The following is a 57,671-nucleotide window of genomic DNA, read 5'->3' as shown; positions in this document are numbered from 1 at the left end:
CGAAAAGACCTTACTTGAAATGAAGATACACTGTTTTCGAAATAGGAAAAACCCACTGGACCATTAGAGTCACGTTTTGCATCAAAGGACTTAAGACTTGAAAGCTAGTAAGGAAATTTGCAACACAAAAAGCCTCCCTAAGAGCTAGGCTAGATTTTTTCAATGAAAAATACCTTACTTAGCAGCAAGTTGACGATTTTTCAATGAAGATTAACTTCGCTTAGAAACTAGGCAAACATTTTTCAGCAAGGAAAGTCTTAGCTAGAAATTGATATGAAACAAACCTTGGTTCCTGAAAACAGATTAGTGCAACAATTGGTCAATACTTCTATCTGTTTTTGAGTCTCCCAAAATCATCTAAAACTGGATTACGTTACTCTCACTCTCCCAAAAGAGAGTCATACGAACAGCTTCAGATAATATTCCATACTTATTCTGATGATTATTTCTCTAAGCTCTGTTACAAGTTCACACGATTTTTTAGCTATTCTTACAATTTATAGATGTTATCGCCATTATATTACAGCAAATTCTTTAGGAGGCGTAGTCATTCTCCTAGGAGTAGAGAAATTTCTCCATAAAAAACAACCCTAACATTCGTTAGGATTGTCATTCTATTATTTTCCAAGGTAGTATTCAGCTACTACGTTTAATTTTTCGTCAAATTCAAATACAAGTGGTGGGAAGTTTGGAATTTCCACATCCATGATTGCATCGTCTGACAAACCTTTGATATGTTTCACAAGAGCGCGGATTGAGTTCCCGTGTGCTCCAACAAATACGTTTTGACCTGATTTAAGAGCTGGTGCAATTTTATCTTCCCAGAATGGAAGAGCACGCTCAAGCGTTACTTTCAAGTTTTCAGCATCTGGAACAACTGAATCGTCAAGCAAGGCGTAACGACGGTCAGTATGTGCTGAATACTCATCGTCTTTTGCCATTGCTGGAGGCAATACATCGTAAGAACGACGCCAGATGTGCACTTGCTCATCACCAAATTGTTCAGCTGCTTCTGCTTTGTTTTTACCAGTCAAACCACCGTAGTGACGCTCGTTCAAACGCCATGATTTTTCAACTGGAACCCACAATTGGTCTGCTGCTTCAAGAGCAAGGTTGGTTGTTTTAATCGCACGTTTCAAGACTGAAGTGTAGGCTTGGTCAAATTCGATGCCAGCTTCTTTGATTAATTTACCAGCGTCGATCGCTTGTTGTGTCCCTTTTTCAGACAAGTCAACATCTGCCCAACCTGTGAAAAGGTTAGCTTTGTTCCATTCAGACTCACCGTGGCGAGCAAACACTAATTTTACCATTTGTTTGTTTCTCCTTTTATTTTTGAGGAATACCTCTTCTACTTTTCTATTCTACACAAAAAGCGAGAAAAAAGCTAGTCCTATCCAAATCTGTTTACGCTTACATTTTCTCGAGATAAAAAATCAGCCCTAAGACGGAGATTTATCCCTATTATTTACTTTAAAAAATGGTATAATGGTAGGACTGAATACGACACATTCACAATTATATGGCCGTTTCGTTTTCATTTATTAGGTCGTTAACTCGTCTTGCCTAACCCCCAGTTATGCCTGCGACTCGTTGCCTAGTACTAAATCAAAGCGAAACAACTATATATTCATTTCATTGCTAGTTTATAGCAATGTGAGCTCAGCTCACTTCATTATTAAACCTAATATTTATAGGAGTTGACATGACAAAAGTTGCTATCGTATCTGCTTACCGCTCTGCCATTGGCAGTTTTGGAGGTAGCTTAAAAGATATTCATATTGCAGATTTGGGAGCCCAAGTCTTAAAAAAAGCCATCACTGAACAACCTATCCCCCTTGAACAAATTAACGAAGTCATTATTGGAAACGTCCTAAGTAGTGGACATGGTCAAAATATTGCCCGTCAAATCGCTTTGAAAACAGGACTTCCAGAAACCGTGTCAGCTTATACGGTTAATAAGGTCTGCGGATCAGGACTAAAATCAGTGCTTCTTGCGGCTCAATCTATTTTATTGGGTGACAATGACATCGTTGTCGCAGGTGGAATTGAAATCATGAGTCAAGCACCCTATCTCTCCAAACAGAGTCGCTTCGGCAGTAAACTTGGACATCTCCAGTTTGAGGATTCTCTTTTGACAGACGGTCTAACAGACGCCTTCAGTCAGGAGCACATGGGGATTACTGCTGAAAATATCGCTGAAAAATATGGCATCAGCCGTGAAGACCAAGATCGCTTTGCTCTACATAGCCAAGAAAAAGCTGCAGCGGCCATTGAAAATGGGCGATTCATTGACGAAATTGTACCAATTCAGCTGCAAACACGCAAAGGAGAAACGATCTTTGCAGTCGACGAATACCCTCGTCTCAGTTCTCTTGATAAACTGGCTAGCCTACGACCATCCTTCAAAAAAGAAGGCACCGTAACGGCTGCGAACGCCTCTGGTATCAATGATGGATGTGCTATGCTCGTCTTAATGTCTGACGATAAGGCTAAAGAGCTAGGTATCTCACCACTTGCTTACATTGAAAGCTATGCTACAAGTGGACTAGACCCTGATTATATGGGACTTGGTCCTATCTCAGCTAGTCAAAAAGCACTGGCTAAAGCAAACAAAGCAATAGCTGACATTGACCTATTTGAACTCAACGAAGCCTTTGCTGCCCAATCCATTCCTGTCATTCAGGAACTAGGAATAGAACCTACTAAGGTAAATGTCAATGGAGGTGCTATTGCCCTCGGTCATCCGATTGGAGCAAGTGGCAGTCGCATTCTCGTCAGCCTCATTCACGAATTACAAAAACGTGGTGAACAGTTGGGACTTTGTTCGCTCTGTATTGGAGGAGGACAAGGAATTTCCCTTATCATTTCAAATGCACAAAAAGGATAACGTATGAATATTGGTATTGATAAAATCGGTTTTGCGGCGCCTAGCTATGTCCTTGATTTAGCTGATTTAGCGCTTGCGCGACAAATTGATCCTAATAAATTTAAAGTCGGATTATTACAAAGTGAAATGGCCGTAGCGCCTATTACCCAAGACATCGTAACTCTAGGAGCACAAGCTGCTGCTGCTATCTTGACAGACGAAGATAAGGCAGCTATTGACATGGTTATTGTCGGTACAGAATCCAGCATTGACCAAAGTAAGGCTGCTGCTGTCTTTCTTCATCAACTCCTAGATATTCAACCCTTTGCTCGTTCTATCGAAATCAAGGAGGCTTGCTACGGAGCAACTGCAGGGCTTAGCCTAGCAAAAAGTCACATTGCCCAATTTCCCCACTCGAAAGTTTTGATCATCGCAAGTGATATTGCCAAATATGGCATTGCTTCAGGTGGTGAACCAACTCAAGGAGCAGGAGCTGTTGCCATGCTAGTCACTGCAGATCCAAGCATCATGATTCTCAACAATGACAATGTCTGTCAAACCCGTGACATCATGGATTTTTGGCGTCCGAATTATGACAAATATCCTCGAGTTGACGGGAAATTCTCAACAGAACAATACACCGATTGTTTAACAACTACCTTTGACTATTATGTTGAGAAAACCGGTAAGAGCTTGGCAGATTTTGCTGCCATGTGCTTGCACATTCCCTTTTCAAAACAAGGATTGAAAGGGCTACAAGCTATCTGTCACCAGGATGAAGAAACCCTCAATCGCCTCACTGAGCGCTTCCATGAAGCAATTGTCTACAACAAAGTCGTAGGAAATATCTATACTGGATCTATTTTCTTATCTCTGCTATCGCTTTTGGAAAACAGCCAATCCCTAAAAACAGGTGATGCTATCCTCTTTTATAGCTATGGTAGTGGAGCCGTTTGTGAAATCTTCAGTGGAACTCTCGTCGAAGGTTATCGCAATCAACTATTGACAGATCGTCTTGATCAACTAAATGCTCGGAAACGTCTAGATGTCACAGAATATGAAGCTATTTTCTTTGAAGAAATTAAGCTAGACGAAGCGGGAAATGCAATTGATTTGCCACTTGACGACACGCCATTTGCCCTTCAAAATATTGAGCAACACAAACGCATTTATCGTAAAAATTAGAGGAAACGGCATCCTCTTGGCAGGGCCAAGAGGTGTTTTTTGATAAGGAGGGAACATGTCTCTTTTTTCAGGATTTTATAAAAAAACAAGGGAAGAGCGGATTACTATCGCTGCTGAAACGCGTCAACTTTCCCAATCTAGCATGGACATTCTCCTAGCAGATCAAAATCTCTCAGAATCCGTTGCAGGAAAAATGGCTGAGAATCATCTTGGAACCTTTGCACTACCTTTTTCATTTGTCCCCCAGTTGGTCGTAGACGGAATAGAATACAGTATTCCAATGGTAACCGAAGAGCCGTCTGTAGTGGCTGCTTGTTCTTTTGGAGCTAAAATCATTTCTAAGGCTGGTGGATTTAGCAGCCACATTTCCGAACGCCTAATGATTGGACAAGTTGCTCTCTACGATGTCCCAAATAAAACAGAAGCGCAAGCCGCTATCCTCGCCCAACAAGATCTCTTGCTTCAGCAAGCCAACCAAGCACACCCATCAATCGTCAAAAGAGGTGGAGGTGCGCGACAGCTGACCGTTGAGCAAAAAGATGATTTTCTTATTGTCTACCTCCATGTTGATGTTCAAGAAGCAATGGGAGCTAATATTCTTAACAATATGCTAGAAGCCATTAAAGAACCCTTAGCTGCATTAACGCAAGGCAAAGCACTCATGGCTATCCTATCCAATTATGCGACGGAATCTCTCGTAACAGCTAGTTGCCGCATTCCAATCAAGCAGCTTCATATTGAATCTCACACTGCCTTAGAAACAGCTCAACGGATTGCCAAAGCCAGTCAATTAGCACAAGTCGATCCTTATCGTGCAACCACTCATAATAAAGGCATTTTCAATGGAATTGATGCCCTTGTATTAGCTACCGGAAATGACTGGCGAGCTATTGAGGCAGGGGCTCATGCCTATGCCATCCGAAATGGACAATATCGTGGCTTATCAACTTGGGAAATCACGGATGAAGATCTCATCGGCACACTGACTATCCCACTTCCTATCGCAACAGTTGGGGGCTCTATCGGCCTGAATCCAAAGGTTCAAGTTGCCTTTGACATCCTAGGTCAGCCAAATGCAAGAAGGCTAGCGAGTCTCATCGCTTCTGTTGGGCTCTGCCAGAACTTTGCTGCCTTACGTGCGCTTGTAACCTCTGGTATCCAACAAGGTCATATGAAACTCCATGCCAAGTCTCTTGCCATGCTAGCAGGTGCTCAGGACCACGAAATCGACCAAGCCGCCCAGCTCCTTCGTCAAGCCCCACACACCAATTTAGAAACCGCCCAAGCGATTTTAGAAACTATTCGAATAAAAGCAGAAAAGCCATAGAAACTAATTTCTACGGCTTTTCTTTATATAGTGGATTGAACAAGACAAGGAGCTATAGATAGAACTGGCGTTCATCAAAGCGACTGAACGATGTCCTAACCTTTATTCTATTCACTATACAATACTCTCCATGCGTACTTTCTGCGGTCTCAGGTCTAACCGCTGATAGAAAGCAACAGCCTCCTCATTATCACTCCAAACATCAAGTGTCACATTGTAGCAGTTTTGTTCCTTGGCAAAAGTTAGTGCATACTCGTACAATTGCTGTCCTATTCTTTTCCCTCTCATTCCCTGCTTCACACACAAGTCATCAATAAAGAGGGTCTTAACCGTTTGCAAAACAGAATGCTCTTGGCTTACTATTTTACAGAACAAATGACCAACAACCTCTCCTTCGACTTCATAGACAAAAATTGGTTGGTGGGGATTGATTAGCAACTCCTCTAATTCTTGTGCGGAAAACTTTTGACCCGTTTCTTTGAACAAATCAGGCCGTATCTCATGATGAACAGTCAGAATCTCTTGTAGTAAGGCAGTTAAGGCTGGAATGTCTGTTAATTGTGCTTGGCGAATCATCACGCTCTCCCTTTCATTTTCTTTCTATTATAGCACAAGCAAGAGGGACTCAATCCTGAATTTTAAAATCGATTTTGCCAATTTCGCTTTCTAATTTCTAAGCTTAACTATTAACAGTCCACTAGACTCTTCATACCCTACGAGGTTGACTAAATTTGTAGAATGTTGATTTATCAACGTTTTAGAAATCAGACAATCCTCGCTTTTTGATTTCCCAGCTCAGGTACCAATAGTCAGGAGAGTGACTATTGATTTTGAAATTGAAATTAAAATGCGAATGAACAACGTAAAAGAAAGTATCCTAAAAAGCAATTATAGAATAAGTTGAGCACGCCGATACTAAAACAACTATTCAAATATATACTCATGTCACCAAGAAAATGAAGCCAAATGTGATCAAAATCTTAGAAAACTACTGATTTTATGCCCCAAAACATACCAAAAAGCCCACTGCACAACGCAGAAACGTTGATACAGTAGGCTTTTTTTAAGTCAAGCTTATTTAACAGCGTCTTTAAGAGCTTTACCAGCTTTGAATGCTGGAACTTTAGAAGCTGCGATTGTGATTTCTTTACCTGTTTGTGGGTTGCGACCTTTACGTGCTGCACGCTCACGAACTTCAAAGTTACCGAAACCAATCAATTGAACTTTTTCACCTGCTGCAAGGTAGTCAGCTACTGCTGCAAACACTGCATCTACTGCTGCTGCTGAATCTTTCTTTGTCAATGAAGTTGCTTCTGCAACTTTTGCAATCAAATCTTGTTTATTAGCCATTTCGCTAAGTCCTCCAATTAATTTTCTGAGTTATTACTCACCCTAATATAGTACCTAATTTTATCCATTTGGTCAAGCTTTTCGCACAATTTATTAGCTTTTTCTATAAATATCAAAAATGAGCTGATTATTGTAGAAATCAATGGTATTGGCTTTGACGTATACTTTGTGAGCATTTTCAATTTCTGGCAGATGAATAGTCACGGTTGCTTTTTTGGAATCAATCTCCACAAAGTCTGGTAATTGTGACTGATTTTTAAGATAGGCTAGAATTTCTTCCTTTGGCAAGGATAAGGTTCCAGCAGATATTTCGGATACTGTCAGGAGGATACTGCCGTCATTTAATTTATTGGGCTGAAAATAAATATAAAGTGGAATAGTCAACCCCCAAACCTTATAGGTCCCTTCAAATAAAAGAAATTGACTCGTAGCTGTTACTGTATAGGAAAATGTATCTGTTTGGTAATCCTTCAAATAAGTATCTAACATAGTATTTAATTGTTCTTTATTAGTAGTAAAGGTGCCTACTTTCTGGTCTTTGTCAGAAGCTATTGGTGTAGCTAAGTGGCTTTTCTCTTCTCGACTAGTTGTCATTCGTTCTACTACAACTATTCCCAAAGCAAGTAGAGCAGATACCAAGAGAAGAAAGGCCCATTTCCACTTATTCATTTTTCCATTGTTTTTTTGTTTCACGAATAGCCTCCATAACTGCTTGATTCATGATTTCATACCCTGTATTGTTGGGGTGAAAACGATCTTCTTCAGTGAGTAGATTATTGACGACTTGACTGGGCGAGCTAGCCGACTGGCTAATCCCTTTTTCTCCATCTAAGCCCTTATAGAGCAACTCATTGATAGGAACAAAATAAACCGCTTCGAGAGATTCTACTGTGTCTTTTGTCGTCTGATTCCAATTGTCCACAATCGTCTGCATTTCTGTCAAATCAGGGAAATTGAGATAGAAAGGATTATAAATACCAACAACATAGATTGGTAAGTGAGGATTATCTGCCCTTGCCTTGTCAATAATCTTGACCAAACGTTTACTGTAGTCCTTTGCCGCCTCATCAAAAATAGCAACATCCAATTGCGTGATATGCTCTAAAATAGTCCTACGCAAATCATTTCCCCCAACTGTTAGGGTCATTAGGTTTGCCTTTGCTAAACTTGCTACAAGTTCCGATTCTTCCAGTCTCTTTAGAATCTGCTGGCTAGTATTGCCGGAAACGCCGTAATTGTCATAAGAAACTTGATAGCCGTATTGGTTTCCCAAACTTTGAGCTAGGAGTGGGACAAAGCCACCTTGACCAGTCTTATCCCCTACCCCTTGGGTCAGTGAATCGCCCAGCGCGACATAGTAAAATTTTCTAACTTCTCCTGTCCCATTCTTACTCTGTTCCAGACGGGGTTGGGCTGTTGGAATCAGGAATTGAAAGAAAAAGAGAAATCCCAGCAAGCTGAGAAAAAAGAATAATAAGTGATGTAAATATGTTCGACTATTCATAGCGTACTAGAACGGCCCAGGCATCTTCTCCTGTATGAGTTTGAATAATAGATCCTGTTTCTAAAACAGAGATATCCATTGCCACCAAAGGCTGTAAGACTGCCTTCATTTCCTGAGCAAAATCAGGCTCCCCTGCATAAGAAATACCAATTTCTGCTACCTTTTTAGTCTCCAGGATCTTGATCAATTCATCTAACCACTTTTTGAACGTTTTTGCTCCTCGTCCCTTGGTAATTGGATTTAATTGATGATTTTGCAACTCCATCACGACACGAATATTCAAAAGTGAGCTAATCAAGCCTGTCACACGGCCGATTCGACCACCCTTGACAAGATTTTCTAAGGTTGAAATCCCAATATAAAGCTCTGTTTTTTGACGAACCTCTTCTACCGCAGCAAGAATCTCTTCTTTACTAGCACCAGCTTTGGCCAAACGCGCTGCTGTTACTACTTGGAATTTTGCTGCCTGATCGGTAAAACCAGAATCAATAACTGTTACATCTACACCTGACAAAGCCGCTCCTTGACGAGCTGCTTCTACTGTTCCTGATAGGGCATGTGATAGAAGAATCGAAATAATTTGACTACCATCTGCTGCGAGTTTTGCAAAGGTTTCGGCAAAGACTCCCACCGGAGGTTGACTTGTTTTCGGTAGATGTTTACTATCTCGCATCAATTGGAGAAACTGGCCTTCTTCTAGGTCGTTATCTGAATAAACAACACCATCAACCATAACGGATAAGGGAACAATTGTAATACCTAGTTCTTCAACTAATGCTGGTTCAATCGTTGTACTAGAATCTGTGACAATTTTTATCGTACTCATATCTCTTCCTATTCCTTCACATTTATTCCTTCAATTATATCAAATTTTTCCATTTTCAGCTATCGAAAAGAGGTAGAAAAAAATGCTCCTAGTGGAACATTCTTTCAGTAAAAACGTATCATTTTCTAATCATCACTGGCGACAAAACCGTCATTTGGAATGGCATAGTGCTGGGCAATCTGACCATCGGTAAAGAGAATACCATGCAAAACACCGCCATAAACAGCGCCACCATCCATCCCAATCTTTCCATCAGCGGTCTGCCATAATTTGGAACTCTCCATAGGCTCTCCTGTCAAATGAGTAGTCGGTGTATGTCCAAAAACAATCCCTTTTCCAGTCTTGTTTTCCGCTTCATGGAAAGGAGCTCGAAGCCAGACCTTTTGATAATCAGTCGTATCTTGCCAATTGTCCAAGGTCAAATCAAGACCAGCATGAACAAAAATCAGCTGCTCCGTCTCAACATGAAAAGGCATTTGTCGGATAAAAGAAACCAAGTCCCCTGCTTCATTCCTGATCCGCTCGGCATCCAACACACTGTCTACTGGAGCATCCAAGGGACGACCCAAAATCGAGTTAATGGTCGTATCTCCACCGTTTCGTTTGTAATGATTATAACGCTCTTCTGGATTATCTAGCCAGGCGAGAAACATATATTCGTGATTGCCAGATAAGCAAGTGGCGCCTTTGGTATCCACCAAATACTTGACACGTTCCAGCACCGCTCTGCTATTTTCCCCGCGGTCAATTAAATCTCCTAACAAGATCAACTGATCTTCTTCATTCCAATGTTGAAGAACAGACTCCAGCATACCAGCTTTTCCATGGACATCTCCGATGACAAAATAGTTAGACATCTTTCTTCCTACCCTTTCTTTAAGAGTTCTTTTGCCTGAGTGAGCGCAGCTTCTGTCACATTTTCACCCGCCAACATCTTAGCTACTTCCTCAATCCGTTCCTCAGTCGTCAAGAGACGAACACGGGACACCGTTGAGTGGTCATCACTGATTTTCTCAATAAAGAACTGATAATCTGCAATGGCAATGACCTGAGGCAAGTGAGAAATAGCAAGAACCTGCCCATGACTCCCAATTTTGTGAATTTTTTGAGCAATGGCTTGAGCGACACGACCAGACACACCTGTGTCTACTTCATCAAAGACGATACTGGTCTTACCTTCCTTGCGTGAGAAAGCAGATTTAATTGCCAACATCAAGCGAGACAATTCTCCTCCACTAGCCACCTTAACCAAGGGTTTAAAATCCTCACCAGGGTTTGTTGAAATGTAAAATTCAACCTGTTCATTTCCCTCACGACCAAATTTAGCCTTGCTAAAGCGAACCTGAAAATCAGCCTTCTCCATATAGAGTTCTTTCAACTCCTGCTTGATTTCTTGCTCCAAGCCTTCTGCCAAGAGATGACGAGCAGTAGCTAATTCTCCAGCTAGGCGAATCAATTCTTTTTCGCGATGTTTCAATTCACTTTCAAGGTGTTCAGAGGAGACCTCCGACCCTGTTAAGAGTTGGTATTCCTTGCTAATTTGCTCCAGATAGTCTAAGACATCATCGACTGTGCCTCCGTACTTACGGCTAATACTATAGAGCAAATCCAACCGTCCCTCAACCTGCATCAAGCGATTGCCATCAAAATCTAGTCCATCAATGATTCCTTCCAAGCGCTTGGTAATATCTTCTAAGACATAGTAGGCTTCAGAAAGACTGCCAGCTAGTTCCTTATAACTAGCATCAAACTCCTCAATGGACTCCAAATCATGCATGGCAGAACGGACATTGGTCAGACTGGAAAAATCTTCATTGTCTAGCATCGTATAGGCATTTGCCAGCGTATCTGCAATCTGCTTATAGTTGAGCAACTTTTCCCGCTCTTGGCTCAGTTCCGTATCCTCACCAGCTCGAAGACCTGCAGCCTCAATCTCTGCTATCTGGTATTCCAGCATCTCAATACGGGCTTTATTGTCCTCTTGATTTTTCTGAATGGTCAAAACTTGCTTACGCAAAGATCTATAAGCATCAAAAGCAGCCTTGTAGTCCGCTTTCAATTGGAAAAAGGCATCGTCCCCAAATTCATCTAACATGGCAATATGGTGTTGCGGGCGCATCAACTCTTCCTGATCATGTTGCCCATGAATATCCACTAAGTGCTGACCAATAGCTTTGAGGACAGATAAATTGACCAACTGACCATTGATTCGGCTAATACTGCGACCATTTTGCAATATCTCACGCCGAATAATCAGCTCATCTGACACTTCTAATCCCTGTTCTTCCAAGAGCTCCTGTAGACTTCTACTCTGCTCAATCGAAAACAAACCTTCTATCTCAGCCTTTGGCATCCCATGGCGAATGACATCCGTCGTAGCCCTGCTTCCCAGCATCATATTCATAGCGTCGATAATAATCGACTTTCCAGCCCCAGTTTCTCCTGTCAGGACTGTCATGCCTTGCTCAAAATTAAGGGAAATTTCCTCAATAATGGCAAAGTTTTTAATGGAAATTTCAAGTAACATGGCAACCTACCAATTTTTTATTGTTTCTAAGACATCCTGTGCCTGACTCTTGTCTCGTAAAATGATTAAAATCGTATCATCATCTGCTAAAATGCTAAAAATAAGATGGGAAAAGGCTTCGACAATCTGATTTTTTACAAAGGCCGTACTTCCTGGGACCAACTTCAAATTAAGCATATGATCAAGCATTTCAGAAGATAAGACATTTTTTTCAACTAATTTAAAGCTAGCTGCCTTAGTTTTTGGAAGTTCATAAATATAGCTATTATCCTTTAAAGGCGTTTTGACAATTCCTAATTCTTTGATGTCGCGTGAAACAGTTGCCTGTGTAGCTGTCAGTCCAGAATTGCGTAGATGTTCTACAATTTCTTCTTGCGTTCCAATCTCGAAATCTGTAACAAATCTTCTAATTTTCTCTAGGCGTTCTTTTTTACTCATCTCTAAATTCCTTATGCGCTTGTTCTACAATGGTTTCAATCACGGAAGAAACATGATTGATAGCTGGACTTTCCTTTTTCAAATAGGCTAAAAATTCCACATTTCCATGACCACCCTGAATTGGTGAAAAATCAAGAGCTTTGACTGAAAAACCGGACTCTACTGCGAATTTTGTCACCTTGTCCAAGACCATGCGATGAACTGTCTTGTCCTTGATAATCCCATTTTTACCAATCTGCTCTCGTCCCGCCTCAAATTGCGGTTTGATCAAAGCAACAATATCACCCTCATCTGCTAAAATCGTTGCCAAAGCTGGCAAAATCAGACTGAGTGAGATAAAGCTGACATCAATACTCGCAAATTGAGGTGTCTTCTCAAAATCACTGACGGTTGCATAGCGGAAATTAAACTGTTCCATGCTAACAACTCGCTCATCTTGTCGGATTTTCCAAGCCAATTGATTGGTTCCAACATCCACAGCATAGACTAGGCTAGCACCACTTTGCAACATGACATCAGTAAATCCGCCAGTTGAAGCTCCGATGTCAAGGGTCGTTTTATCCACAACCGATAAGCCAAATACCTGCAAGGCTTTCTCCAACTTGAGTCCGCCACGGCTAACGTATTTCAGCTTCTCACCTTTTAACTTTAACTCGGTATTGTCATCAATCTTTTCACCTGGCTTATCATAGCGCTCCCCATTTACAACAGAGATGACTAAGCCTGCCATGACACCGCGTTTGGCTTGCTCTCGTGTATCAAAAAGCCCCTGTTTATAAGCCAATACATCTACTCTTTCCTTAGCCATGTAATCGTAAACTTTCTACTATCTTTCGAATCTTTTCTGCCTGAAAGGCTGTTTTCTTCTCCAGGTCTTGCAAGAGTGTCTCTACCTTATCCAAACTCATCTCTAAGAAATCCTTTGCTTCTTCTAAACCAAGAAGGGCTGGATAGGTTGTTTTATCTGCTACAAGATCCTTGTTTGGGGTTTTGCCCAGTTCTTCAAAACTAGCCGTCACATCTAAAATATCATCCCGCACCTGAAAAGCAAGGCCAAGCCATTCCCCTGTTTCTTGTAAGAGAGATTTTAGTTGACTATCTGCTTCCATCATCACCCCTGTAGCTACAAAGGGATAGGCGAGTAGTTTTCCCGTCTTATGGGCATGAATCGCTTGCAATTCTGCAAGATTTAACTGCCGTTTTTCCCCTTCCATATCAAGGACTTGTCCACCAACCATGCCAAAGGTTCCAGCAGCCTTAGACAAGGCCACAATCAGTTCTATCCGAATCTGACTAGGTAGCTCTGCCATTGCCACCAAAGCATAAGAGTCCAAAAAGAGGCTATCTCCAGCTAAAATGGCCATGTCCTCACCAAATTTTTTGTGGCTCGTCAAGCGCCCTCTGCGATAATCGTCATTATCCATAGCAGGTAAATCATCGTGAATCAAACTCCCTGTATGGATCATCTCAAGGGCAGCAGCCACCTGCATATGGGCATCGGTCAGCCTAATCCCAAATCCCTCTAGCAACTCCAAGAGCAAAAGCGGACGCAGACGCTTGCCACCTGCCTGAACGGAGTAAAGAATGGTTTCTACTAACTGAGGGGCGACTGGCTTTGTAGCATAAAAGTCCAAGATAACCTGCTCAAGCCACTTTAATTGTTCTACTTGCTTCATTCCATATCCGTTTCTGTTCCATCTGCTTGCATGACCTTCACCAAGGTCTTTTCTGCTTGATGCAGTGTTTCTTGCAATTCTTTGGAGAGTTTCATCCCTTTTTGGAATGCAGCAATCGCATCTTCCAGTGCCACATCTCCACTTTCTAAATGTGTTACAATCTGCTCCAAATCTGCTAAATTTTCCTCAAATTTCTTTTGTTTTGACATCCTTTACCTCAACTTCTAGGTGACCATCTCGTAGCTGAATCGTCACATTTTCTTCTTTTTTCACCTTATAGACACTATCAATGACTTGACCATTCTGCTCTAGTAGCGCATATCCTCGTGCCACAATCCGACTGGTATCCAGCAGTAACAGACTGTTTGCCAAGCGCTTAACTTCTGCAACTTTCTGATCATAGATGATAGCAGTATTGCTCCGTAACAATCGTTTCTGCTGGGCTAATTTCTCCTGATAGAGAGCAATTTTCTGAGCTGGCGAGCATGCAAGCAAACGCTGAGTCAACACTTGAGTCTGTTTTTCCCCGCTATGTTTATATTCGAAAATCGATTGTCGCATGCGCAGTTGTAATTGATCTAATTTTTGTAAATAGGCATCATACAGCCGTTCTGGCTGTCGAAATATCACTGAGTGAACTAATTTCTCTAACCGTTCACGATGATAGACCAACCGATTTCCCATAGCTTTACTCATCCGATTTTCCTGCTGTTTGAGATGAGATAGCAAATCTAATTTGGTTACAGGTGTTGCCAATTCCGCTGCTGCTGTTGGGGTTGCTGCACGCCTATCTGCTACAAAATCTGCTAAGGTTGTATCTGTTTCATGGCCCACACTTGAGATAATCGGAATTCGTGATTCAAAAATGGCTCGGACAACTTCTTCTTCATTAAAAGCCCACAAATCCTCAATAGAACCACCTCCACGCCCAATAATCAGCACATCAAGGTCTGCTCGCTCATTCGCCCTACGGATATTTTGAGCAATCTCGGTCGCTGCACCATCTCCCTGCACCTTGGTGGGATATAAGACAATCTCGCGACCTGGGAAACGCCGGCTAACCGTCGTAATAATATCTCGAATGACTGCTCCACTAGGACTAGTCACTACTCCAATTTTTCTTGCAAATTGCGGAATGGCTTGCTTGAACTTGTCTTGAAAAAGCCCCTCGTCCCCCAATTTCTTTTTTAACTGCTCAAACTGAATAGCAAGAGCACCAATTCCGTCTGGTTCAGCCTTCTCAATGATAATGGAGTAACTGCCACTCGGCTCATACAACTGAACCCGGCCAATGACATTAAGCTTCATGCCTTCTTCCAACTCAAAGCCTAGCGATTTATAAACACCTGCCCAAACAGTTGCCTGAATCACTGCCTTTTCATCCTTCAGCGAAAAATACTGGTGACTCGGTCGCTTACGAAAATTAGACACCTGACCCGTCAAATAAACCCGCTCTAAATACGGATCCCGATCAAACTTCAACTTCAAATACTTGGTCAACGATGACACCGACAAATAATCTGGCATAAAACTCCTTTCACTAAGATATGAGGGCGTTAAAAAAGCGAATGAAAATTAGGAAACATGACGAAGAAGCAGAACTTCTAGGAATGTTTATCTATTTTCCGAGCTTTTAGCCCGAATTCAATTAAACAAGATACGAGGGCGTTAAACAACTCCTAGACAAAATAGGAAATCGAAGCAGGTTGTCTTGCAACCAATGAGATTTATCTTTTTGCCAGCGAGTTGTAGCCCGAATTCAATTAAACAAGATATGAGGGCGTTAAACAACTCCTAGACAAAATAGGAAATCGAAGCAGGTTGTCTTGCAACCAATGAGATTTATCTTTTTGTCAGCGAGTTGTAGCCCGAATTCAATTAAACAAGATACGAGGGCGTCAAACAACTCCTAGACAAAATAGGAAATCGAAGCAGGTTGTCTTGCGACCAATGAGATTTATCTTTTTGTCAGCGAGTTGTAGCTCGAATTCAATTAAACAAGATACGAGGGCGCTTAAAACATACTGTATACCCTTAGGGCATCCGTATCTGTAAAGCGAGCAAGCTCGCAACAGCTACAGAAAAATTAGGAATCTTGACGAAGAATCTCCTTGATTCTAGGAAAGATTCTCTCTAAAGGGAGGCAAGACTGCAACTAACTAAAGCTAGAACAGCTCTGTCTTTTTTTACACAATACCTAAGCTATATTCAGCACAACAAGATACAAACTTTTCTTGTATTTTCCGTTCTTTATTATACCAAAAAGAGTGGAAAATGACTAGGAAAGCACCATCTAGTCATTCACCTGCATGCTGATTTACTAATAACAATACAGACCATTCCCTGTAGATTATTTGTATGAAAAAAGCACCTAGATCGCTCTAGGTGGTTCACCATGTTCCTCATTAAATAAATATATCATTATGAGGAATGACTATCTTAGAATAAAATACTCCTCTAATTAAGATTGACACCCAATCCATTTATACTTGTTAGAAAATCATTCTAAGTTTCAATTTTGGAATCAGTTGAAACAGCACAGCTCTAAAACGATTTGAAGCGTTTTTGTAAAAATACCATTGTTTTGGAATCAGTTGAAACAGCACAGCTCTAAAACATATCAACTGCAGCGCCTTTGGGGGTTCCTGTTTTGGAATCAGTTGAAACAGCACAGCTCTAAAACTCCAGAGGGCGACAAAAGCTAGAAGTCCGCGTTTTGGAATCAGTTGAAACAGCACAGCTCTAAAACAAATTATACCGAAATACAAAACAAAATAAAGTTTTGGAATCAGTTGAAACAGCACAGCTCTAAAACTGTGATGTAATAACTGGTAAATCTATTATAGTTTTGGAATCAGTTGAAACAGCACAGCTCTAAAACTGCATTGTGTTTAGACACGGTGATATACCGGTTTTGGAATCAGTTGAAACAGCACAGCTCTAAAACTTCAACAGTCGAATCCCGCTATTAATGGTGGTTTTGGAATCAGTTGAAACAGCACAGCTCTAAAACGTTTTTTCTTGTGGTAATGACTAACTTGTAGTTTTGGAATCAGTTGAAACAGCACAGCTCTAAAACAGTATCGGAGTGCTTGTCTTTTTGGGAAATGTTTTGGAATCAGTTGAAACAGCACAGCTCTAAAACAAGACTTAACAATAATTGATTTTTTCGTAAGTTTTGGAATCAGTTGAAACAGCACAGCTCTAAAACTAGGAGTAAATACTTTCTTAGGAATTGGAAGTTTTGGAATCAGTTGAAACAGCACAGCTCTAAAACTCGTCCAATCGTAAATTGGATAAAAATTATGTTTTGGAATCAGTTGAAACAGCACAGCTCTAAAACAAACCGCAGTCAAGACCTCGATTTGCCAGTGTTTTGGAATCAGTTGAAACAGCACAGCTCTAAAACAGCTAATTGAGGAGGTGGACGATGATACCAGTTTTGGAATCAGTTGAAACAGCACAGCTCTAAAACGAGGAGTGACATCAATTGGTGCTGCCTTCTGTTTTGGAATCAGTTGAAACAGCACAGCTCTAAAACGTCCCGAGCGTCATCACAAGCGGCTTATTGGTTTTGGAATCAGTTGAAACAGCACAGCTCTAAAACCAACCGTATTGCGACTGATGCAGATTATCGGTTTTGGAATCAGTTGAAACAGCACAGCTCTAAAACGTGATTTGGACTAGCTTTTTCTGCTCGGTCGTTTTGGAATCAGTTGAAACAGCACAGCTCTAAAACAGCCGCTTCACTCACCACGTAATTCTGGCCGTTTTGGAATCAGTTGAAACAGCACAGCTCTAAAACGCCCTCGAAGATTTAGAAAGCGGCATCGCAGTTTTGGAATCAGTTGAAACAGCACAGCTCTAAAACCATTGAACAAAAGTTCAAGAAAAAAATTCAGTTTTGGAATCAGTTGAAACAGCACAGCTCTAAAACCGTACACCGATTGCATAATCGTAGTGTGGCGTTTTGGAATCAGTTGAAACAGCACAGCTCTAAAACTAGATATACACGTCCGTAGGCTGTTATGTAAGTTTTGGAATCAGTTGAAACAGCACAGCTCTAAAACTCGCCAAACGTTGAGTGTGAGGAGAAAAAATGTTTTGGAATCAGTTGAAACAGCACAGCTCTAAAACACAGGCTGGTATTCTCCAAGAACTGTAACAGTTTTGGAATCAGTTGAAACAGCACAGCTCTAAAACCATCTCCAATGTTGTACTCGTGCTTGGTATGTTTTGGAATCAGTTGAAACAGCACAGCTCTAAAACTAATGCTTGTTATCCCCAATCATGGCAATCGTTTTGGAATCAGTTGAAACAGCACAGCTCTAAAACTTGACAATCTCACAAAACAAGCGATTGTCCGTTTTGGAATCAGTTGAAACAGCACAGCTCTAAAACCGCCTTGCGTTAGCAGAAGCAGAGAAGCTAGTTTTGGAATCAGTTGAAACAGCACAGCTCTAAAACGCCCCTATATTCATTTCTTTTTTTGGTTGAGTTTTGGAATCAGTTGAAACAGCACAGCTCTAAAACATAAGGTGTATTATATTTTTGTAAGCTAAAGTTTTGGAATCAGTTGAAACAGCACAGCTCTAAAACAACTTGATAAAGTCTCATATGCTACAATCTGTTTTGGAATCAGTTGAAACAGCACAGCTCTAAAACTCTCCGACATGCGCAAGTGACAATCATTAGGTTTTGGAATCAGTTGAAACAGCACAGCTCTAAAACAAGGAAAGACGGAAGGAGCTGACCGTGAAAGTTTTGGAATCAGTTGAAACAGCACAGCTCTAAAACATCCCGCTGAAGATAGAAACAATATAGTCCGTTTTGGAATCAGTTGAAACAGCACAGCTCTAAAACTGCTGTGTCAATAGCTCGTCCAGATATTCGGTTTTGGAATCAGTTGAAACAGCACAGCTCTAAAACATTTATGTTGACGGTAAAAACCACATTAATGTTTTGGAATCAGTTGAAACAGCACAGCTCTAAAACCTTGACGTGCACATGAATAACTAACGGAACGTTTTGGAATCAGTTGAAACAGCACAGCTCTAAAACATCCGCTTGGGACGGTTTGACTCGTATCTTGTTTTGGAATCAGTTGAAACAGCACAGCTCTAAAACGGTTCGTAGCGTGGCAACATACTATCACCAGTTTTGGAATCAGTTGAAACAGCACAGCTCTAAAACGATAACGTCGAGCTACTGAACCGAAAATTAGTTTTGGAATCAGTTGAAACAGCACAGCTCTAAAACAGTCAGTACTTTACATTAATAGAATTAAAGGTTTTGGAATCAGTTGAAACAGCACAGCTCTAAAACGCAAATACCGTTCCATCAATCCAGCTTCAAGTTTTGGAATCAGTTGAAACAGCACAGCTCTAAAACTGATTGCCGTCAGGCTTTTTTACTTTTTTAGTTTTGGAATCAGTTGAAACAGCACAGCTCTAAAACATCAGTTAATGAATGAAATAGAGCTCTTGTGTTTTGGAATCAGTTGAAACAGCACAGCTCTAAAACTAGAGATGCTGTTATTGAATGGTATCGCAGTTTTGGAATCAGTTGAAACAGCACAGCTCTAAAACTATTCCACCAAACACTCGATTCCACGCAAGGTTTTGGAATCAGTTGAAACAGCACAGCTCTAAAACTAACTCCTGCGCATGGACCATCGTACAGCGGTTTTGGAATCAGTTGAAACAGCACAGCTCTAAAACTATCCAGTTTGAACGAAATCGTATCGTCAAGTTTTGGAATCAGTTGAAACAGCACAGCTCTAAAACAGTTTAGGGCAAGCGTATATCGTTCCTTATGTTTTGGAATCAGTTGAAACAGCACAGCTCTAAAACAAACATCTTGGAAATCGTACGGCAAGAATTGTTTTGGAATCAGTTGAAACAGCACAGCTCTAAAACTCTCCGCTATTGACCAAAAAGCTAACTCTAGTTTTGGAATCAGTTGAAACAGCACAGCTCTAAAACTCTAAATCGCCAAACTTGTGAATCCGTACTGTTTTGGAATCAGTTGAAACAGCACAGCTCTAAAACATGGTGTTCTTAAACCAGTAGAAGCTAGAAGTTTTGGAATCAGTTGAAACAGCACAGCTCTAAAACTACACATGCACATCAGAATATGAGTGTCTCGTTTTGGAATCAGTTGAAACAGCACAGCTCTAAAACAAGAGGATAAGGCTAGAATAGCAATGGTTCGTTTTGGAATCAGTTGAAACAGCACAGCTCTAAAACATGCGTATTTGGATATCTTTTGGATTGATTGTTTTGGAATCAGTTGAAACAGCACAGCTCTAAAACTTATGATTGCCCTTTCGTCATATGCTTGCGGTTTTGGAATCAGTTGAAACAGCACAGCTCTAAAACTGAACTGTGCAGACCTGCTCATCTCATTGCGTTTTGGAATCAGTTGAAACAGCACAGCTCTAAAACTCTTTCAAAGTCCGCTTTGTTTGACCGTGTGTTTTGGAATCAGTTGAAACAGCACAGCTCTAAAACAGATAACGATGTGGTTTATGTAAATGAAGAGTTTTGGAATCAGTTGAAACAGCACAGCTCTAAAACTATTCTTCAGTATAGTTTATAAATATTTTGGTTTTGGAATCAGTTGAAACAGCACAGCTCTAAAACTGAAGGCTTATCGTTATCAGGCTGTTTTTGGTTTTGGAATCAGTTGAAACAGCACAGCTCTAAAACCTCGTAGAAAAAATTTTTTACTAGATTTCGTAATCGCGCCATTCGTCTCAGCTAGACTCTCGTTCCAACCGATTCCAACTATTCTATCTTATTATACCATATGTTCAACAGTTAAGAAATAATCTTGGTCAAGGATATATTGTGGGAAATCGTATAATTTCTTAGGCTCTAAAAACAAGACTGTCTGATTCGATAAGCTAATATATTCTAATAGCTTCACTAGCTCTGTTCTTGTTAAATAAGCTCCAATATTGAAAAAGACAAGTATCCGTTTTTTCTGTAGGTAGTTGTAGATTTGTAAAATTTCAAAACATTTTTCAAAAATTGTATCGCTCCTCGTCTCAATCTGTACTCCTAATGCCTTGATCAACTCTAAAATAGTAATCTCATCATATTCTAGATCCAATTCATTCTCCAAACATTCAAAGGCAATCAAATCTGTAATAGTTGATGCTAATTTCTCAATCATAGATTTCACTTCAGGTTTTTCATTCAACTGATGTTCAATTCCAGCATGAACCAATTTCAATAAAGTTGGAGAATTGATATCATAGCCTAAAATATCCGTCACCAGCATTAGCTCATTCCCCGATAATGCCTTGTTTTTCTCATCAAAAATCTTCAAATCGTTATTTTCAGGATACTGATAAAAATTTCTGATGATTGCCGCATAAAGACTCGTGTCTTCAACGACTAAAATCGTAGGTTGACCAATCGAAAGCGCAGTATCTAAAATAGGCATGTTAATCTTCAACATGATAATCCTCCCCTAGAAAGACAATCCGATTTTCCGTATTTGCAATACTGGTATTCTTCTCTCCATGCAAGTAAATCATCCTAGCAAACTGCTTCTCTGTTACTGTCAATAAGCTAATATGACCCTTTTGAGGATTATTTTCTCTCAAACGACCAATCATGGCTTGATTTGCCGTTCTATTTAACAGGAGCTTGCTATAAATTGAAAATTGATGCATGATAAATCCCTCACCCAGCAAAAATTTTCGGAATTTACGATAAGCCTTTCGCTCATCAGCAGTATCGGTTGGCATATCAAACATTAATATCATCCGCATATATCGATAACTCATATCCTAAATTCAGGAACTCCTTTACCTTCCTTATTCAATGCTTTGACAACTTTTTTCGTATAATCACTTACGATATTCGTGAGATACATATCTTTTCCCATATAAGCATAGGTCTCGGAAAACATAGAGAACAACTCACGTTTAATATGGACAAACGAAGAAGTCCGATTTTCATATACAATCCGATCCACAATCGGTCGAAAAGGTTCCATAATATCACTTGCGAAATTGAACTGATTAAATTGGTTGGCATGTTTCAAGCCGAATTGTGTCATACACCCCGTCACAACTACTTCACGTGCAAACAAACTCAGCAATAGCGTATATCCATAATCGAGTGCTGCATTGAGATCATTGTCTATCTCCCTCGAAAAATCATTTCCAAATAAGCGATTAAAATAAACTCTCGCCGCATGTCCCTCACGATTTGTCGGATCAAATAACTCTAACTCGCGATGGAGCTTCATGAGTGACTCAGATTTTTCATAGAAACCACATACTCCTAAAAAATATCCTTGATTCAGAATTTTCTGGGAAATAATCTCTGTCCACACATACGCCTTTACTTCTTCGTCCCAAGCAATCTGCTTTGATAATTGCAAGCTCGAATCATGCCGACCATAGTAAGGCATGAGCATAGCTGTTGGTAAACGTTTATCATCGCAAAAAATCACTAAAATATTCTCATCTACCAAACGCTTTATCAGCATCGTTGATAACAAAATATCTGTTGTTTCTAACAACAAGATGTCAATCTCAGACAGGTGAATCAACTCTGTCCGAGATGCATCTTTAAAAATCAAGTGATTATTCTTATAAGATAACTTCGAGTGAGTATTGACTACTACCGTTCGCCAGCCCATTACTCTCCTCCTAATTTACTCAAATCAATCCGAGTTTCATAAAGACCAGTAACTGACTGCTGAATAAGAGTCGCATCCAAACACTCTTTGGTAGAAGTGTAGCGTTTCCGGTCAACTGTCTGATTAAAGAATTTAAAGGCAGCTGGTGCTCCAAAAGCTGTAAAGGTCAACAGATTGACAAAAGAAGAAGTGAATTTCACAATATCGTCTGCATCCGCCTGATGATATAGTTTCTCAATTTGTTGCCATTTATCTTCTGCTAAGACATATTTCTCTGCAAACCTACCTATGTAATCAAGTAAGTCTTTAAACCGTTCCATGTTCTCTGTCACATACTTGAGATGATTTTCTTTATCATCGTGCTTTTCAATCCTTTGGGCGTGATAGAGTAAGGCTACCAGTTCTGCCGGCAATACCATTTGATTGCCTTTTTGCAATTCTGTTGCACTAGCTAATAGGCGTCGTCGTCCATTTTCTAATTCAAACAAACTATATTTAGGCAATTTGACAATAGTATCTGCTTGGATATTATGATACCCTCTCTTTTCAAGAAAAGCGACTGGATTTTTTTCAAACGCTGACCGCTCCATGATGGTAATTCCAACCAATTCTTTCACAGTCTTTAATTTCTTTGTCCTGCCCTTTTCTACATCTGCAACAACTAGAACAGAGTATGCAACTGTCGGCTCTTTAAAACCACCATATTTCTTTGGATCAAGGAAGGTCTGTTTAGTTTTTCTAGCAATCAGTTTAGCAGAGTCTCCTTTTGGTTGAATGGTTTCTTTAGAAAAACCTCCTGTTTGGACTTCTACCTTTTTCACCACATTGACTTGTGGATAAGAAAGGACTTTTCGAACAGTTGCAAAATCTTTTTGCTTATCCCAAATAACCTCACCTGTTTCTGGATCACTCTCGACAACTAGACGTTCAATAACTTGCCCATCTGCTAACTTAATCTTTATTTTGAAGAAATTCATCAAGTTTGAGTAAAATAACTTCTTGGCTGTTGCCTTTCCAATTTCAGATACATCATTGGACTTGGTGAAAAATTTACGAATATCCTGCTTTTTATAGTCTCCATAGACAAATTCTGGCGCTAACTTTGGATATTTTTTCAAGAGAGCTGTACCAACAACTGCATTTAAATAGGCATCATGAGCATGATGATAATCATTGATTTCCCGAACCTTATACAATTGAAAATCCTTACGGAACTGCGATACTAGATTTGATTTCAAGGTGATAATCTTCGTCTTTCGGATTACCTTACCAGCTTCATCTTTTTCCTTATTCCAGCGACTATCTAAGATTTGAGCAACGTGTTTGGTAATTTGTCGAGTTTCCACTAATTGACGTCTGATAAAGCCAGCCTTATCTGCTTCTGTCAAACTACCACGCTCTGCTTTTGTTAAATTATCAAACTTACGTTTCGAAATTAAACCAGCCTTCTGCAGTTGTGACCAATAAGATTTCCTTGCACGAACCACTTCTATGCTTGGAACATTATCTGACTTCCCACGATTTGCTGCAGAACTTGTCAAAACTCGGTTATCCAGCGAATCATCCTTGATAAAACTTTGTGGAATAATGTGATCAATATCATATTCACCCAACTTATCACGATCCAACGGATTACCCGTATACATATCACGACCATTTTGAATGTAATAAAGAAACAGACGATCATTTTGAAGACTTTGATTATCTACATCCTTGATATTAATTTTTTCTTTACCATCCAGTTTATTCATCCCATCTTGTAGTTTTTTCAAGCGTGGTTGTGAATCTCGTCTTCCCCTGTTCGTCGTCTGATTCTCACGCGCCATTTCAATGATGATATTTTCTGGCGCATGCCCTCCCATCACTCGAACTAACTCATCTACAATTTTTATACTTTGGAGGATGCCTTTTTTTATGGCTGGACTACCTGCTAGTCCACGTACGGTATGAGCTAAACCATCCTCCTCACCAATTACCTGTGCCTTGTCAATGATTTCTTTGAAATCCAAATGATCGTCATGTATCAATTGCATGAAATTCCGATTTGCACGACCATCATCAATAAGATAATCCAAAATCGTCTTTCCAGTTGCTTTATGGCGAATGCCATTGATGAGTTTATAAGACAACTTTCCCCATCCTGTGTAATGTCTACGCTCTAGCTTTTTCAATTGCTCTTTCGTAAGCTTATCGCGATACTTCTCAAGACGCTTGCGAATTATCTCCCTATCTTCAAATAAAGTCAAGGTATGAATGATGTCTTCTAACACATCTTGATTAGCTTCATCATCTAAAAAGGATTGGTCTAGAATCTTCTTCAAATCATGATAGGTGCCTAGGGAAGCATTAAAAGCATTATTGTCCTTATCCAGACCCGTTAAATCAATAATCCTAAATTCATCAAATTCTAAATGTAAATAATTTAGCAGTTTTTCTTTCGTCACTTTCCGATACTTTTTGAATACACGATCAAAAATTTCTTGTTTCATATTCGTATCAAAAAATTCTGCTTTCCCTTGCTCGTTGATGTATTTTACTCTTGTCAACTCATTATATACGCTAAACGATTCATAGAGGAGACTATGCTTTGGAAGCACTTTTTCTTCTGGTAAATAAAGATCGTTTGACGTCATCCGAGTGATAAATTGCTCTGCTGACTGTCCCTTGTCAATCACATCGTCAAAGTTCCATGGAGTGATATGCTCATCTGACTGATAGGAAGCCCAAGCAAAACAGCTACCCTTGCGTGCCAAAGGTCCAACATAATACGGAATTCTGAAGGTTAAGATTTTCTCAATTTTCGCTTGATTTTCCTTCAAAAATGGATAATGCTTGCTTTGGCGACGTAAAATTGCGCGCATTTCCTGAAGATGGATTTGATGAGGAATCGATCCATTGTCAAAAGTACGTTGCTTCCTCAAAAAATCCTCACGGTCAATTTTGTCCATAAAGCATTCACTTTCTTCAATTGTTGATAAAATTCCTTTTAGATAACGATAGAAATCTTCTTGTCTGACCCCTTTGTTAATGTAGCCAGCGTAACCATTTTGACTACGGTTTTTAAAAATATCTGAATACCTATCTGGTGCATTATTCTTGATAAATGCCTTCAACTGAGCTAAATCTTTCTGGTGTTCCTCATAGCGATTAACCATAGAAGCAGATAGAGGAGCTTTAGTGGAAGTATCATTTACCGTCAAAATTCCTGATAATAAGATAGCATCGTAGAGTTTCTTGACGCTAGTAAACAGATCAGCATACTCATCCCCGATGTTCCCTAACAGCTTCTCTAAGTCCTCTTCGTACGTATCTTTTGAAAATTGCAACTTGGCATCTTCAGCTAGTTGAAAATTCGATTTAAAGTTAGGCTGTAATCCGAGAGCTAGTGCCACCAGATTTCCAAAAAGAGTATTTTTCTTCTCCATTGGATACTGTTTGATTAAATTTTCCAATCGGCGTGATTTGCTTACTTTTTCAGTAAAAATCTCCTGTACATCAACTTTTATCTCTCCTAGATGACTCTCCTCAACTAGTCTGTCATACTCTTCTATAAACGTATTGAATAAACGTTGAATATCGACATTTTCAACTCCTAGCTCACCCTCAATCAAGAAATGGCCACGAAACTTCATCATATGCGCCAAAGCAAGATAAATCAGGCGTAAATCAGCTTTCTCTGTTGAATCCGCCAAATGCTTTCTCAAATGATAAATCGTTGGAAAATTTTTGTGATACTCTACCTCATCTCTTATATTACCAAAAATAGGGTGACACTCTTCTTTTTTATCATCAGCATCCAAGAAAGACTCTTCCAGACGATGGAAAAAAGCCCCATCTACTTGATTCATTTCTTCAAAGAAAATCTCCTGCAGGTAACGAAGACGATTTTTCCGACGTGTATAACGGCGTCTCGCAGTTCGTTTTAGACGTGTAGCTTCAGCCGTTTCACCATTATCAAACAGTAAGACGCCCAGCATATTCTTTGTCACAGACTGCTTGTCTGTATTTCCCTGCACTCTAACCTTTCGAACAGGGACTTTATAATCATCTGTAATCACTGCCCATCCGACACTATTAGTGCCAATATCAAGGCCAATTGAATAGTTTTTCTTACTCATACTTTCCCTCCTTTATATATGAGAATAGATTAAACAATGACAACCATTATTAGGTTAACAATCTCCTTAGTAGCTTTATAAACCCCTTGAGACACTTTAATAACTCTCCAAACTCCAACCAATCAACCTTTTAAATTTATATTTTTAAAGCCTTATAACATAGCCTTATATAAGTGATTATAACACAAAATACACATAAATAATGAAAAAATAGTTATAATTTGATAAAATATCAGAAAAGCTATGTTATAGTTTTAGAGCTGTGCTGTTTCAACTGATTCTAAAACGGCTGATAAAACACTTGCAAAAGTTGAAAAAATGCTGTATACTATAGTCATTGGAATTAGCTGAGACAGCACAGCGTGTTAAAATAAGGCTTAGTCCGTATTCAACCTCGAGAGGGGTCGCACCGATTCGGTGCTTTTTTTGTTTCCGCTTTCATTATACTATATCTAAAAAAATTATGATAGCTTTATATAAAACAAATTACAATACTAATGGAATACCCATACAAAAAAACAACCAGCCGTCTTGACTGGTTGTTTTTCGGAGATTATGAAAAATATTTAGGATTGATATCAGTATACCCTAGACTGATTTTTCGGACATCGGTCTTAGGGCTGATTTACCGATTTCTAATTAACCAAGGTCAAGAAATCTTTTGCAAGCTTGATAGGTTTGCTCTAGGAGCATGGTAATGGTCATAGGACCTACTCCACCAGGTACAGGAGTAATATAGCTTGCTAGCTCCTTAACTTCATCGTAGGCTACATCACCAATCAACTTACCATTCTCATCACGGTTCATACCGACATCAATAACGACAGCTCCTTGCTTAACAAAGTCCTTGGTCACAAAATGGCCACTGCCAATGGCTACGACCAAGATGTCTGCTTCACGTGCTACTTGCTCAAGATTTTCCGTTCGTGAATGGGCAATAGTTACGGTCGCATTCGCATCTAAGAGAAGTTGGGCCATGGGTTTTCCAACGATGTTACTCCGACCAATCATAACCGCCTTTTTACCTGCTGGATCGATTCCATATTCACGCAACAACTCCATAATTCCTGCAGGAGTTGAGGGAATCATAACAGGGTGTCCGCTCCAAAATTTCCCCATATTCATTGGATGGAAACCATCCACATCCTTACTTGGATCAATAGCCAGTAAGACAGCTTCTTCATCCATATGAGCAGGTAAAGGCAACTGAACCAAAATCCCGTGCCACTCTGCGGCCTGATTATAGTGAGCAATGACTGCCAACAGCTCCTCTTGTGTCGTTGATGCTTTCAAACGCACGACTTCACTGCGGAAACCAGCTGCTAGTGCTGAACGCTCTTTATTACGGACATAAACCTGACTGGCTGGATCATCACCTACCAAAATAACGACCAAGCCTGGCTCTATGCCTACTTGCTCTTTTAATGCTACTGTTTTCTCTGCCAATTGTTCCTGTAATTTAGCCGCCAAGGCTTTCCCGTCCATTCTTGTCATATTCATCTCCTTTTCATATGTTTTTCATTATATCAAAAATGTGCGTCCAACTCTAGCACTTTTTTGCTAGTAATTGTCATAGCCTTTAGCTATAAGTAAACACCGCTGAACACCAGTCCAGCGGCTGTCTTTATAATACTTTTGATAAGAAATTCTTCGTTCGTTCTTCCTTGGTTTCTTCGAAGATTTGCTTCGGAGTCCCATCTTCTACGACAACGCCACCATCCATAAAGATAACACGGTCAGCCACTTCTCTGGCAAAGCCCATTTCATGGGTGACAATCACCATGGTCATACCAGATTTTGCCAAATCTTGCATAACGCTTAAAACCTCTCCAACCATTTCGGGATCAAGGGCTGAAGTCGGTTCATCAAATAATAGGACATCTGGATCCATAGCTAGCCCACGTGCAATCGCAATCCGCTGCTGCTGACCGCCTGATAAACTCTGAGGGTAGGCATGAGCCTTATCCGGCAAGCCAACTTTTTCTAGCAAATCATAGGCAATTTTTTCAGCTTCACTCTTTGCTAATCCCTTGGTCTTCATCGGTGACAGGGTAATATTGTCTAACACCGACATATTAGGAAAAAGATTGAATTGTTGAAAGACCATGCCCATTTTTTCTCGCATCTTAAAAATATCATTTGACTTATCCGTAATGTCAACGCCTTCAAAGGTCACCGTTCCCTTGGTCGGTACCTCAAGCAAATTCATTGTTCGCAAGAAGGTTGATTTTCCACTACCGGACGGTCCAATGATCACAACAACCTGACCCTTCTCAATATCCAAATCAATCCCTTTTAGCACTTCATTCTTCCCAAATGATTTATGCAGATTTTTGATGGAAATAATTGTCTCACGCATGAGTTTGCCCTCCTTTGTTTAACTGTCTCTCAAATGCTTGAATGGCTAAGGTCAGCACGCTGGTCATGACAAGATAATAAGCTGCCGCAAACAAGAGAGGTGTCAGGGTCAAATAGGTCGTTGCCGCAACAGTTGTCGCACCATTCCACAATTCCATTACACCGATTGTTGACAAGAGGGAGCTATCTTTTAAAATGGTCACAAATTCATTCCCCAAAGCTGGTAAAATATTCTTAATAGCCTGTGGCATAATGACTGATTTCATAGCTTCAAAAGGACGAATTCCTAATGAATAAGCTGCTTCTAACTGTCCCTTTGGAACGGCATTGATACCAGCCCGTACCGTTTCCGACACATAGGCACCACTATTCATAGAAATAACAATAATCCCTGGCAACAAGCGTGACAAATCAACAGATAAAATTCCCAATTCAAAAGTCGGTGCCGTTATATTCATCACGGCAAAGGAAATCATGATTTGTACTACCATAGGGGTACCTCGAAAAATCCAGACATAGATATTGGCCAACCAGGCTAAGGGGCGGAATTTGCTACGCTGAGCAAAGGCCAGCAAAATTCCTAGGATACTCCCAAAAAATACAACCAAAGCTGCTATTAAGAGCGTAACAATCGCTCCATAGTTAAAATAATCCCAATACTTGGGAAGAAATGAAAAATCCATTTACGAACTCCTTTTCAAACTGGATGCTTCTTATTATACCATTTTTGAATAAAAATACAATAGTTTTGTTTAAATATTCAATTCACAAAAAAAGCACCGCAGTGCTTTTCATTCTTCATCAGAAATTAGTATAGTAATTCATAAATTTCCATTGCAATCAAGTCAATGCTGTCAAACGTATAGGTTTCACGCGCTTTTACATCACGAAGAGTAAAGACTGAACCATTTTCTTCATCGAAACTGTAAGCAACTTCCGCAACGACAACTCCGTCACGTTCAAAATTTCGTTTTAAGGTTCCACCGTCTGTTGCCATTGATTCTAAACGATTAATAATTCGCACTAAATGTGATTCCATATCACTTCTCCTATTTCTAAGTATCTTCGTTACAGGAGTATTCTACCATATTTTCAGTAAAAAGTCTTGCTTTATCCATTTTTCTTCTGTCTTTCCTCTCACTTCTTTCTCATTTTAGATAGCAGATTCTTGCAATTTAGCCAAATCTTGTTATAATAAACTTATATCTGACCTTTATTGACTATTGTTTTTTACAGCACGAAAGCCCATTTTCCTGCATTATCTTCAATATCTCTAAAGGCAGAATTTCTCACAGAAAAGAGGGATTGCCCATGCTTTGTCATAACTGCAATATCAATGATGCAACCATTCATCTTTATACAAATCTAAATGGAAAACAACAACAGGTGGATCTTTGCCACAATTGTTACCAAATCATGAAAACTGACCCCAATAATGCTATTTTAAAAGGACTAGGAGATCTAGCGAATCCAAATAGTATGGATCCCTTTAGCGAATTCTTCAATAATATCGGAGGGATCCCTGGACACACACCAGCTGGAAAGAGTCGCAACCAGACACCTCCAACACAAGCAGGCGGTGGCAATCGTGGCAATAATAGTGGACCAACTCCTCCTCCCCAACAACCAAAGGGCCTCTTAGAAGAATTTGGCATCAATGTCACTGAAATTGCTCGCCGTGGGGATATTGACCCTGTTATCGGTCGAGATGAAGAAATCAAACGTGTCATCGAAATTCTTAACCGTAGGACCAAGAATAATCCTGTTCTAATCGGAGAACCTGGGGTCGGAAAAACAGCTGTTGTTGAAGGTCTAGCTCAAAAAATCGTGGACGGAGATGTCCCACAAAAACTTCAAGGACGAGAAGTCATTCGACTCGATGTGGTTAGCCTTGTTCAAGGAACGGGTATCCGTGGGCAATTTGAAGAACGCATGCAAAAGCTCATGGAAGAAATCCGCAACCGCAAGGAAATCATTCTCTTTATCGATGAAATCCATGAAATTGTCGGTGCTGGTTCTGCCGGTGACGGTAACATGGACGCAGGAAATATCCTAAAACCTGCCCTTGCTCGTGGGGAAATGCAGCTAGTCGGTGCGACAACGCTCAACGAATACCGAATTATCGAAAAAGATGCCGCTTTGGAACGTCGTATGCAACCCGTTAAAGTGGATGAGCCAAGTGTGGACGAGACCATTACCATTCTAAAAGGGATTCAAAGCAAGTACCAAGACTATCATCATGTTAAATACACCGATGAAGCTATTGAAGCGGCTGCCATTTTGTCCAACCGCTACATTCAAGACCGCTTCTTGCCTGATAAGGCTATTGACTTACTAGATGAGGCAGGTTCAAAGATGAACTTGACGCTGAATTTCGTTGATCCAAAAGAAATTGATCAGCGCTTGATTGATGCTGAAAATCGCAAGGCTCAGGCCACCCGTGATGAAGATTTTGAAAAAGCAGCCTACTACCGCGATCAGATTGCCAAATACAAGGAAATGCAAAAAGCGACAATCAGCGAGGAAGATATCCCTGTGATTACCGAAAAAGAAATCGAAGCGATCATTGAGCAAAAAACCAATATTCCAGTCGGTGATTTGAAAGAAAAAGAACAATCGCAATTAATCAATCTTGCAAGTGACCTCAAAGCACACGTTATTGGTCAAGACGATGCCGTTGATAAAATTGCCAAAGCTATTCGCCGCAATCGGGTAGGACTTGGTGCACCAAACCGTCCAATTGGAAGTTTCCTTTTCGTTGGACCCACAGGGGTCGGAAAAACTGAGCTATCCAAACAACTCGCCATCGAACTCTTTGGCTCTGCCGATAGTATGATTCGCTTTGACATGTCCGAATACATGGAAAAACACGCTGTCGCAAAATTAGTCGGAGCCCCTCCAGGCTATGTCGGCTATGAAGAAGCAGGACAATTAACCGAAAAAGTCCGTCGCAATCCTTACTCGCTTATTCTTCTTGATGAGATTGAAAAAGCCCACCCTGATGTCATGCACATGTTCCTTCAAGTCCTTGATGACGGTCGCTTGACAGATGGCCAAGGCCGCACGGTTAGCTTCAAAGATACTATTATCATTATGACCTCAAATGCCGGAACAGGCAAGGTAGAAGCAAATGTCGGCTTCGGTGCTACTATGGAAGGACGTACCCAGTCTGTTCTTGGTCAATTGAGCAATTTCTTTAGCCCAGAATTTATGAACCGCTTTGACGGTATTATTGAATTCCATGCCCTCAGCAAGGAAAATCTCCTTCATATCGTGGACCTCATGCTCCTTGATGTTAATAAACGCTTGGCAACAACTGGTCTGACACTCCATGTGACCGACAAGGTCAAGGAAAAATTGGTGGACTTAGGTTATGATCCAAAAATGGGAGCCCGTCCGCTTCGTAGAACCATTCAAGAACACATCGAAGATGCACTGACAGATTTCTATTTGGAACATCCAGAAGAAAAAGACTTGCGCGCTGTTCTAACTAGCAAGGGTGCTATTTCAATTAAAGCAAAATAAGGCTACTTTATCCGCTATTTATGCTATAATGAGAAAAAATCATCATAGAGGAAGACCAATGACACAGGCAACATTCGGAAAAAAAGAAACAGGGGTAACCTATCAGAATCGCTACGGCGTCTATGCCGTCATTCCTGATCCACAAAAAAAACATATCATTCTCGTGCAGGCTCCTAACGGTGCTTGGTTCCTACCAGGAGGAGAGATTGAAATAGGAGAAAATCACCTGAGTGCTCTTGCACGTGAACTAGTGGAAGAACTGGGATTTACAGCAGAGATTGGCGACTATTATGGGCAGGCAGACGAATACTTTTATTCACGCCACCGAGATACCCATTATTACAATCCTGCCTATATCTATGAAGTGACCAGCTACCAAGAAATTGGACAACCACTAGAAGATTTTAACCACCTCGCTTGGTTTGATATTGAGACAGCCATTGAAAAGCTCAAACGCGGTAGCCACAAATGGGGCATTGAACAATGGAAATTGGCTCATAAACTAGATTAAGGCTAGTCAAATCATCCTAAGAGTGCTATAATAAATGCAAAGAATGATTGGAGGTCACGCATGAAGATCATCAATACGACAAACAGTCAAGCACAACTCGTACAAAACCAGTTAGCAAATACCGATGCCTTTCTGGTGGAAACCTATTCTGCTGGGAATACGGATGTTATTTTTACCCAGGCGCCCCTTCACTACGAACTCTTGATTAGCAATAAATACCGTGCAATTCAAGCTCTTGAAATCGAACGCATCCGTGACTTCTTCCTCAAGCGCAAAATTGACACCACTATCATCAACCAAGCCGGTATCCAAACCATTCATACCGACCGTTTGATAGAAATGTCTATTCCAATTGTGAAATAAAACGAACCATATAACAACAAACACTATCTATTGGTTCCAAAAGGATAGCATTCCATTTTAAACAAAGAACTGACCTCTAACATACAGAGCTCAGTTCTTTTTATTATAGCTTCAAGCCAGATTTTTTCTCTACGAAAAAACACTAGCTGTGCTAGTGCAAAATGTAGACAAATACTATAAATAGCAAACAATTTAAACAGTAGAAGTAAAATGAGATTGTAATTTAACTCTTAGAAAAGCTTCTTTTAATGCTGTTTTTGGAAGCTTTTTTATCGAAAGAAGCAAAAAAAGATTGAAGAAAATAAGCAAAAATGGACTTTGTCTTCAATCTGAGAACTGATTTCCAGTTCTTTTTTTATAGTATATTCTCAAATGTGTCACGGACGTCTTGCGGCCAGACGCTTGATTGGACTTCACCGATGTGTTTTTTGCGGAGAAGGAACATGGCAAGGCGTGATTGGCCAATTCCTCCGCCGATTGAAAGTGGGAAGAGTCCATTTAAAAGTGCCTTATGCCATTCAAATTCCAGTCGATCTTCATCACCTGTAATAGCTACCTGGCGTTTGAGGGCTTCTTCATCCACCCGAATCCCCATAGACGATAATTCAAAGGCAGATTGCAGTTGCTCATTCCACACGAGGATGTCTCCGTTTAAGCCCTTGTAGCCATTTTCAGACGGCGTTGTCCAATCATCATAGTCAGGAGCCCGTCCATCATGCGGTTTTCCATCTGGTAATTCACCACCAATCCCAATGAGGAAAACAGCACCGTATTCTTTCGCGATTACATTTTCTCGTTCTTTAGGCGTCAAATCTGGATAACGCTCTGCCAATGCTTCCGAGTGAATAAAGGTAATCTGCTTAGGCAACACCGCTTCAATATCATAGCGAGCTTCAACAGCTAATTCAGTCAACCGAATGGCCTTGTAAATCAGCTCAACGGTTTCTTTCAAGTAAGCTAGGTTGCGCCTACCGTTTGGAATGACTTTCTCCCAGTCCCACTGGTCTACATAAACCGAGTGAATCGGGTCAAGTGAATCTTCATCTGGACGAAGGGCTTTCATATGGACAAAAAGACCCTCCCCCTCATTAAAGCCAAACCGTGCAAGAGTGTGACGTTTCCATTTCGCCAAAGAATGGACGACCTCATAGGTCGCATCAGGAATCAACTTGACATGGACAGTCACCGCATTTTCAACCCCTGACAAATTGTCCTGCATCCCATCACCGACACGACTCAAAATCGGTCCTTGCACTTCCACAATTTCTAACTTGTCCTTGAGATATTGGGTAAAGGTATTTTTGACAAAGGAAATTTCTTCTTGCTGGTGGATAAAACTCTTCTTCATACTCCATAACCTCCAAAAACTATATTCTTATTATAGACTTTTTAGGGAAGATGTAAAGTAAAATATTAAATTTTCTGATAATTTTGTTACAGCTTGCTAAGTCACTCCTTTAGCAAGCTTTCGAGGGCCTTCCGGCATTCTGGTGTGGCTAGGCGTGGTCCTCTTACTGCTTTAACTCCCAAATCCTTCATCAGCAACAGGGGAAATTCACTATCAGACAGCTCTCGAAGCAGTTCTAGCTTCATATAAACCTGATTTCCCTCAGTGAGATGAGCCTTGCTTACCCGACAGAGATAGCGAATCGCTTGAATCGGTTTTGTCATATAGATACAAACGATATCCTTTGGCTTAATGTTCGGTTTTTGAGTCCATAAAATCTGTCCCTCATTCCGCAATTCCGTATCAATATCATAAAGTGCGGGATTGGCAGGAAGAATCCAATAGCAAGTCTCCGTTAGGGACTGTGCACTTTTCGGTGCAACCAACTGGCGACTCTTTTCCACCAAGGCAAACAAGTCCTCATCTGATAAGCTATCGTCTAAACTGATTGAAATCCAGCTTTTTTTGGACATGTGATAGGCAGGATAAATCCCCCCTCTTCCTACTATATTCTCTATCTGATCTGCTTCTACTTTGACATTGATGATGTCAATTTTTCCTTCTTTATCTGTTCTCTTCAAGACTGTCCACGGCACTTGGGTCATCAAGCCATACCATTTTTGATTCCCAGCATGCCGTAGGGTAGCAATGTCTGGCGCTTTGCTAAAAGGATAATCTGGCTCTTCTTGGAATCGTTTCTGAATATGCCTTATAAGGCGATTACCTTGAGGAGATTGAAAGGGCTCTTCTTCTGCACATTGTTGGACGATTTCATGAAGAATCGCAGCGTAGTTTTCTCGTACTTCACCGACAAATGCTCCAACCGCACGTTGAATGCGAAAGGCATGGTATTCCTCATCCATATCTACATCCCAGACCTGCGCCATAGCTTGATCAGGGACTTTTACCCGTACTCGCGCTTCAAAATGCCCATTCATAAAAGGCTGATGAACTGCCCACCAACCATCTGTTTCTTGAAAACCGTAGGCAACTAAACGCTCTTTCTGCCAGATTTGATTCTTGAAAAAAGTATCTTCAAACAGCATCTTGCTCTCCTTTCTTTCTAAGACTATCGTGAATTGAATAAATTTTAGGACATCGTTATACTCTATAAAAATCAAAATCTGACTAGGCAACGAAATCGTAGCTAGAACTGAAGTTCAGCAAGGTGAGTTAACGACGTCAGATTTTAATTTTTGACGAGTATAAGTCGCTTTGCTTCAATAGTCCAGTAGACTGTTGAAGGTTGGAAATAGGGATTATGGAGTAATCCTCAATTAATGCCAGTTCCATCTGCAACTCCTTGCCTTGTCCTATTCCTTCATAAGATACGAGGGCGTATAAAGCACAAAGTGAAAATAGGAAGTCTGACGAAGAGCCAAAGGAGAGTTTGCTCTGCAAACTCCTATCACTCACCTCCAAAGGTATACTATACCTTTGGAGCTAGGAAGACTTATCCCTAAAGGGAGCCTCAGCTGTAACCAGCTAAAGCTGGACATCTGCGTCTCTTTTTTACACAGCTCTTAGTCCGTGTTCAGTTCTCAATCCACTATATTTTTGGACTTATTTCTGCTAGAGTCATCATTAAAGAAGTGACTGTGGGAACTCAAACCAAGAAGGAACAACGAGGAACATCGGTTTTTGTAATCTTTCGATTAGCCCCTGTCAGTCCTGTAAAAAAGAGTGCGGAAGCGTTCAATCGACATTCCCCACTCTTTTCTCAAAATAGCCTTAATGAGCTGTATCATCCTTTTCTTTTTCTTCACCATTTTCCATGGCTTTTTTAAAGGAGGAAATCATTTTACCAATGGATTCGCCCAGCTCTGGTAAGCGTTTTGGTCCAAAAATCAAGAGGGCACCCAAGACCAAGATAATCATTCCCGGCGCACCAATATCACGTAAGATTCCCATAATAGGTTCTCCTTTTTTCTTTTTTTCGATAGAGCCATTTACTGATACCAACACTTACTTCATAGATGAGGATAAGGGGAACCGTCATGGCTAAATCACTTGTAAAATCAGCTGGCGTGATGACCACTGCAATCACGAGCAAGGTAAAGTAGGCATGTCTTCTATATTGTACCAAAAATCGTGGACTAAGGATACCAAGGGAGGTCAAAAATGCCACTAAAACAGGTATTTCAAACAAAACAGCCATCGGGATTGTCGTATGCAATAAGAAAGCCAGATAATTTTGTGCTGTTAATTGCGTATCAAAGAGCCCATCTCCGAATGACAAAAGAACCTGTAAGAGAGCTGGACTAACCAGATAAAACCCAAATAGTAAGCCCAAGGCAAAGCAGCAAAAGACTGCTGGAATATACCAGAAAATACTTCTGGCTTCTCCTTTATCAAGCGCTGGAACTACAAAAGCCCAAACTTGATAGGTCAAAAACGGCAAGGTCAGCGTAAAGGCTAGGAGGCTGGCTATATTGATATAAATCCATAATATATCGTTAGGACCCAAGACAATCAATTTCTGAGAAAATCCCTGAGTCAAAAACTGGTAAATACTTCTCGAAAAATAGAGACTGATCAAAAAACTAACGAAGAAAAAGGATAGGGTCCAAATAAAACGGCTCCGAAATTCGGTCAAATGCTCGACAACGGTTAGTTCTTGTTTAGTGTGCATGATGTTCTCGATTCTTCCACGTTAAGCAAGCAATCAAGAGGATGAGAAAGACCTGTGGTAGCAGAATTTCTAGACTTGGATACAGACCAATCATATCTATTGTTGGAATCCCTCTCACTACATGACTCGGCAGGATATTGGTCAATTGTAAGGCATGGATACTAACTCCCAACATCTTAAAGGCAAGGGCATAAATCAGCCAAGTCAGATAGAAAAATACCTTATGTGGCTTGATTTTGCTCGTTGTTTTCAGCATGACAACAGCTAAGAGTAAAAGGACTAAAAAGGCTAGACTAATTCCTAATAGAAAGTCATTGAGGCTAATCTTTGGTAGGATACCTGCATAAAAGAGAATGGTTTCTGCCCCCTCACGAAAGACCGCTAGAAAACTCAAGGCAAACATTGAAAGGAAACTACCGCTTGCCGTCACCACCCGCATCCGCTGCTCCATATAGGCATTCCACTTCTTGACAGAAGATTTACTGTGGAGCCAAATACCAATGACAACCATCATCACAACCGCAACAATCCCCACCAAGCCCTCAATGATTTCACGATTGGCACCAGAGGAGAGCCTTGGGAAAAATTGGTGCAAGGCAATAGCCAACAAGGCACTAGCTAATAAACCAACGACAGCTCCGCCATAAACCCAAAGCAAGCCTTTTTTCTGCTTGCTAGCTTTTAGAGTAGATACTAAAGCCATCACAATGAGAAGAGCCTCAACTCCCTCCCGTAGAAGGATTAGCATCGCATCGAAGACATTGTAGCTGGCTGAGGGATCGATGCTTGCCAAATCAGCAATTAACTGGGCTAGTTTTTCTTGATAAGCCTCTTCGTCACCGCGTACCATGATAACGGGCGACTCACTCTCGACACGAGTGTAGAGACTTGGATTCCGTGTACTAACATCTCCTTCAATGGTCGGCCAAATGGTGATAAATTCCTTCATCAGAGAAGCCCCTTTGGTCTTATCACCCGCTTCAAAAGCAGTTTGTGCTTGCTTGAGCAGATCAATCCCATCTGTTAAGGTTACATCCGTTGCAGCTGTAGCTACCTCTTGACCAGCTACAAAGGCTTGAATAGCATTTTTTAAATCATCAAATGATGTTTGAATACTGCCATAGTCTACAGGTTCTGTTTCAATACTACTGCGTAAGAAAGAAATGGCTGTTTCAATTTTTCCGTAATGCCCTGTGCTAGTATCACGAACAATTCGCTCATTCACTGTCCACGTACTATTGAGTTTTTTGTAGTTCTCCTTGACACTGTCAATCTCCTTGCGCTCAATCGCTTCCTGCAAAAGGTCAAAGGCAGGAGATAACTTGTTCATCAGTTTTTCTTTTTCAGCAGTAACATCAACAGGATGTTGTTCCGCTTCAAAGTCCAACAAGGCTTTAGAAACAGCCACTAGTTTTTCTTCTGTCGGTTCTTGTTCCAATTCCGCTAGGCGGTTGGTCACCATCTGACCAGCCTTGGAATCATGGTTTTCAACCTGGGCAAAATCCGTCTGTAACTGGGCAATCAACTGACTAGCGAAAGCCTGATCTCCTCTTTGCAAAGCTCTCGTTGCATCTGTAATAGTGATAAAGAGGTGACTATAGGAATCTGTCGCTGAAACAGGTCTTGCAAAAAAGACGAGAGCAAGAAAGGCAATAAGCGCCAGTTTATTCAAATAAGGCTTGACCAATGTACTCTCCTTTTTTCACGCCTGCAAAACAAGCAAATAAACCACTTCCAACATGGGTGATGTACTCGTTTAACTTGTCTACGTTACCTAGATTATGTTGAATCGTAATAAATTGTTGGGGATCTTTCTGAAAAGAGATAAATAACAAACCTGAGTCAAATTGTCCTGTTACCTCATCAATACCATCTGAATAAGAATAGGCGCGACGATAGATTTCAACACCTGTTTCCTTTGCTAGTCTGACATGAGAATCAACTGGTACAAGGGGTTCTCCCTTATCATCTTTTAAGTCCAAATCGACTTCATCAAACTCATCTTTCTTTCCAAAGGGTGCACCGCTTTCTTTATAGCGACCAAAGGTATTTTCCTGTTCATTTAGGCTGGTTCTGTCCCATGTTTCCAGAAACATTTGGATACGGCGGACTGCCATATAGGTGCCTCCCCGCATCCAGTTAGAATCCTCACACCAGATGATATCCTGAAATTGCTCTTTTTTCGTCGCATTTGCCGTGCCATCTTTAAATCCAAACAGGTTTCGTGGCGTTTCCTTACGGTTGCCAATCGCTGCAAAACCAGCTTGACTCCATTTCATGGTTACGAGGCTGCGACCTTTTCGGACGAGATTTCGGACAGCATGAAAGGCAACTTGTGCATCGTCAGCACAGGCTTGGATTACAATATCTCCTCCAGTATAGGCTTCCTTGAGCTGATCCCTTGGAAAGACTGGCAAATCTCGAAATTCTTTTGGTTTCTTACTTTCCAATCCTAGCTTGGTCAAGAAAGCGGGTGAAATCCCAAAAGTAAGAGTCAGGCGGTGAGGGTTCAGACCAACCGTTTCCCCTGTATCAAATGGTGGAAGATAGCCATTATCTCCATCTTCTTTTACTAGCTTTCCAGTCACTAATTTCTCACTGTAATCTGTCCAATCCTTGAACATCTGAATGACTTCAGCCTTGTCTGTTGAATGCAGGTCAAGCACAACGAAATACACATTTTTCTGGGTTGGAGTCACGATTCCTGCCTGATGTTCTCCATAAAAAGAAATGTCTTCTTGTCCGTCTGATTTTGCAGTCTCGCCAGTCACTTTATGTGCGAAAAAAGCAGATGCCCCAGAGGCTCCGAGCGCAAGCCCAGCTCCTCCTATACCTGCTTTTTTTAAAAATTCGCGACGATCCATTTTTTTATCAAACCATTTTTCGTCTTTTGTCATTTCTTACTTCCCGTCCAAGATAATCCCCATTTGAGAAAGTGGCTCACCGAGTTTTGTCACAGCCTCAGCTAGTTTTTTGGTGTCTTCTGTACTCAAATCTGTGTAGAGTTTATAGTGCGTATCATCTGTCATGTATTGATCCAGCAGACCATTCACATTCTTGAATTCTTTTTCAAGAGTCATAACGAGACTAGCATCTTTGTTCTCCAAGCTTGGCTTAAAGAGTTCAAAAATCTTCTCTGCTCCTTCGATGTTGGCTCTGAAATCATATAAGTCTGTGTGGGAATACACTTCTTCTTCCCCGGTAATCTTGCTTGTGGCTACTTCGTTGAGCAAATCAACTGCCCCTGTCAGCATAATCTCAGGTGTCACTTCAACAGTCGCAATTTTCGCCTTCAATTCCTTGATGTCATTGACCAATTGATTCGCATACTGCTCCGTACCTGTTGTGGTATTTTCTTCCCAAAGAATCTTTTCAATGCGGTGGAAACCTGACCAACCTTCCTCAGTCTTATTCTCTTCCATGTAGTCAACCAAGCGGAAATCAATTTTCACATCTGATTCGCCAAAACTTTCAGCAATCGGTTCTGAACGCTCATAGGCCATTCGAATGACTGGATAGACTGTTTTCGCTTCTTCTAATTTGCCATCTTTGAGTAATTGGGCAAAATTTTCCGTATCGGTCAACAATTGTCCAATCTGCTCTTCTACAAATGCCTTGTAATCAACAGTTGCTTTATCAAGCGCTTGTTGGTCCACTTGAACCGCCGTGCTTTCACTTGTCGCCTGTTTTTCTTGTGTCGTAGGCGCACACGCTGTCAATAGGACTGCCGATAATAAAACAATACCAAGTTTTTTCATTCTAACTCCCTTTCATTAAAAACCTATCTCCATTATAGCACAGTTTTTCTCATTTTCAAGCAATTATCTGACAATTATCATTTAATACTCTATTACTATCAGTACCATTCTCCCCTCCTGATACTACAGATTTCAGCAGTATATTTTTAGAATTACCCAATAAAAATAAGGAGATTCGATAGATAAATCTCCTTATTTTATAGCAATATTAACCTTCTTTCAGCTGAACACCATTAGCAATCAAGCGCTCTACACTCACCTTACCAATCCCTTGCAGAGCCAACAAATCCTTTTTCTTAAACGACTGAAAATCTTCTGGTCGAATCAAGCCTTCTTCAAGCAAGGATTGAACGGCTCCACTTGGTAAACCTGCAAATAGCGGATTGCGTACTGTATGAAGCTCAAATTCTTCCTGATAATACTCTTCATAGTGCTTTCGTAACCATTCAAAGACAATTTCTGTCCCAAACAGAAACTCCTCTAATCCATCGAATAAGGAAAGACTTGAAATTTCAAAATACCCCTCTTTTGCCATCGAAAACATCGTACGTGCACTTTCTACATCTCTAGAAAAGTCAAGAGCAGGTAAGAAATTCTCATCCAGATCTACCATTTTCTTAAAGAGACGCTGGGCATCCAGACTCCGTTCTGTGATAATCGCCAACACAAGGAGTTTCCCAATCATCTCCGCATCCTCTTTGTGTTCTTTCTGGTTTGCAAATTTCACAGCCTTGTCCCATTGGTAAAGAAAACAATAAAGTACCATCATCATGTACCGACTTCCCAAATTATCACTAGGGTTCATCCGATAGAGTTCTTCAAAATGTTTCAAAGCCTGTGGATACAGTTTTTGGTTAAAATACTGAAAAGCCAAACGATTTTTCAAGCGCATATAGGGCCGTTCTTTGAAATTCACCCAACCAGATCGGTCTCCTTTTAACCACTTTTTCCGCTCCTGACTCTCGAATTCCTTGAGTTGGGATAATACTTCCAATTGGTTAACTGACTCTACTTCCAACTGGGCAATCTTTGCATCTACATTCTCTTTGTCTCGTTCCAAAATTTGCTGAGCGAGTTGTAAACGTCTTGTATCCTCTCTTTCGTAGGCTAATTCTTCCAGCAAATCAGACAATTCCATGAAACCGACCTGACCTTGATGTTTTTTTCGATTTTGCTCATTGTATAGGTTCATATAAGCTGCGACCGCTTCTTCAACACTTTCATATTCTGTGAGGTGTTCCTCTAAAAATGTTTCAACATTGCCAAATAATTCCTCTGTTAGATGACTCATTCCGTTTTCCTTTATTTTTTTACAAAAACAATGCTATTTTTTCAATCCATTCATCAGCTATGTTCAATTGCTTGACAAATCAGTTGAACAGTCGCCTCTAAACTCAGCTCAGCTGACAGCAAGACTTCTTCTTCCCAGCCAAGATAGTCCTTATCAATCCACCACCATTTCATATCCTCCGGTGTAAAATCAGCTCTTTTGGAACGAGTAGCATGCCGCTTAACCGTTTCTTCAAAGGGGATATCATAGTAATAGGCATAGACACGAGGAGCAAACAGCTGATGCAATTGCGCTAGCATCTCCCCATAAATATCAGCTTCATAAAAGCCTTCAACAATGACCAGCAAATCCTCTGCATGCCCGAAGCGTGCAATGGTTTCTGTTAGCCCAATGGATAAATTCCTTGGCTCAACTTTTTCTTTCAACATGGTTCTTCTAACATTATCTTGAGAAACCACCAAGGTTTTACGGCCATAGTGATGTTGCAAGGCCTCTGCCAGACTCGTCTTTCCTGAACCAGAATTGCCGCGGATAATGACCAAGGTAGACACTAGCTTACTCCTGTCATCAAGCGAACGTATTCTCGCTTGATACAACGATTCATCACCACATCGTCACGACCTGCAGTTTCTAAAATAGCGGCTGCCTCTTCGTTTTGAAGCTCTAATTGGGCCCAGAAAATCTTGGCATTTGTTTCAACAAACTCACGTGCCACATCTGGCAAAAACTCGCTTCTACGAAAGACATTCACGATGTCAACCGCTACAGGAACATCTGCCAGAGTTGCATAGACCGTTTCCCCTAAAATCTCGCTGCCAGCTAGACGAGGATTGATTGGGATAATCTGATACCCCATGTCCTGCATAAATTTCGCAATGCGGTTGCTGACTGTTTCTTCACGATTGGACAAGCCAACCACTGCAATGGTCTTGCTATTAGCTAGATAACTCTTCACTTGTTCATCTGTTGGATTTTGAAATTCGTACATGGTACTTCCTCCTTTTTCTTTATTATATCATGAAAACCCTCACATTTTGCAAAAATAAAAGGCCTGAAATCAACAGATTTTCTGTCAACTTCAAACCCTTTAACTACCATTCACATTGTCCACTCTTGGCAACATGAAGCTAAAATCGTTCAACCTAATGCGCTCATTTTCCCATTTCTAGGCTCGGAACTAAAGCACCTCACCAAGTTACTCGAGTACTAACACTTATAGGCACGAGGCTAAAATGATTCACTGAACTACCCTCGCTTTCGGGTTTCTGGGCTCGGGGCTAAAACAGTCCACTGGACATTACTCCCGCTTTCCTATTTTTAGGCACGAGGCTAAAACAGTCCACTGGACTGTTTTACTCCTCGACAAACTGGCTGTTGTACAGATTGGCATAGAAGTCATTTTGAGCCATCAGAGCATCATGATTGCCTTGTTCAATGATATTGCCGTCTTTCATCACTAAGATGAGATCAGCATTTCGGATAGTGGATAGACGGTGAGCGATGACAAAGGACGTACGGCCTTCCATCAGTTTATCCATTGCCTTCTGGATCAATTCCTCTGTCCGTGTATCAACAGAGCTGGTTGCCTCATCAAGGATAAGAAGGGGAGCATTTTTCAGCAAGGCACGTGCAATGGTTAGCAATTGTTTTTGCCCGACAGATAAGTTTACCGTATCATCTAGCAGGGTATCGTAGCCTTTCGGCAAGGTCATGATAAAATGGTGAACTCCGACTGCTTTTGCTGCTTCGATAACCGCTTCATCTGAAACATTGCTTTGGTTGTAAATCAGATTTTCCTTAATCGTTCCCTCAAAGAGCCAGGTATCTTGTAAGACCATACTAAAAGCATCATGAACTTCAGAACGTTTCATATTTTTGGTATCAATCCCGTCAATCAAAATACGGCCTTGATCAATGTCATAGAACTTCATCAAGAGATTGACAATGGTCGTCTTTCCAGCTCCTGTTGGTCCCACAATAGCAATTTTTTGCCCGGCCTTAGCTGTTGCGGAGAAGTCATGGATAATGGTCTTATCAGCAGAATAGCCAAAGGAAACGTGATCAAATGTAACATCGCCTTTTATAGTCCTGAGTTGTTGTGCCTTATGGCTGTCCACCTCCATTTCAGGCTCACCCAAGAATTCAAACACACGACCCATCGCAGCGCTAGCTGATTGTAAGACTGTCAAACCTTGGGCAATCTGAGAAAGGGGTTGAGAGAAGATTCGAACATAGACCATGAAGGCCACAATCGTTCCCATGGTTGCATTGCCTTTCAGGGTCAAGGCTGCTCCTGTCACTACAACCATGACGTAACCAAAGTTCCCAATAAACATCATCATGGGCATCATAATCCCTGAAATGAATTGGGATTTCCACATACTTGTGTAGAGGGCTTGATTGAGATGCTGAAACTCTTCTTTTACAATACGACCCGCATGATAGCTAGCAACCACCGAATGCCCAGAATACATTTCTTCTACATAGCCATTAACATTGGCAAGATTGGTCTGCTGACTTTTGAAGAAGCCCTTTGCACGCCCCATAATGATTCCCACAAATACAAAGCCAAACAAGACAGAAACAATGGTGACAAAGGATAAGGTCACATTGGTCTGAAACATCATAATCAGAGCTGCCACCAAGAGAATACTAGAAGACAGGACCGTTCCCAAACTCTGGTTGAGGGACTGACTAGCCGTATCCACATCATTGGTGACACGGGATAAGGTATCACCTTGCGAATGACTATCAAAATAACGGAGAGGAAGTTTGTTGATTTTTTCTGCAATCGCTGTCCGCAACCGTTTTGAAAAATGCTGAACAATTGTTGAAATAGTAAAGGCTTGCGTATAGTTGACAAGCGCTCCAATTCCGTACAGAATCGCTAGTAACATCGCAATTTCTGACACCTTATCTGTGTCAATTCCTGTCATTAATCCCTTGGTAATCAAGTCTGTAATCTCACTTAATTTATTCGGACCAATCACAGTAATGATACTGGAAATAATGGCTCCAATGATTGCAATCACAAAAGGAAGTTGGAAACCTTTGATATAGGGTTTCATTTGGTTCAATAAAGAAGTTTGTTTATTTTCCATTTTCCAATTCCTCCTTCGATAATTGTGAGTAAGCAATTTCTTGGTACACTTCATTGCTGGCTAGTAATTCTTTATGGCTTCCTTGACCGACCACTTTTCCATTATCAAGAACCAAGATTTGATCCGCATCCATAATAGTTGAAATCCGCTGTGCAACAATCAACTTAGTCATACCAGCAGTACGCTTTGCGAGTTCCTCCCGAAGAGTACGATCCGTACGATAATCAAGAGCTGAGAAGGAGTCATCAAAAATGAGAATTTCAGGCTTTCTGGCAAGGGCACGTGCAATGGCTAAGCGCTGACGCTGTCCTCCAGAAAAATTGCTACCAGACTGGGCCACATGAGAAGAAAGACCATCTTCTTTTTCCTCTACAAAGCCTCTAGCCTGTGCCAAATCCAAGGCCTCCCAAATCGCTTCATCACTGAGTGGACTTTCCTTGCTTTCCCCAAAATCAATATTGCTCCGAATATCTCCCGTAAACAGCACGGCCTTTTGTGGGATATAGCCAACTTTAGCATGCAAATCTGCTGCACTATAATCTCTTACATCAACGCCGTCCAACAGAATCCGTCCTTCACTCACATCATAAAAACGTGGAAGCAGATTGACTAAGGTTGATTTCCCAGAACCTGTCGAACCAATAAAAGCAACTGTATCACCTGCTTTGGCGGTAAAGTTAATCTGCTCAATAACCGCCTCTGACGTATCAGAATAGCGGAAGGTTACATTTTCAAAGACAATTTGGTCTACATTTTCTTGTCCCACTTGCGACACTTGAGGCGAAGTAATGGAAGATGTCAAATCCAAAACCTCGTTAATCCGCTTGGTCGACACCAAGACACGAGGCAAAATGATAAACAAGGCACTCATCATCATAAAGCCCATCACAACCTGCATGGCATAGGACATAAAGACGACCATATCGCTAAAAATAGGCAATTTGTCCATCAACTCTGCTTCATTGATTAGGTAAGCACCAATCCAATAAATAGCCAAGCTCAAGCCACTCGAAATTGTCATCATAACAGGATTCATCAGCGCCATCAAGCGACTAACAAATAGGTTCAAGGCGGTCAATTCTTCATTGGCTTGGGCAAATTTACCATCCTGGTATTCTTCAGCATTGTAGGCACGTACCACACGAATACCTGATAAGCCTTCACGTGTCACACTATTGAGACGGTCAGTCAATTTTTGGACAATTTTCTGTTTTGGAAAAGCAAGGGTTACTAGAATGGTCATCATGACAAGATTGATCAATACTGCCACAATCACCGCCCATAACCAATGATCTGATTTTCCTACAATCTTGGTCAAGGCCCAAATCGCCATAATCGGCCCACGAGTCGCCACCTGCAAGCCCATGGTAAACAAGAACTGAATCTGGGTAAGGTCATTCGTCGTCCGTGTCAGCAAACTAGGAATGCTAAACCGCTTGATTTCGGCATCTGAATAATCCAAGACACGGTAGAAAATATCCTTACGCAAACGAGTTGTAAATCCTGCTGCTAAACGGGAGGCGATAAAGCCCACCATGACCGAACTGGCAAAACTGGCCAAGGACAAACCTAACATCTTTAAACCCGGTTTCCAGAGGTCCGAAGTGGTCGTATCTGGCAATTGCAAAAGTTTGGTGATTTCGGACATATAGCTCGGCACTTCTAATTCCAACCAGACGGTCAAGCACACAAAAGCAATACTGCCTAAAATCATCAACCACTCGCTGATTTTTAATCGTTTTAATAATTGACTCATTCTTTCTCCTTTTGTTCAATCTTCTCTAAATTTTGATGAAGTTGCCGAATCACCTTAGACAGAATCTGTAAGTCTTCTTCCGCAATTCCTTCGACCAACTGCTTGCGCATCTCCGCCCAAAAATCCCCCATACGCTGGCTTTTTTCTCTAGCCGAATCTGACAACCGCACAATTTTCTTTCGCTTATCAATCTTTGACGGTTCTACAACGACAAAACCGTTTTTCTCCATACGCTTGATGAGATTACTAGCCACCGATTTTGAAATCTTCATCTTCTGTTCGATATCCTTGATAAAGATTTCCTCTTGATTATGCAGGGCCAAATAATGCAAGACATGCCCTTGCGGCCCAGCTAATAAATTCATATCATATTCCTTAGCAAGGGTATGGAAAACCGCACCCATTTTATGAGAAAGTTGCTTAAACTCTTGAAGTGGATCTGTTGTCATGGTCATCTTCCTTTCCAAATTCGTTATCATGGGAACAATTTTAGCACGTTCTCAATAGAAGTCAAGAAAAAAGTTTCTATGAGAACGATTTTATCTTAACAATATACTCATAGTTTTGAAAGAGTGTCTCAAAAATGAAAACAACTCCTACCTCCACTTACTTCTTTTCCCCTGAATAGTTATACATATCCAACTCCCACTCATCCTTTAATTTTTGACTGATTGATGATTCCGGTATTACTTGCGCAAAAAAGAGAGCCTGTTGATAAGCTTCTTTTGCGACCGCTAGCTCCTTCCGAAAACAAAGGGCACACTTCCATTCCAGCAGATAGACAACCGCCTTCTTCTGATAATCCTGAGTCAGCTCCATCAGCTGATGTAGCAAGGCAATGACTTCCTCATGTCTATAATCAGAACCGTATTCAATAGCAGCTGTTAGGGAAGCAATCAAGACATCCCTCAAGATAAACCATTCTTCAGCTTTCAACTGTTCGTCTTGTTTCAACAAACAATTCGTCACTTGTTGATAAAAACATTTGTCAAATAACTCTCTCTTTACTTGACAAGCCAAAAAATAAACATGAATGAGCAATAAATCGTTGATACTATAGCATGTTCGCCGCTTTACTTGTTCAAAATAATCATGAAATATTTGTGTCTGTTTAATTGGTTCAATACCAAAGCACATGCGAATCCGACATCTCAATATCCAAATAATCACACGTTCATCTTCTGGTAATTGTTCGTAAAATCGAGTTGCCATTTCGTCAACATAGTGTACCATTTGAGTCAATTTTTCCTCATCTCCAAACGTTGCCAAACGCAAGGTCAAGTATTTCAATTCTAAATAATCCTGTGGAGGAGCGCTATAATACTTCATCAATTGAAAGGTTGGAATGCCTAAACGGGAAGCTATAAATTCGATTTTCGATAACGTAGGCTTTGAATAGCCTAATTCCAATCGTGTTAATTGTCGAATCGACAACTCCGCCTCATCCCCGCATAAATCTTCTTTTGTCCATCTTCTTTTTAAACGTAACTCTCTGATAAACTGTCCAAAATCCATCTATTGTTCCTCTCCCTACTTTAAAAGGAGCTTTGCCAGCTCCTCATTTTCTTATTTCATGTCGCTTAGCAGGCTGTCCACCATTTTAAACCACACAAAAATGTATACAATTCACGTGTCATCTTTTTCCTCCTTTCTGTTCAGATAGATTGATTATACATGAATCCATCTGCAGTAAACAGGACAGAAATGTCACGACTGGCGTAATCCCTTATTGACAAACTGTTCTCGCCATTCTTCAAACTTCTGTAGGACTTCTTCATGACCAATTTCTGAAAGAGACAACTGTATTTTCTTGTACCATCTTTCCGCCCACTTTCGCTTTTTTAACCAGAGAATTTGGCATTCCTGTAAACGAATAATCGGTAGGTGTTGATAATCTTGCGTTTGTTTCATGAGTTTTTTGACCTTTTTCAATAATTGTCCAATCCCCTTACAATAACCATTGTTCAATCCAACAGCAATGCAGGTCACAGCAACCGTAATCAAGAAAAATACTTGCTCTATGGGCAGATAAGCATCTTGATCCATTAAACAGGTCAAAAAATGTTGATATACATTTGGATCAAATAGACGATTATCCAAGTAAAGGCAATAAAAATACAATTCTAAAATCAGCAAATCATTGATTTGATAGACTGTTTTCTGCTTTACCTGATGAAAATATTCCTCCAACATCTGATTGCCAAATACTGTTTTTCCAGTCGCAAAAACATCAATCCAAGACTGCAAAACATCTACAGCAACTTGTTCATCTTCTGGCAACTCATCATAATAGTTCTCATAGATTTCTGATAAATACTGCTCTTTCTGTTTGATAAGTGTTGGTGGACCAAATAAGCCTGTTCTCATCAGCAAATACTTCAAATCGATATATCGTTTTGGAAGTTCCGTATAATCTTCCATCAATTGATAAAGTGGAACTCCCAAACCATCAGCCAAATATTCAATCTTTGTCAAGGTTGGTTTAGACTCTCCTTTTTCCAAGCGAATGAGCTGGCGTACAGATAATTCCCTTTCATCACCACACACCATTTCTCTTGACAGTCCCTTTTCTTGACGTAAGTCACTAATAATCTGACCAAATGTTTTCTTTTGACTCATTTTCCCCTTCCTCCTTCTTCATTCATCTCAAAATGCAAAGAGACTGGACCGTAGCCCAGTTTCTTGTATTTTTATGAATCATGTTGTTATAAAGCCACAATACCTGAAGTGGAGCCTTTTACCTAGACTATTCTAACAAATTTACAATTTCCCCTCAATCTATTTTCAAAATAAATAGAAAATTTACACAAAATATACAGACAAAATACAGTTTTATGAAAAAATATTCATCTGAACGATAGTCTAGCTGCTACCGTAAGTAGGGGGCTAAATCCTCAAAAAGAAACGGAGTGTCTAAAATAGCTGTCTTTTGAACACTTTATGCACTTTCTTCTTTTTTAGCAAACTGACTCGTGTAAAGGTCATAATAGAATCCTTTATCTGCCAGCAGACTTTGGTGATTTCCTTGCTCAATGATTTGACCGTCTTTTAAGACGAGGATCTTATCGGCTTCTTGAATGGTCGACAAACGATGAGCAATGACAAAACTAGTCCGCCCCTTCATTAAATTCTTCATAGCCTTTTGAATCAAGAGTTCCAAACGCGTATCGACCGAACTCGTTGCCTCATCTAGAATCAAAATTTTCGGATCAGCCAGTAGGGCACGTGCAATCGTTAGAAGCTGTTTTTGTCCCAGCGAGATATTGCTTGATTCTTGGTTCATTTCCATATTGTAACCACCTGGCAAGGTCCGAATAAAGTGGTCCACATTTGCCGCCTTGGCTGCAGCGATAATGTCCTCATCAGTTGCCTCCAAGTTTCCAAAGCGGAGATTTTCCTTAATCGTACCCTCATAGAGCCAAGCATCTTGCAAGACCATCCCAAATTGCCTGCGGTATTCCTGACGAGATAAATGCCGAATATCGTGTCCATCCACCGTAATGGCCCCATTTGTGACATCATAAAAGCGCATCAATAGGTTAATCAGGGTTGTCTTTCCTGCTCCTGTCGGACCAACAATAGCAACCATTTCCCCAGGTTTGACTTCTAGGTTAAAATCACGAATCAAGGGTTTATTTTCCACATATTGGAAATCAACATGCTGGAAGCTAACCTGTCCAGTCAGGTCATGTGTCAATTGCTCTGTTACCTCCATCGGCTCATCTGCTTCATCGAGGACTTGGAAAATCCGTTCAAGTGATGATTTGGCACTTTGTAATGGGCCCGCTAGTTGTGTCAAGGTCTGAATTGGCTGACTGACCTGCCAGACATATTGAACAAAGGCCTGCATATTTCCGATTGTTAAGGATCCTGCAATGACCTGTAAACCACCGACAACCGCCACAATTAGATAGGTCAAATCAGACACAACATGGAGAATCGGCATCATCAAACCAGAGATGAAACTGGCTTTGAATCCAACCTGTTGCAAGCGATCTGTAATGGCTTGAAAATCCTCTGTTGAGGCTTCCTCACGACCATAGAGTTTCAAAACATTAAAACCCGATAAATTTTCCTGCACAAATCCGTTAAGTCGACCTAAAATAGCTGCCTGCTCCTTAAAATAGGGCTGAGATTTTTTGAGAATCAATTGAGCACCTAGATAGGTCAAGGGAATGCTGACTATGACAATGAGGGCTAATTTCATATTCAAAAAGAGCATCATGGCAACTGCAAGCGAAATCGTAAAGACCGCATTGACCATCTGAAGCACGCTCTGTTGAAGGGCATTTGATACTGTTTCCACATCACTGGTAAAACGTCCCAGAAGATCGCCAAATTGTTGCTGATCAAAATAGGATACCGAAATCCGATTGATTTTTCGACTTAGGTCATTTCGCAAATCCGCAACCGTCTGCTGTACAGCATTGGTCATAAAATAATTAGAATAGTAGGCGCCAATCTCATAGAAAAGAGCACGGATGAAATAGAGCACCAATATCCAAAAAATATACGTCACATTGATACCAGCACCCGCTACACCTTTTGCCATCTCCAACAGATTTTTTGTCAATTCAGTAATGGCAAGTCCCAGTACAAACGGTTCCAAGACACTCATGACGACACTTAAAACCTTGAGGAAAATGGCTACAAAAAGCGCCAGTTTATATTCTTTTAAATAGCTCCATAAACGAGCAAAGCTAGATTGTTTCATGTTTCCTCCTATTCTTCTGTTAATGATTGGCTATTCAGCTGAGAATTGGCAATTTCACGGTAAATAGAATTGCTCTCCATTAGCTCTTCATGTGTCCCACGACCGATAATTTCTCCCTTATCAAGAACGATAATTTGGTCTGCATCCATAATAGTTCCAACACGTTGAGCCACGATTAAGACAGTCGCATGTTCTGTTACTTCTTTCAAACGACGCCGCAAAATCGCATCTGTCTTATAATCCAAGGCTGAAAAAGAGTCATCAAAGATATAAATATCTGGCTCTTTGACTACCGCACGCGCAATCGACAGGCGTTGCTTTTGTCCACCAGATAAGTTACTTCCCCCTTCTGCCAAGTGGGTTTCAAATTGCTCTTCCTTACTTTCAATAAATTCACGTGCCTGTGCAACATCTGCAGCCTGGTGCAATTCTTCCTGACTGGCATCTTCTTTTCCATAACGCAGATTTTCAGCAATGGTTCCTGTAAACAAGAGAGCCTTTTGCGGAATAAAACCAATCTTCTGACGCAATGCCTTGAGATTATATGAACGTACATCCACACCGTCTACCATGATTTTTCCAAGCGTTACATCATAAAAACGGGGAATCAACTGCACCAAAGAAGACTTGCCAGAACCCGTTGAGCCGATAAAGGCAATGGTTTCACCTGGTTTTGCCTTAAAGGAAATATTGTGTAACACAGGATTTTCTGTTTCTCCCGGATAGGCAAAGGTAACATTTTCAAATTCCAAATACCCTCGGGTTTCTGTCTCTCTTACCCCATCCTCATTTGGGTTAATCGAAATCGGCATATCCATGACTTCTTTCAAACGCTCACTAGAAACAGCAGTCCGAGGATACATGGTAAAGAGATTTGACAAGAGCAAGAAGGACAAAAGAGCATGGAAACTATACTCGATAAAAGCTACCAAATCCCCAATCTGCAAATCCCCTCGACCAAGTGGGGCTAGGGCAAACCAGACAATCGATACAATCATGGCAATAATAATCTGAACAAAGAGCGGTTCGGTCAAACCAGTCAATTTGAACAAACGATTGGAATTTTGAGCATAAATGTCATTTTGCTCCGCAAAGCGCTCTTCTTGAAATTCCTCTCGTGCAAAGGCCCGAATAACCCGCAAACCAGTCACATTTTCACGCGCGTATTGATTGATTTTATCCAAGGTTTTCTGTTGTTTTTCAGAAAGCGGACGAGTCTTCACCGCCACATACCAGACAACAAGTGCTAAGAATGGCATCGCAAAGGCAACAATCCAAGCCATAGACGGACTGGTTAGAAAAATCATCATCACACTTGACAGCATCATCACAGGAGTAATCACCCCTAATTTTAAGACCTGCTCTGCAAACTGCATTAACACAAAGGCATCGCTGGTCATGCGAGTTACCAAGGATGAAACCCCAATTTGCTCGTACTCATGATGAGAATATTCCTGCAACTTGGCATAGAGATCATTGCGCATATCCCGTACCATGCTGGTCGTTAATTTACCAGCTGCATAAGACAAGACAATGCGCCCCAAGGTTCCAAGAACAATCACAACCAACATCATCATCGCCCAGAAATACAAGCGCTCCGTATCTCTATTATTGACACCTTCATCAATCATACGCGCTAAAACTGTAGGTAGACCAAGATTAACGACTACAAAAAAGATTGCCCCAATTAAATCCAAAACTAACCATTTGGGGTATTTTTTCAAATAAGACCAGATATAGTTCATTTCTCCTCCTTCTTTGACGAACAAGAAAAAAGCACTAGACAGCACTTTTTTCACTTTATTTTCCTTCAGTATAACAGAGTTTTTAGGGAAACTCAACTGTTCGACTTTCTAAAAGCCTTCTCTTTTTCATTGATTCAAGGAAAGTCCTTCCAGATTAACAATGCCTGCATGGGCATAATCCTTTCGCAGAAAGGCCTGGATATTTTTCATATTTTCTCTCACACCATGTAGAAAGGCTTCTTGCGAATAAAAAGCAATATGCGGTGTCAAGAGGACATTTTCCATTGCCATAAACGGCAAGGTGGTCAAATCAGGATCCTCAGTTGATACGACATCCAAAATAGCATAAGAAAGCGAACCATCAGACAGCGCTACAACCAAATCATCTTCCTTCACAACCCCTCCGCGAGAAGAATTGATAAAGACTGGAGCTTTTGTCGCTAGGCCAAATAAGGATGCATCTAGTAATTCCTTGGTCTGTTCATTTAAAGGCAAGTGACAGGAGATGTAATCACTCTCCGCAAAAACTTCCTCCAGCGATACCGCTTCTACCCCTGCTTGAATAAATACTTCTTTATCTACAAACGGATCATAGGCAATGACACGGCAACCAAAAACTCGAAGACGCTCACTAATTAGCCTTGGAATATTGCCAAAACCAATGAGACCAACTGTTAGCGAGGACAGACGTCGCATATCTGGAAAGAGTTGATAGTCCCATTTTTTATCAACCTTAATCGATTGGTTAAAATCATGCAAACGCCGGTTGTGCATCAAAATGGCTGCAACAACATAGTTAGCCACTTCGTCGATACAATAACTAGCAAGATGAGACACCGGCAGATTCTTCTTGGTCGCATACTCTAAATCAACACTGTTAAAGCCAATGGAGCGATAAAGAACGAATTTCAAATTAGGCAAACTTTCCAATACCCGCTGTGTCAGAGGCTCATAGACTGCAATCACCACATCTGCATCCCTAGCATTTGCAATAATCTCCTCCTCCGTCTGGCTCACACGCACCTCAATGGTCGCATCAAGTCCCAATTTACCTATCACTTCCTGCTCATACTCTAGCATATCATCTTCAAACAATCGAATAATTTTCATAGGAAGTCCTTTCTCTTTTTTCAACATCCTTATACTCTATAAAAATCAAAATCTGACTAGCTTCCACAATTGAGAATTGCGAAAGACTGGAAATAGAGCGAGCAAAGCTCGTCTCCACTGAACCACTAGTTCGGACTAATGCTAGCTAAGGATTATTGCATAATCCTTATTTCCAACCTTCAACAGTCCACCGGACTGTTGAAGCAAGGTGAGTTAACAACGTCAGAATTTGATTTTTGACGAGTATTACCACCATTTTCCATATTAACTTTAGTATACCATAAAACCAAGCTATTTGAGCTTGGTTTATAGTAATATCATTTATTCATTAAAAAATCGTGTTTCTCAATTCAAACTAGCAGCTACTATATACTTCCGATTATGCTGATTTAATATAGCAATCAGAAGATATCACCTATTGCAACAATACTTGTCTCTAATCTCTCAAATAAATGCCAATGCCAATCTTGGTCCATTTGCCCTTTTGCTTCTTATCTTGAATTTTTCCGACAAGAAGCTTCCCTGCATCCATGAGGCGGGCAAAAATCACATTATCTTTCTTGGGAACATAGCCAATCTTCTGCCCTACTTGGGTTTGAATGTTAATCGCTTCTGAATCGTAAGGATTTTCAGGTTCTCTAATAAAAACCAATTCCATCCCAATCTGCAAATCAGGTTCAATCTCCTCAAACGTTTCAATATGCATGACACCCGCAACATAGGTATCAAAAAGAAAAATATCACGCTCAAAAGGAAGTCTAAAATCGATCTCCACATTCTTCTGATGAAAGAGACTAACCAGATGATTTTCCTTGTCTAACTTCTGCAAATCCATTTAGTCTAACAACTCCTTGATTCTCTTTTCATACATTTCTTTTGCATGGAGAAAATCTATTTTTGCTTTCTTCACTATCCCTTGACGTTCCAAGACCCATTTCTCATCTTGCAAGAGGTCCTTGTAACGATAAGGGTATTGGGATTTGATCTCTTCAATCTGCTCCTCAAGTTGCTGTATTTGTGTTGCCAGCTGGACAAGCCGTTTTTTCAATAGCGCGTGGCTACTCACCCTGTCATCGTCAGCTCTATCAGCTAACAAGTCATAAATCATCCGAATAGTTTCTATATCAGCTGCTTCATAAGCGACTACAGCTGTATGAAAAAGCTTTAGCTCTTCGTCTGAAATATCAGGATGTAAATCAGGATGGAGCCACTTGACAATCTGATGATAATATTTCTTTAGGTCTTTTGTCTCTTCCTCTGTCAATACTGAAGATTGACTACGTTCAATTGCTCTCGCAATTTCCTCAAACTGCTGTGATAACTGCGCCAAATACTCCCTAAATTCCTCATCAAGCAAGTATTCGATTGCATCTAAATCCACCTTTTCCTGACGGTTTTTCATTGCTTGAAGCATTTCACATTTGCGTTTTGCCCGCAAATAATCGCACTGCGCCTGAAAAGCCTCGTACTCCAAGCGACCAATCTTAAGCAGAAAATCCATCTCAATATTCTTGCAGATATGGAGTAACAAGTCATCCCGCTCAGATAATAGAACAGCCAGCCTCACCTTCAATTCAGCTAACTCCTCCTCAAGCCTTCCCTGACTCGCCAATCGTATGATCGCTTCTGACATAAAAATCCTCGTGCTCGTTTTTCATTCATAAACAGTAGAATACTGATACAGTTACAACTCTGCCCTTGTCAAGCTACCATTTTACTAACCCTGTTTTTGAGGAAACAAGGGAATGACATTCTCAAACTTAGAGATACTCTCTCGGTAAGGATCAAAAAATTGGTCATCAAATCCAAATAGTTGGCTGATGTACTTAGTCGAAACTTTGGGGTATCTTGTTAAATCAGATAAAGTCAGTAAATGATGAGATAAGATAACATCTAGAATACTTCTAATTTTACTTGGATGCTTTAGAGGAATATCTCGATCCAACGGTTCGACCACTTTATAGTCTTTTTTGGAAATCTGTCTATAGAAATATGCATTTTGTTGAGGCGTCAGCAATCCTAATTTATAAGCTCTATATTCTAAAGCCTGAATTGACACATTATATTTTTGCTTCAATAAAACATACTGATCAGGATTACTGGTCCGTTTTCCAACCAAGGACTGAAAATCATGCAGGAATGTTTTTTCCGGTAACAAGAAACAGGAAGCAAACTGATTTGCTTCTCCTTCCTTTTCTTCTAATTCAGCTATCGAAAGCTCCTCAAAATCAACTCTTTGATGCAATAGCAAATGCCCTAACTCATGCGCCAAATCAAAATTTCGACGCACTGATGATTTTCCTACTCCTAGTATGATAAAGGGCCGCCCCTTCTTTGACCATGCACTGTAAGCATCCGCTTGCCCATTAATTAATCTTTCTGAAATATAAATCCCTGATTTTTCTAAATGATAGAGAAGATTACCATTATCAGGAGCGATTTCTAATACATCACGAGCCATCATTGCAATCTCATGAATCGCCACACCATCTTGAAAAAGTTGATTGGTCTGATGACACAATTCATAAATCGTTTGATGAGGAATCTCTACAAACTGTTCGAGATAATCAATCATCTGATTTAATTTTTCAAGGTAAATACTCTGGATACGAATCGCCTTTTTGGCTTCCAAATCAGCGTTTCGAAAAGCAATCTGGCTCAAATCAAATTGAGGCAGCTGCTCTTCTTCGTTAAAATAATCAATTGATACATGGAAAAGATGCGATAAAGTCATCAGGTGCTTCATTTTAGGCGATGCTTGATTGTTTTCAAACTGCCAGATTGCCTGCTCACTCACCTGCAATTTTTCTGCCAATTCAGAGCGACTCAGCCCATTTAATAAGCGCATCTCCTCCAAAATATGACCGTTAAACATGGAACAT

Annotated in this window: 48 protein-coding genes and 1 CRISPR repeat array; of the genes, 6 read left to right on the top strand and 42 right to left on the bottom strand. The window is 40.6% G+C overall.

Annotation, left to right across the window (positions count from 1 at the left end):
- Positions 1-617 precede the first annotated feature (617 nt).
- Positions 618-1,310 carry a phosphoglycerate mutase gene (locus tag J5M87_RS02380; RefSeq protein ID WP_154608160.1) on the bottom strand — a complete coding sequence of 231 codons (693 nt, stop codon included), beginning with the start codon at positions 1,308-1,310 and terminating at the stop codon, positions 618-620.
- Between the two features lie 392 nt (positions 1,311-1,702).
- On the opposite strand from J5M87_RS02380, the gene J5M87_RS02375 reads away from it, so the two are divergent.
- The 3 genes from J5M87_RS02375 to J5M87_RS02365 are packed head-to-tail and all read left to right on the top strand — an operon-like array spanning position 1,703 to position 5,378.
- Entirely contained in the window at positions 1,703-2,887 is a 1,185-nt protein-coding gene (locus J5M87_RS02375; RefSeq protein WP_154608159.1) for a thiolase family protein, read from the top strand.
- Positions 2,888-2,890: 3 nt separating this feature from the next.
- Positions 2,891-4,051 carry a hydroxymethylglutaryl-CoA synthase gene (locus J5M87_RS02370; RefSeq protein ID WP_154608158.1) on the top strand — a complete coding sequence of 387 codons (1,161 nt, stop codon included), beginning with the start codon at positions 2,891-2,893 and terminating at the stop codon, positions 4,049-4,051.
- Positions 4,052-4,106: 55 nt separating this feature from the next.
- Positions 4,107-5,378 (top strand): hydroxymethylglutaryl-CoA reductase, degradative, encoded by a 1,272-nt coding sequence (locus tag J5M87_RS02365; protein ID WP_154608157.1) that lies wholly within the window; start codon positions 4,107-4,109, stop codon positions 5,376-5,378.
- A gap of 114 nt (positions 5,379-5,492) precedes the next feature.
- On the opposite strand, the gene J5M87_RS02360 is transcribed toward J5M87_RS02365, so the two are convergent.
- The 20 genes from J5M87_RS02360 to J5M87_RS02265 form a co-directional block, all read right to left on the bottom strand.
- The gene (locus J5M87_RS02360; protein ID WP_160463213.1) at positions 5,493-5,957 is read right to left on the bottom strand and encodes a GNAT family N-acetyltransferase; all 465 of its coding nucleotides are present in this window, start codon (positions 5,955-5,957) and stop codon (positions 5,493-5,495) included.
- 495 nt (positions 5,958-6,452) lie between these two features.
- Positions 6,453-6,728 (bottom strand): HU family DNA-binding protein, encoded by a 276-nt coding sequence (locus J5M87_RS02355; protein WP_067086181.1) that lies wholly within the window; start codon positions 6,726-6,728, stop codon positions 6,453-6,455.
- A 93-nt stretch (positions 6,729-6,821) separates the two neighbouring features.
- A complete protein-coding gene (locus J5M87_RS02350; protein WP_160463214.1) occupies positions 6,822-7,421 on the bottom strand; it encodes a YpmS family protein in 600 nt (199 codons plus the stop codon).
- Positions 7,390-8,232 (bottom strand): SGNH/GDSL hydrolase family protein, encoded by an 843-nt coding sequence (locus J5M87_RS02345; protein ID WP_154608155.1) that lies wholly within the window; start codon positions 8,230-8,232, stop codon positions 7,390-7,392. Before J5M87_RS02345 ends, J5M87_RS02350 begins: the two co-directional genes overlap by 32 nt.
- Positions 8,225-9,058: a DegV family protein gene (locus J5M87_RS02340; RefSeq protein WP_154608154.1), complete on the bottom strand. Its 834-nt coding sequence runs from the start codon at positions 9,056-9,058 to the stop codon at positions 8,225-8,227. Before J5M87_RS02340 ends, J5M87_RS02345 begins: the two co-directional genes overlap by 8 nt.
- 125 nt (positions 9,059-9,183) lie before the next feature.
- Positions 9,184-9,915, bottom strand: coding sequence for a metallophosphoesterase (locus J5M87_RS02335; RefSeq protein ID WP_154608153.1), 732 nt, complete (start codon positions 9,913-9,915; stop codon positions 9,184-9,186).
- An 8-nt stretch (positions 9,916-9,923) separates the two neighbouring features.
- Positions 9,924-11,585, bottom strand: a complete 1,662-nt coding sequence (gene recN / locus J5M87_RS02330; RefSeq protein ID WP_154608152.1) for a DNA repair protein RecN — start codon at positions 11,583-11,585, stop codon at positions 9,924-9,926.
- 6 nt (positions 11,586-11,591) lie between these two features.
- Positions 11,592-12,023, bottom strand: coding sequence for an arginine repressor (locus J5M87_RS02325; RefSeq protein WP_154608151.1), 432 nt, complete (start codon positions 12,021-12,023; stop codon positions 11,592-11,594).
- Positions 12,016-12,831 carry a TlyA family RNA methyltransferase gene (locus tag J5M87_RS02320; RefSeq protein WP_154608150.1) on the bottom strand — a complete coding sequence of 272 codons (816 nt, stop codon included), beginning with the start codon at positions 12,829-12,831 and terminating at the stop codon, positions 12,016-12,018. The genes J5M87_RS02325 and J5M87_RS02320 overlap by 8 nt, the downstream gene beginning before the upstream one ends.
- Positions 12,824-13,699, bottom strand: coding sequence for a polyprenyl synthetase family protein (locus J5M87_RS02315; RefSeq protein ID WP_154608149.1), 876 nt, complete (start codon positions 13,697-13,699; stop codon positions 12,824-12,826). The genes J5M87_RS02320 and J5M87_RS02315 overlap by 8 nt, the downstream gene beginning before the upstream one ends.
- The gene (locus J5M87_RS02310; RefSeq protein ID WP_154608148.1) at positions 13,696-13,908 is read right to left on the bottom strand and encodes an exodeoxyribonuclease VII small subunit; all 213 of its coding nucleotides are present in this window, start codon (positions 13,906-13,908) and stop codon (positions 13,696-13,698) included. Before J5M87_RS02310 ends, J5M87_RS02315 begins: the two co-directional genes overlap by 4 nt.
- Positions 13,886-15,226 (bottom strand): exodeoxyribonuclease VII large subunit, encoded by a 1,341-nt coding sequence (gene xseA, locus J5M87_RS02305; RefSeq protein WP_154608147.1) that lies wholly within the window; start codon positions 15,224-15,226, stop codon positions 13,886-13,888. Before xseA ends, J5M87_RS02310 begins: the two co-directional genes overlap by 23 nt.
- Before the next feature lie 988 nt (positions 15,227-16,214).
- A CRISPR array of direct repeats spans positions 16,215-20,409; the repeat unit is 36 nt; unit sequence GTTTTGGAATCAGTTGAAACAGCACAGCTCTAAAAC.
- Between the two features lie 91 nt (positions 20,410-20,500).
- The gene (gene csn2 / locus J5M87_RS02300; RefSeq protein ID WP_154608146.1) at positions 20,501-21,166 is read right to left on the bottom strand and encodes a type II-A CRISPR-associated protein Csn2; all 666 of its coding nucleotides are present in this window, start codon (positions 21,164-21,166) and stop codon (positions 20,501-20,503) included.
- Positions 21,153-21,497 (bottom strand): CRISPR-associated endonuclease Cas2, encoded by a 345-nt coding sequence (cas2, locus tag J5M87_RS02295; RefSeq protein WP_154608145.1) that lies wholly within the window; start codon positions 21,495-21,497, stop codon positions 21,153-21,155. The genes csn2 and cas2 overlap by 14 nt, the downstream gene beginning before the upstream one ends.
- Entirely contained in the window at positions 21,494-22,360 is an 867-nt protein-coding gene (cas1, locus tag J5M87_RS02290; protein ID WP_154608144.1) for a type II CRISPR-associated endonuclease Cas1, read from the bottom strand. The genes cas2 and cas1 overlap by 4 nt, the downstream gene beginning before the upstream one ends.
- Positions 22,360-26,478: a type II CRISPR RNA-guided endonuclease Cas9 gene (gene cas9 / locus J5M87_RS02285; RefSeq protein WP_154632444.1), complete on the bottom strand. Its 4,119-nt coding sequence runs from the start codon at positions 26,476-26,478 to the stop codon at positions 22,360-22,362. The genes cas1 and cas9 overlap by 1 nt, the downstream gene beginning before the upstream one ends.
- A gap of 639 nt (positions 26,479-27,117) precedes the next feature.
- Positions 27,118-27,972: a bifunctional methylenetetrahydrofolate dehydrogenase/methenyltetrahydrofolate cyclohydrolase gene (locus J5M87_RS02280; protein ID WP_154608142.1), complete on the bottom strand. Its 855-nt coding sequence runs from the start codon at positions 27,970-27,972 to the stop codon at positions 27,118-27,120.
- 130 nt (positions 27,973-28,102) lie between these two features.
- The gene (locus tag J5M87_RS02275; RefSeq protein WP_154608141.1) at positions 28,103-28,837 is read right to left on the bottom strand and encodes an amino acid ABC transporter ATP-binding protein; all 735 of its coding nucleotides are present in this window, start codon (positions 28,835-28,837) and stop codon (positions 28,103-28,105) included.
- Positions 28,830-29,519 (bottom strand): amino acid ABC transporter permease, encoded by a 690-nt coding sequence (locus J5M87_RS02270; protein ID WP_154608140.1) that lies wholly within the window; start codon positions 29,517-29,519, stop codon positions 28,830-28,832. The genes J5M87_RS02275 and J5M87_RS02270 overlap by 8 nt, the downstream gene beginning before the upstream one ends.
- 125 nt (positions 29,520-29,644) lie before the next feature.
- Positions 29,645-29,875 carry a DUF1797 family protein gene (locus tag J5M87_RS02265; protein ID WP_154608139.1) on the bottom strand — a complete coding sequence of 77 codons (231 nt, stop codon included), beginning with the start codon at positions 29,873-29,875 and terminating at the stop codon, positions 29,645-29,647.
- A gap of 272 nt (positions 29,876-30,147) precedes the next feature.
- On the opposite strand from J5M87_RS02265, the gene J5M87_RS02260 reads away from it, so the two are divergent.
- Genes J5M87_RS02260 through J5M87_RS02250 form a run of 3 tightly spaced genes read left to right on the top strand, consistent with a single transcriptional unit; the run spans position 30,148 to position 33,235 of the window.
- Positions 30,148-32,361 carry an ATP-dependent Clp protease ATP-binding subunit gene (locus J5M87_RS02260; protein WP_154608138.1) on the top strand — a complete coding sequence of 738 codons (2,214 nt, stop codon included), beginning with the start codon at positions 30,148-30,150 and terminating at the stop codon, positions 32,359-32,361.
- A 58-nt stretch (positions 32,362-32,419) separates the two neighbouring features.
- Entirely contained in the window at positions 32,420-32,872 is a 453-nt protein-coding gene (locus J5M87_RS02255) for an NUDIX hydrolase (RefSeq protein WP_154608137.1), read from the top strand.
- A 60-nt stretch (positions 32,873-32,932) separates the two neighbouring features.
- The gene (locus J5M87_RS02250) at positions 32,933-33,235 is read left to right on the top strand and encodes a DUF1827 family protein (protein WP_154608136.1); all 303 of its coding nucleotides are present in this window, start codon (positions 32,933-32,935) and stop codon (positions 33,233-33,235) included.
- A 355-nt stretch (positions 33,236-33,590) separates the two neighbouring features.
- Here J5M87_RS02250 and asnA read toward each other — a convergent pair whose 3' ends face one another.
- The 21 genes from asnA to J5M87_RS02145 form a co-directional block, all read right to left on the bottom strand.
- Complete coding sequence (asnA, locus tag J5M87_RS02245) at positions 33,591-34,583, bottom strand: aspartate--ammonia ligase (protein ID WP_154608135.1); 993 nt, start codon at positions 34,581-34,583, stop codon at positions 33,591-33,593.
- A 101-nt stretch (positions 34,584-34,684) separates the two neighbouring features.
- Complete coding sequence (locus tag J5M87_RS02240; protein WP_154632445.1) at positions 34,685-35,728, bottom strand: MmcQ/YjbR family DNA-binding protein; 1,044 nt, start codon at positions 35,726-35,728, stop codon at positions 34,685-34,687.
- A gap of 685 nt (positions 35,729-36,413) precedes the next feature.
- Positions 36,414-36,593, bottom strand: coding sequence for a twin-arginine translocase TatA/TatE family subunit (locus tag J5M87_RS02235; protein ID WP_067088283.1), 180 nt, complete (start codon positions 36,591-36,593; stop codon positions 36,414-36,416).
- Positions 36,577-37,314: a twin-arginine translocase subunit TatC gene (tatC, locus tag J5M87_RS02230; protein ID WP_067088281.1), complete on the bottom strand. Its 738-nt coding sequence runs from the start codon at positions 37,312-37,314 to the stop codon at positions 36,577-36,579. Before tatC ends, J5M87_RS02235 begins: the two co-directional genes overlap by 17 nt.
- The gene (locus J5M87_RS02225; RefSeq protein WP_154608133.1) at positions 37,304-39,001 is read right to left on the bottom strand and encodes an FTR1 family iron permease; all 1,698 of its coding nucleotides are present in this window, start codon (positions 38,999-39,001) and stop codon (positions 37,304-37,306) included. Before J5M87_RS02225 ends, tatC begins: the two co-directional genes overlap by 11 nt.
- A complete protein-coding gene (gene efeB / locus J5M87_RS02220) occupies positions 38,979-40,211 on the bottom strand; it encodes an iron uptake transporter deferrochelatase/peroxidase subunit (protein ID WP_154608132.1) in 1,233 nt (410 codons plus the stop codon). The genes J5M87_RS02225 and efeB overlap by 23 nt, the downstream gene beginning before the upstream one ends.
- A 3-nt stretch (positions 40,212-40,214) precedes the next feature.
- Entirely contained in the window at positions 40,215-41,072 is an 858-nt protein-coding gene (efeO, locus tag J5M87_RS02215) for an iron uptake system protein EfeO (protein WP_154608131.1), read from the bottom strand.
- Positions 41,073-41,280: 208 nt separating this feature from the next.
- Positions 41,281-42,363, bottom strand: a complete 1,083-nt coding sequence (locus tag J5M87_RS02210) for a tetratricopeptide repeat protein (RefSeq protein ID WP_154608130.1) — start codon at positions 42,361-42,363, stop codon at positions 41,281-41,283.
- Positions 42,364-42,416: 53 nt separating this feature from the next.
- Positions 42,417-42,914, bottom strand: a complete 498-nt coding sequence (locus tag J5M87_RS02205; RefSeq protein ID WP_160463215.1) for a kinase — start codon at positions 42,912-42,914, stop codon at positions 42,417-42,419.
- Complete coding sequence (locus J5M87_RS02200) at positions 42,914-43,351, bottom strand: CoA-binding protein (RefSeq protein ID WP_154608128.1); 438 nt, start codon at positions 43,349-43,351, stop codon at positions 42,914-42,916. Before J5M87_RS02200 ends, J5M87_RS02205 begins: the two co-directional genes overlap by 1 nt.
- Positions 43,352-43,715: 364 nt before the next feature.
- On the bottom strand, positions 43,716-45,464 hold the full coding sequence (locus tag J5M87_RS02195) for an ABC transporter ATP-binding protein (RefSeq protein WP_154608127.1): 1,749 nt from the start codon (positions 45,462-45,464) through the stop codon (positions 43,716-43,718).
- On the bottom strand, positions 45,454-47,220 hold the full coding sequence (locus J5M87_RS02190) for an ABC transporter ATP-binding protein (protein WP_154608126.1): 1,767 nt from the start codon (positions 47,218-47,220) through the stop codon (positions 45,454-45,456). Before J5M87_RS02190 ends, J5M87_RS02195 begins: the two co-directional genes overlap by 11 nt.
- Positions 47,217-47,669, bottom strand: coding sequence for a MarR family winged helix-turn-helix transcriptional regulator (locus J5M87_RS02185; protein WP_160463216.1), 453 nt, complete (start codon positions 47,667-47,669; stop codon positions 47,217-47,219). The genes J5M87_RS02190 and J5M87_RS02185 overlap by 4 nt, the downstream gene beginning before the upstream one ends.
- Before the next feature lie 157 nt (positions 47,670-47,826).
- Positions 47,827-48,735, bottom strand: coding sequence for a helix-turn-helix domain-containing protein (locus J5M87_RS02180; RefSeq protein WP_154608124.1), 909 nt, complete (start codon positions 48,733-48,735; stop codon positions 47,827-47,829).
- Between the two features lie 192 nt (positions 48,736-48,927).
- Positions 48,928-49,839: a helix-turn-helix domain-containing protein gene (locus J5M87_RS02175; RefSeq protein WP_154608123.1), complete on the bottom strand. Its 912-nt coding sequence runs from the start codon at positions 49,837-49,839 to the stop codon at positions 48,928-48,930.
- Between the two features lie 319 nt (positions 49,840-50,158).
- Positions 50,159-51,934 carry an ABC transporter ATP-binding protein gene (locus J5M87_RS02170; protein ID WP_154608122.1) on the bottom strand — a complete coding sequence of 592 codons (1,776 nt, stop codon included), beginning with the start codon at positions 51,932-51,934 and terminating at the stop codon, positions 50,159-50,161.
- Positions 51,935-51,942: 8 nt separating this feature from the next.
- Complete coding sequence (locus J5M87_RS02165; protein WP_154608121.1) at positions 51,943-53,679, bottom strand: ABC transporter ATP-binding protein; 1,737 nt, start codon at positions 53,677-53,679, stop codon at positions 51,943-51,945.
- Positions 53,680-53,805: 126 nt separating this feature from the next.
- Complete coding sequence (locus tag J5M87_RS02160) at positions 53,806-54,789, bottom strand: C-terminal binding protein (protein ID WP_154608120.1); 984 nt, start codon at positions 54,787-54,789, stop codon at positions 53,806-53,808.
- A 436-nt stretch (positions 54,790-55,225) separates the two neighbouring features.
- Positions 55,226-55,624 carry an HIRAN domain-containing protein gene (locus J5M87_RS02155; protein ID WP_154608119.1) on the bottom strand — a complete coding sequence of 133 codons (399 nt, stop codon included), beginning with the start codon at positions 55,622-55,624 and terminating at the stop codon, positions 55,226-55,228.
- The gene (locus J5M87_RS02150; protein WP_154608118.1) at positions 55,625-56,422 is read right to left on the bottom strand and encodes a hypothetical protein; all 798 of its coding nucleotides are present in this window, start codon (positions 56,420-56,422) and stop codon (positions 55,625-55,627) included.
- An 84-nt stretch (positions 56,423-56,506) separates the two neighbouring features.
- Positions 56,507-57,664 carry a spr1629 family repressor/antitoxin gene (locus tag J5M87_RS02145; RefSeq protein WP_154608117.1) on the bottom strand — a complete coding sequence of 386 codons (1,158 nt, stop codon included), beginning with the start codon at positions 57,662-57,664 and terminating at the stop codon, positions 56,507-56,509.
- Positions 57,665-57,671: the final 7 nt, after the last annotated feature.

The organism is Streptococcus sp. zg-86, from assembly GCF_017639855.1.
Lineage (GTDB): Bacteria > Bacillota > Bacilli > Lactobacillales > Streptococcaceae > Streptococcus > Streptococcus zhangguiae.
The sequence above is the reverse complement of the archived record's forward strand: the minus strand, read 5'-3'. Positions and strand labels throughout refer to the sequence as shown.

Excerpts from the sequence above, each read along its gene's own strand:
- J5M87_RS02250 (WP_154608136.1), top strand. The coding sequence starts at position 32,933 with ATGAAGATCATCAATACGACAAACAGTCAAGCACAACTCGTACAAAAC.
- cas1 (WP_154608144.1), bottom strand. The coding sequence starts at position 22,360 with ATGGGCTGGCGAACGGTAGTAGTCAATACTCACTCGAAGTTATCTTAT.
- asnA (WP_154608135.1), bottom strand. The coding sequence starts at position 34,583 with ATGAAGAAGAGTTTTATCCACCAGCAAGAAGAAATTTCCTTTGTCAAA.
- cas9 (WP_154632444.1), bottom strand. The coding sequence starts at position 26,478 with ATGAGTAAGAAAAACTATTCAATTGGCCTTGATATTGGCACTAATAGT.
- J5M87_RS02310 (WP_154608148.1), bottom strand. The coding sequence starts at position 13,908 with ATGTCAAAACAAAAGAAATTTGAGGAAAATTTAGCAGATTTGGAGCAG.
- J5M87_RS02375 (WP_154608159.1), top strand. The coding sequence starts at position 1,703 with ATGACAAAAGTTGCTATCGTATCTGCTTACCGCTCTGCCATTGGCAGT.
- J5M87_RS02345 (WP_154608155.1), bottom strand. The coding sequence starts at position 8,232 with ATGAATAGTCGAACATATTTACATCACTTATTATTCTTTTTTCTCAGC.
- J5M87_RS02365 (WP_154608157.1), top strand. The coding sequence starts at position 4,107 with ATGTCTCTTTTTTCAGGATTTTATAAAAAAACAAGGGAAGAGCGGATT.
- J5M87_RS02340 (WP_154608154.1), bottom strand. The coding sequence starts at position 9,058 with ATGAGTACGATAAAAATTGTCACAGATTCTAGTACAACGATTGAACCA.
- J5M87_RS02180 (WP_154608124.1), bottom strand. The coding sequence starts at position 48,735 with ATGGATTTTGGACAGTTTATCAGAGAGTTACGTTTAAAAAGAAGATGG.
- J5M87_RS02150 (WP_154608118.1), bottom strand. The coding sequence starts at position 56,422 with ATGTCAGAAGCGATCATACGATTGGCGAGTCAGGGAAGGCTTGAGGAG.
- J5M87_RS02355 (WP_067086181.1), bottom strand. The coding sequence starts at position 6,728 with ATGGCTAATAAACAAGATTTGATTGCAAAAGTTGCAGAAGCAACTTCA.
- xseA (WP_154608147.1), bottom strand. The coding sequence starts at position 15,226 with ATGCCAGATTATTTGTCGGTGTCATCGTTGACCAAGTATTTGAAGTTG.
- J5M87_RS02145 (WP_154608117.1), bottom strand. The coding sequence starts at position 57,664 with ATGTTTAACGGTCATATTTTGGAGGAGATGCGCTTATTAAATGGGCTG.
- J5M87_RS02155 (WP_154608119.1), bottom strand. The coding sequence starts at position 55,624 with ATGGATTTGCAGAAGTTAGACAAGGAAAATCATCTGGTTAGTCTCTTT.
- J5M87_RS02260 (WP_154608138.1), top strand. The coding sequence starts at position 30,148 with ATGCTTTGTCATAACTGCAATATCAATGATGCAACCATTCATCTTTAT.
- efeB (WP_154608132.1), bottom strand. The coding sequence starts at position 40,211 with ATGACAAAAGACGAAAAATGGTTTGATAAAAAAATGGATCGTCGCGAA.
- J5M87_RS02240 (WP_154632445.1), bottom strand. The coding sequence starts at position 35,728 with ATGCTGTTTGAAGATACTTTTTTCAAGAATCAAATCTGGCAGAAAGAG.
- J5M87_RS02280 (WP_154608142.1), bottom strand. The coding sequence starts at position 27,972 with ATGACAAGAATGGACGGGAAAGCCTTGGCGGCTAAATTACAGGAACAA.
- J5M87_RS02325 (WP_154608151.1), bottom strand. The coding sequence starts at position 12,023 with ATGAGTAAAAAAGAACGCCTAGAGAAAATTAGAAGATTTGTTACAGAT.
- J5M87_RS02195 (WP_154608127.1), bottom strand. The coding sequence starts at position 45,464 with ATGGAAAATAAACAAACTTCTTTATTGAACCAAATGAAACCCTATATC.
- J5M87_RS02210 (WP_154608130.1), bottom strand. The coding sequence starts at position 42,363 with ATGAGTCATCTAACAGAGGAATTATTTGGCAATGTTGAAACATTTTTA.
- J5M87_RS02320 (WP_154608150.1), bottom strand. The coding sequence starts at position 12,831 with ATGGCTAAGGAAAGAGTAGATGTATTGGCTTATAAACAGGGGCTTTTT.
- J5M87_RS02190 (WP_154608126.1), bottom strand. The coding sequence starts at position 47,220 with ATGAGTCAATTATTAAAACGATTAAAAATCAGCGAGTGGTTGATGATT.
- J5M87_RS02275 (WP_154608141.1), bottom strand. The coding sequence starts at position 28,837 with ATGCGTGAGACAATTATTTCCATCAAAAATCTGCATAAATCATTTGGG.
- J5M87_RS02255 (WP_154608137.1), top strand. The coding sequence starts at position 32,420 with ATGACACAGGCAACATTCGGAAAAAAAGAAACAGGGGTAACCTATCAG.
- efeO (WP_154608131.1), bottom strand. The coding sequence starts at position 41,072 with ATGAAAAAACTTGGTATTGTTTTATTATCGGCAGTCCTATTGACAGCG.
- recN (WP_154608152.1), bottom strand. The coding sequence starts at position 11,585 with ATGTTACTTGAAATTTCCATTAAAAACTTTGCCATTATTGAGGAAATT.
- cas2 (WP_154608145.1), bottom strand. The coding sequence starts at position 21,497 with ATGAGTTATCGATATATGCGGATGATATTAATGTTTGATATGCCAACC.
- J5M87_RS02170 (WP_154608122.1), bottom strand. The coding sequence starts at position 51,934 with ATGAAACAATCTAGCTTTGCTCGTTTATGGAGCTATTTAAAAGAATAT.
- J5M87_RS02160 (WP_154608120.1), bottom strand. The coding sequence starts at position 54,789 with ATGAAAATTATTCGATTGTTTGAAGATGATATGCTAGAGTATGAGCAG.
- J5M87_RS02185 (WP_160463216.1), bottom strand. The coding sequence starts at position 47,669 with ATGACAACAGATCCACTTCAAGAGTTTAAGCAACTTTCTCATAAAATG.
- J5M87_RS02235 (WP_067088283.1), bottom strand. The coding sequence starts at position 36,593 with ATGGGAATCTTACGTGATATTGGTGCGCCGGGAATGATTATCTTGGTC.
- J5M87_RS02165 (WP_154608121.1), bottom strand. The coding sequence starts at position 53,679 with ATGAACTATATCTGGTCTTATTTGAAAAAATACCCCAAATGGTTAGTT.
- tatC (WP_067088281.1), bottom strand. The coding sequence starts at position 37,314 with ATGCACACTAAACAAGAACTAACCGTTGTCGAGCATTTGACCGAATTT.
- J5M87_RS02315 (WP_154608149.1), bottom strand. The coding sequence starts at position 13,699 with ATGAAGCAAGTAGAACAATTAAAGTGGCTTGAGCAGGTTATCTTGGAC.
- J5M87_RS02380 (WP_154608160.1), bottom strand. The coding sequence starts at position 1,310 with ATGGTAAAATTAGTGTTTGCTCGCCACGGTGAGTCTGAATGGAACAAA.
- J5M87_RS02175 (WP_154608123.1), bottom strand. The coding sequence starts at position 49,839 with ATGAGTCAAAAGAAAACATTTGGTCAGATTATTAGTGACTTACGTCAA.
- csn2 (WP_154608146.1), bottom strand. The coding sequence starts at position 21,166 with ATGTTGAAGATTAACATGCCTATTTTAGATACTGCGCTTTCGATTGGT.
- J5M87_RS02270 (WP_154608140.1), bottom strand. The coding sequence starts at position 29,519 with ATGGATTTTTCATTTCTTCCCAAGTATTGGGATTATTTTAACTATGGA.
- J5M87_RS02370 (WP_154608158.1), top strand. The coding sequence starts at position 2,891 with ATGAATATTGGTATTGATAAAATCGGTTTTGCGGCGCCTAGCTATGTC.
- J5M87_RS02200 (WP_154608128.1), bottom strand. The coding sequence starts at position 43,351 with ATGTACGAATTTCAAAATCCAACAGATGAACAAGTGAAGAGTTATCTA.
- J5M87_RS02335 (WP_154608153.1), bottom strand. The coding sequence starts at position 9,915 with ATGTCTAACTATTTTGTCATCGGAGATGTCCATGGAAAAGCTGGTATG.
- J5M87_RS02265 (WP_154608139.1), bottom strand. The coding sequence starts at position 29,875 with ATGGAATCACATTTAGTGCGAATTATTAATCGTTTAGAATCAATGGCA.